67 protein-coding genes and 1 riboswitch (2 of these 68 running past the window's edge) are annotated in these 56,964 nt (G+C 43.8%); of the genes, 61 read left to right on the top strand and 6 right to left on the bottom strand.

The genetic code is table 11. The annotated features are described in order from the left end of the window. The 3 genes from spoVAEA to lysA all read left to right on the top strand — a co-directional run. On the top strand, window positions 1-138 hold the final stretch of the coding sequence (spoVAEA, locus tag CRO17_RS08510; protein WP_245864727.1) for a stage V sporulation protein SpoVABEA. Its footprint begins 426 nt before the window's first position; only the last 138 of its 564 coding nucleotides appear in the window; its start codon lies beyond the left edge, outside the window; its stop codon occupies window positions 136-138. Further along, window positions 131-1,606, top strand: coding sequence for a spore germination protein (locus tag CRO17_RS08505; protein WP_097041226.1), 1,476 nt, complete (start codon window positions 131-133; stop codon window positions 1,604-1,606). The genes spoVAEA and CRO17_RS08505 overlap by 8 nt, the downstream gene beginning before the upstream one ends. 154 nt (window positions 1,607-1,760) lie before the next feature. Continuing rightward, complete coding sequence (gene lysA, locus CRO17_RS08500) at window positions 1,761-3,068, top strand: diaminopimelate decarboxylase (protein WP_097041224.1); 1,308 nt, start codon at window positions 1,761-1,763, stop codon at window positions 3,066-3,068. A 37-nt stretch (window positions 3,069-3,105) separates the two neighbouring features. Here lysA and CRO17_RS08495 read toward each other — a convergent pair whose 3' ends face one another. Then, the gene (locus CRO17_RS08495; protein WP_097041222.1) at window positions 3,106-3,546 is read right to left on the bottom strand and encodes a peptidylprolyl isomerase; all 441 of its coding nucleotides are present in this window, start codon (window positions 3,544-3,546) and stop codon (window positions 3,106-3,108) included. Window positions 3,547-3,903: 357 nt separating this feature from the next. Between CRO17_RS08495 and CRO17_RS08490 the strand changes: the two genes are divergently transcribed. Next, window positions 3,904-4,257: a GNAT family N-acetyltransferase gene (locus CRO17_RS08490; protein ID WP_097041219.1), complete on the top strand. Its 354-nt coding sequence runs from the start codon at window positions 3,904-3,906 to the stop codon at window positions 4,255-4,257. Between the two features lie 48 nt (window positions 4,258-4,305). Here CRO17_RS08490 and CRO17_RS17280 read toward each other — a convergent pair whose 3' ends face one another. After that, window positions 4,306-4,386: a YjcZ family sporulation protein gene (locus tag CRO17_RS17280; RefSeq protein WP_077308896.1), complete on the bottom strand. Its 81-nt coding sequence runs from the start codon at window positions 4,384-4,386 to the stop codon at window positions 4,306-4,308. Window positions 4,387-4,520: 134 nt separating this feature from the next. On the opposite strand from CRO17_RS17280, the gene CRO17_RS08480 reads away from it, so the two are divergent. From CRO17_RS08480 to CRO17_RS08415, 14 genes are all read left to right on the top strand, one after another. Then, window positions 4,521-5,273 (top strand): segregation/condensation protein A, encoded by a 753-nt coding sequence (locus tag CRO17_RS08480; protein WP_097041216.1) that lies wholly within the window; start codon window positions 4,521-4,523, stop codon window positions 5,271-5,273. Further along, window positions 5,257-5,829, top strand: a complete 573-nt coding sequence (scpB, locus tag CRO17_RS08475) for an SMC-Scp complex subunit ScpB (RefSeq protein ID WP_097041214.1) — start codon at window positions 5,257-5,259, stop codon at window positions 5,827-5,829. Before CRO17_RS08480 ends, scpB begins: the two co-directional genes overlap by 17 nt. Before the next feature lie 99 nt (window positions 5,830-5,928). Then, on the top strand, window positions 5,929-6,726 hold the full coding sequence (locus CRO17_RS08470) for a superoxide dismutase (RefSeq protein WP_342748973.1): 798 nt from the start codon (window positions 5,929-5,931) through the stop codon (window positions 6,724-6,726). A gap of 99 nt (window positions 6,727-6,825) precedes the next feature. Further along, a complete protein-coding gene (locus CRO17_RS08465; protein WP_097041210.1) occupies window positions 6,826-7,875 on the top strand; it encodes a D-alanyl-D-alanine carboxypeptidase family protein in 1,050 nt (349 codons plus the stop codon). Continuing rightward, window positions 7,869-8,462 carry a nucleoside recognition domain-containing protein gene (locus tag CRO17_RS08460; protein WP_097041208.1) on the top strand — a complete coding sequence of 198 codons (594 nt, stop codon included), beginning with the start codon at window positions 7,869-7,871 and terminating at the stop codon, window positions 8,460-8,462. Before CRO17_RS08465 ends, CRO17_RS08460 begins: the two co-directional genes overlap by 7 nt. After that, on the top strand, window positions 8,459-8,992 hold the full coding sequence (locus CRO17_RS08455) for a spore maturation protein (RefSeq protein ID WP_097041205.1): 534 nt from the start codon (window positions 8,459-8,461) through the stop codon (window positions 8,990-8,992). Before CRO17_RS08460 ends, CRO17_RS08455 begins: the two co-directional genes overlap by 4 nt. A 61-nt stretch (window positions 8,993-9,053) precedes the next feature. Then, complete coding sequence (locus CRO17_RS08450; RefSeq protein ID WP_097041203.1) at window positions 9,054-9,788, top strand: pseudouridine synthase; 735 nt, start codon at window positions 9,054-9,056, stop codon at window positions 9,786-9,788. A gap of 59 nt (window positions 9,789-9,847) precedes the next feature. Continuing rightward, on the top strand, window positions 9,848-10,384 hold the full coding sequence (gene resA, locus CRO17_RS08445; RefSeq protein ID WP_097041201.1) for a thiol-disulfide oxidoreductase ResA: 537 nt from the start codon (window positions 9,848-9,850) through the stop codon (window positions 10,382-10,384). Between the two features lie 17 nt (window positions 10,385-10,401). Then, window positions 10,402-11,946 (top strand): cytochrome c biogenesis protein ResB, encoded by a 1,545-nt coding sequence (gene resB, locus CRO17_RS08440; protein ID WP_097041199.1) that lies wholly within the window; start codon window positions 10,402-10,404, stop codon window positions 11,944-11,946. Beyond that, on the top strand, window positions 11,946-13,103 hold the full coding sequence (ccsB, locus tag CRO17_RS08435; RefSeq protein WP_281253812.1) for a c-type cytochrome biogenesis protein CcsB: 1,158 nt from the start codon (window positions 11,946-11,948) through the stop codon (window positions 13,101-13,103). The genes resB and ccsB overlap by 1 nt, the downstream gene beginning before the upstream one ends. A 26-nt stretch (window positions 13,104-13,129) precedes the next feature. Beyond that, the gene (locus tag CRO17_RS08430) at window positions 13,130-13,846 is read left to right on the top strand and encodes a response regulator transcription factor (protein ID WP_097041197.1); all 717 of its coding nucleotides are present in this window, start codon (window positions 13,130-13,132) and stop codon (window positions 13,844-13,846) included. Next, a complete protein-coding gene (locus tag CRO17_RS08425) occupies window positions 13,846-15,609 on the top strand; it encodes an ATP-binding protein (protein ID WP_097041195.1) in 1,764 nt (587 codons plus the stop codon). Before CRO17_RS08430 ends, CRO17_RS08425 begins: the two co-directional genes overlap by 1 nt. A gap of 15 nt (window positions 15,610-15,624) precedes the next feature. Further along, window positions 15,625-15,801: riboswitch (cobalamin riboswitch) on the top strand. Window positions 15,802-15,875: 74 nt separating this feature from the next. After that, window positions 15,876-16,271: a DUF4430 domain-containing protein gene (locus CRO17_RS08420; protein ID WP_218839525.1), complete on the top strand. Its 396-nt coding sequence runs from the start codon at window positions 15,876-15,878 to the stop codon at window positions 16,269-16,271. Continuing rightward, window positions 16,271-16,801 carry an ECF transporter S component gene (locus CRO17_RS08415; RefSeq protein WP_097041193.1) on the top strand — a complete coding sequence of 177 codons (531 nt, stop codon included), beginning with the start codon at window positions 16,271-16,273 and terminating at the stop codon, window positions 16,799-16,801. The genes CRO17_RS08420 and CRO17_RS08415 overlap by 1 nt, the downstream gene beginning before the upstream one ends. A gap of 14 nt (window positions 16,802-16,815) precedes the next feature. Here the strand turns inward: CRO17_RS08415 and CRO17_RS08410 are convergent, their stop codons facing one another. Beyond that, the gene (locus tag CRO17_RS08410; RefSeq protein ID WP_077308924.1) at window positions 16,816-17,064 is read right to left on the bottom strand and encodes a ferredoxin; all 249 of its coding nucleotides are present in this window, start codon (window positions 17,062-17,064) and stop codon (window positions 16,816-16,818) included. Window positions 17,065-17,164: 100 nt separating this feature from the next. On the opposite strand from CRO17_RS08410, the gene CRO17_RS08405 reads away from it, so the two are divergent. From CRO17_RS08405 to CRO17_RS08285, 25 genes are all read left to right on the top strand, one after another. Next, on the top strand, window positions 17,165-18,163 hold the full coding sequence (locus CRO17_RS08405; protein WP_097041191.1) for a YpbB family protein: 999 nt from the start codon (window positions 17,165-17,167) through the stop codon (window positions 18,161-18,163). Next, a complete protein-coding gene (locus CRO17_RS08400) occupies window positions 18,160-19,680 on the top strand; it encodes a RecQ family ATP-dependent DNA helicase (RefSeq protein ID WP_097041189.1) in 1,521 nt (506 codons plus the stop codon). Before CRO17_RS08405 ends, CRO17_RS08400 begins: the two co-directional genes overlap by 4 nt. 29 nt (window positions 19,681-19,709) lie before the next feature. Next, the gene (locus tag CRO17_RS08395; RefSeq protein ID WP_097041187.1) at window positions 19,710-20,027 is read left to right on the top strand and encodes a hypothetical protein; all 318 of its coding nucleotides are present in this window, start codon (window positions 19,710-19,712) and stop codon (window positions 20,025-20,027) included. Window positions 20,028-20,220: 193 nt separating this feature from the next. Beyond that, entirely contained in the window at window positions 20,221-20,802 is a 582-nt protein-coding gene (locus CRO17_RS08390) for a genetic competence negative regulator (RefSeq protein ID WP_097041185.1), read from the top strand. Window positions 20,803-21,013: 211 nt separating this feature from the next. Beyond that, a complete protein-coding gene (locus CRO17_RS08385; protein ID WP_097041183.1) occupies window positions 21,014-22,285 on the top strand; it encodes a Glu/Leu/Phe/Val family dehydrogenase in 1,272 nt (423 codons plus the stop codon). An 88-nt stretch (window positions 22,286-22,373) separates the two neighbouring features. Continuing rightward, window positions 22,374-23,351: a YpdA family putative bacillithiol disulfide reductase gene (locus CRO17_RS08380; RefSeq protein WP_097041181.1), complete on the top strand. Its 978-nt coding sequence runs from the start codon at window positions 22,374-22,376 to the stop codon at window positions 23,349-23,351. Between the two features lie 17 nt (window positions 23,352-23,368). After that, window positions 23,369-24,328 carry an asparaginase gene (locus CRO17_RS08375; protein ID WP_097041179.1) on the top strand — a complete coding sequence of 320 codons (960 nt, stop codon included), beginning with the start codon at window positions 23,369-23,371 and terminating at the stop codon, window positions 24,326-24,328. Between the two features lie 100 nt (window positions 24,329-24,428). After that, window positions 24,429-25,100 carry a glutamic-type intramembrane protease PrsW gene (prsW, locus tag CRO17_RS08370; protein WP_097041178.1) on the top strand — a complete coding sequence of 224 codons (672 nt, stop codon included), beginning with the start codon at window positions 24,429-24,431 and terminating at the stop codon, window positions 25,098-25,100. 162 nt (window positions 25,101-25,262) lie between these two features. Further along, window positions 25,263-26,048, top strand: a complete 786-nt coding sequence (gene sleB, locus CRO17_RS08365) for a spore cortex-lytic enzyme (RefSeq protein ID WP_097041967.1) — start codon at window positions 25,263-25,265, stop codon at window positions 26,046-26,048. A gap of 15 nt (window positions 26,049-26,063) precedes the next feature. Further along, window positions 26,064-27,413, top strand: coding sequence for a germination protein YpeB (gene ypeB / locus CRO17_RS08360; protein WP_097041175.1), 1,350 nt, complete (start codon window positions 26,064-26,066; stop codon window positions 27,411-27,413). 85 nt (window positions 27,414-27,498) lie between these two features. Further along, complete coding sequence (locus CRO17_RS08355) at window positions 27,499-28,173, top strand: flagellar brake protein (protein WP_097041173.1); 675 nt, start codon at window positions 27,499-27,501, stop codon at window positions 28,171-28,173. Window positions 28,174-28,257: 84 nt separating this feature from the next. Then, on the top strand, window positions 28,258-28,938 hold the full coding sequence (gene cmk, locus CRO17_RS08350; RefSeq protein ID WP_097041171.1) for a (d)CMP kinase: 681 nt from the start codon (window positions 28,258-28,260) through the stop codon (window positions 28,936-28,938). 12 nt (window positions 28,939-28,950) lie between these two features. Continuing rightward, the gene (locus CRO17_RS08345; protein ID WP_097041169.1) at window positions 28,951-29,535 is read left to right on the top strand and encodes a lysophospholipid acyltransferase family protein; all 585 of its coding nucleotides are present in this window, start codon (window positions 28,951-28,953) and stop codon (window positions 29,533-29,535) included. Window positions 29,536-29,643: 108 nt separating this feature from the next. After that, complete coding sequence (gene rpsA, locus CRO17_RS08340) at window positions 29,644-30,789, top strand: 30S ribosomal protein S1 (protein WP_097041167.1); 1,146 nt, start codon at window positions 29,644-29,646, stop codon at window positions 30,787-30,789. A gap of 98 nt (window positions 30,790-30,887) precedes the next feature. Beyond that, on the top strand, window positions 30,888-31,478 hold the full coding sequence (locus tag CRO17_RS08335; protein ID WP_097041165.1) for a YphA family membrane protein: 591 nt from the start codon (window positions 30,888-30,890) through the stop codon (window positions 31,476-31,478). Window positions 31,479-31,583: 105 nt separating this feature from the next. After that, window positions 31,584-32,894 (top strand): ribosome biogenesis GTPase Der, encoded by a 1,311-nt coding sequence (gene der / locus CRO17_RS08330; RefSeq protein ID WP_097041163.1) that lies wholly within the window; start codon window positions 31,584-31,586, stop codon window positions 32,892-32,894. Between the two features lie 19 nt (window positions 32,895-32,913). Continuing rightward, window positions 32,914-33,948, top strand: coding sequence for an NAD(P)H-dependent glycerol-3-phosphate dehydrogenase (locus tag CRO17_RS08325; protein WP_097041161.1), 1,035 nt, complete (start codon window positions 32,914-32,916; stop codon window positions 33,946-33,948). Between the two features lie 57 nt (window positions 33,949-34,005). Beyond that, complete coding sequence (locus CRO17_RS08320) at window positions 34,006-34,266, top strand: stage VI sporulation protein F (RefSeq protein ID WP_097041159.1); 261 nt, start codon at window positions 34,006-34,008, stop codon at window positions 34,264-34,266. Between the two features lie 340 nt (window positions 34,267-34,606). Next, complete coding sequence (gene spoIVA, locus CRO17_RS08315) at window positions 34,607-36,085, top strand: stage IV sporulation protein A (protein ID WP_097041158.1); 1,479 nt, start codon at window positions 34,607-34,609, stop codon at window positions 36,083-36,085. Window positions 36,086-36,307: 222 nt separating this feature from the next. Further along, window positions 36,308-36,580 (top strand): HU family DNA-binding protein, encoded by a 273-nt coding sequence (locus tag CRO17_RS08310; RefSeq protein WP_077308964.1) that lies wholly within the window; start codon window positions 36,308-36,310, stop codon window positions 36,578-36,580. Window positions 36,581-36,730: 150 nt separating this feature from the next. After that, window positions 36,731-37,513, top strand: a complete 783-nt coding sequence (locus CRO17_RS08305; protein ID WP_179636925.1) for a heptaprenyl diphosphate synthase component 1 — start codon at window positions 36,731-36,733, stop codon at window positions 37,511-37,513. A gap of 2 nt (window positions 37,514-37,515) precedes the next feature. Further along, window positions 37,516-38,235 carry a demethylmenaquinone methyltransferase gene (menG, locus tag CRO17_RS08300; protein ID WP_097041154.1) on the top strand — a complete coding sequence of 240 codons (720 nt, stop codon included), beginning with the start codon at window positions 37,516-37,518 and terminating at the stop codon, window positions 38,233-38,235. A 37-nt stretch (window positions 38,236-38,272) separates the two neighbouring features. Then, window positions 38,273-39,244: a heptaprenyl diphosphate synthase component II gene (gene hepT / locus CRO17_RS08295; protein ID WP_179636923.1), complete on the top strand. Its 972-nt coding sequence runs from the start codon at window positions 38,273-38,275 to the stop codon at window positions 39,242-39,244. Between the two features lie 62 nt (window positions 39,245-39,306). Further along, window positions 39,307-39,756, top strand: a complete 450-nt coding sequence (gene ndk / locus CRO17_RS08290) for a nucleoside-diphosphate kinase (protein WP_097041152.1) — start codon at window positions 39,307-39,309, stop codon at window positions 39,754-39,756. Window positions 39,757-40,091: 335 nt separating this feature from the next. Further along, window positions 40,092-40,865 carry a CheR family methyltransferase gene (locus CRO17_RS08285; protein ID WP_097041150.1) on the top strand — a complete coding sequence of 258 codons (774 nt, stop codon included), beginning with the start codon at window positions 40,092-40,094 and terminating at the stop codon, window positions 40,863-40,865. Between the two features lie 69 nt (window positions 40,866-40,934). Here the strand turns inward: CRO17_RS08285 and CRO17_RS08280 are convergent, their stop codons facing one another. Then, window positions 40,935-41,168, bottom strand: coding sequence for a DUF2798 domain-containing protein (locus CRO17_RS08280; protein ID WP_097041148.1), 234 nt, complete (start codon window positions 41,166-41,168; stop codon window positions 40,935-40,937). A gap of 113 nt (window positions 41,169-41,281) precedes the next feature. Between CRO17_RS08280 and CRO17_RS08275 the strand changes: the two genes are divergently transcribed. The 13 genes from CRO17_RS08275 (at window position 41,282) to CRO17_RS08215 (ending at window position 51,901) form a co-directional block, all read left to right on the top strand. Next, window positions 41,282-41,575: a MerR family transcriptional regulator gene (locus CRO17_RS08275; protein ID WP_245864723.1), complete on the top strand. Its 294-nt coding sequence runs from the start codon at window positions 41,282-41,284 to the stop codon at window positions 41,573-41,575. A 108-nt stretch (window positions 41,576-41,683) separates the two neighbouring features. After that, window positions 41,684-42,850, top strand: coding sequence for a chorismate synthase (gene aroC / locus CRO17_RS08270; RefSeq protein ID WP_097041146.1), 1,167 nt, complete (start codon window positions 41,684-41,686; stop codon window positions 42,848-42,850). Continuing rightward, entirely contained in the window at window positions 42,851-43,924 is a 1,074-nt protein-coding gene (gene aroB, locus CRO17_RS08265; RefSeq protein WP_097041144.1) for a 3-dehydroquinate synthase, read from the top strand. A gap of 2 nt (window positions 43,925-43,926) precedes the next feature. Next, window positions 43,927-44,301, top strand: coding sequence for a chorismate mutase (gene aroH / locus CRO17_RS08260; protein ID WP_097041142.1), 375 nt, complete (start codon window positions 43,927-43,929; stop codon window positions 44,299-44,301). Continuing rightward, a complete protein-coding gene (hisC, locus tag CRO17_RS08255) occupies window positions 44,298-45,398 on the top strand; it encodes a histidinol-phosphate transaminase (RefSeq protein ID WP_097041140.1) in 1,101 nt (366 codons plus the stop codon). Before aroH ends, hisC begins: the two co-directional genes overlap by 4 nt. A gap of 1 nt (window position 45,399) precedes the next feature. Then, window positions 45,400-46,497, top strand: a complete 1,098-nt coding sequence (locus tag CRO17_RS08250) for a prephenate dehydrogenase (protein WP_097041138.1) — start codon at window positions 45,400-45,402, stop codon at window positions 46,495-46,497. 13 nt (window positions 46,498-46,510) lie between these two features. Continuing rightward, window positions 46,511-47,809: a 3-phosphoshikimate 1-carboxyvinyltransferase gene (gene aroA / locus CRO17_RS08245; protein ID WP_245864721.1), complete on the top strand. Its 1,299-nt coding sequence runs from the start codon at window positions 46,511-46,513 to the stop codon at window positions 47,807-47,809. Between the two features lie 111 nt (window positions 47,810-47,920). Further along, the gene (locus tag CRO17_RS08240; protein ID WP_097041134.1) at window positions 47,921-49,174 is read left to right on the top strand and encodes a tetratricopeptide repeat protein; all 1,254 of its coding nucleotides are present in this window, start codon (window positions 47,921-47,923) and stop codon (window positions 49,172-49,174) included. 44 nt (window positions 49,175-49,218) lie between these two features. After that, a complete protein-coding gene (locus tag CRO17_RS08235; protein WP_097041132.1) occupies window positions 49,219-49,788 on the top strand; it encodes a ReoY family proteolytic degradation factor in 570 nt (189 codons plus the stop codon). Between the two features lie 121 nt (window positions 49,789-49,909). After that, on the top strand, window positions 49,910-50,491 hold the full coding sequence (gene lhaT / locus CRO17_RS08230; RefSeq protein ID WP_097041960.1) for a lipoprotein heptaprenylglyceryl N-acetyltransferase LhaT: 582 nt from the start codon (window positions 49,910-49,912) through the stop codon (window positions 50,489-50,491). 70 nt (window positions 50,492-50,561) lie between these two features. Next, window positions 50,562-50,885, top strand: coding sequence for a sporulation protein YpjB (locus CRO17_RS08225; protein ID WP_179636921.1), 324 nt, complete (start codon window positions 50,562-50,564; stop codon window positions 50,883-50,885). Between the two features lie 72 nt (window positions 50,886-50,957). Beyond that, window positions 50,958-51,644 carry a zinc metallopeptidase gene (locus CRO17_RS08220; RefSeq protein ID WP_097041128.1) on the top strand — a complete coding sequence of 229 codons (687 nt, stop codon included), beginning with the start codon at window positions 50,958-50,960 and terminating at the stop codon, window positions 51,642-51,644. A 167-nt stretch (window positions 51,645-51,811) separates the two neighbouring features. Continuing rightward, window positions 51,812-51,901 (top strand): YjcZ family sporulation protein, encoded by a 90-nt coding sequence (locus tag CRO17_RS08215; protein WP_097041125.1) that lies wholly within the window; start codon window positions 51,812-51,814, stop codon window positions 51,899-51,901. Between the two features lie 134 nt (window positions 51,902-52,035). Here CRO17_RS08215 and CRO17_RS08210 read toward each other — a convergent pair whose 3' ends face one another. Together CRO17_RS08210 and CRO17_RS08205 are read right to left on the bottom strand one after the other, a co-directional pair. Then, entirely contained in the window at window positions 52,036-52,560 is a 525-nt protein-coding gene (locus CRO17_RS08210) for a type 1 glutamine amidotransferase domain-containing protein (protein WP_097041123.1), read from the bottom strand. Window positions 52,561-52,626: 66 nt separating this feature from the next. Then, on the bottom strand, window positions 52,627-53,499 hold the full coding sequence (locus tag CRO17_RS08205) for a YitT family protein (RefSeq protein WP_097041121.1): 873 nt from the start codon (window positions 53,497-53,499) through the stop codon (window positions 52,627-52,629). Window positions 53,500-53,643: 144 nt separating this feature from the next. Here CRO17_RS08205 and CRO17_RS08200 point away from each other — a divergent pair, with 144 nt between their 5' ends. The 5 genes in view from CRO17_RS08200 to CRO17_RS08180 are tightly spaced (at most 10 nt apart) and all read left to right on the top strand, a layout consistent with a single transcriptional unit that may run on beyond the window. Next, entirely contained in the window at window positions 53,644-53,991 is a 348-nt protein-coding gene (locus CRO17_RS08200; protein WP_097041119.1) for a nucleotide pyrophosphohydrolase, read from the top strand. After that, window positions 53,988-54,794 (top strand): 4-hydroxy-tetrahydrodipicolinate reductase, encoded by an 807-nt coding sequence (dapB, locus tag CRO17_RS08195; RefSeq protein WP_245864719.1) that lies wholly within the window; start codon window positions 53,988-53,990, stop codon window positions 54,792-54,794. The genes CRO17_RS08200 and dapB overlap by 4 nt, the downstream gene beginning before the upstream one ends. Window positions 54,795-54,804: 10 nt before the next feature. After that, window positions 54,805-55,218: a methylglyoxal synthase gene (gene mgsA / locus CRO17_RS08190; protein WP_097041115.1), complete on the top strand. Its 414-nt coding sequence runs from the start codon at window positions 54,805-54,807 to the stop codon at window positions 55,216-55,218. Then, window positions 55,215-56,342, top strand: a complete 1,128-nt coding sequence (gene bshA / locus CRO17_RS08185) for an N-acetyl-alpha-D-glucosaminyl L-malate synthase BshA (RefSeq protein WP_097041113.1) — start codon at window positions 55,215-55,217, stop codon at window positions 56,340-56,342. The genes mgsA and bshA overlap by 4 nt, the downstream gene beginning before the upstream one ends. Next, on the top strand, window positions 56,339-56,964 hold the 5' portion of the coding sequence (locus CRO17_RS08180) for a CCA tRNA nucleotidyltransferase (RefSeq protein WP_097041111.1). 544 nt of this gene lie beyond the right edge of the window; only the first 626 of its 1,170 coding nucleotides appear in the window; it begins with the start codon at window positions 56,339-56,341; its stop codon lies off the right edge, out of view. Before bshA ends, CRO17_RS08180 begins: the two co-directional genes overlap by 4 nt.

Below are 56,964 nucleotides of genomic sequence, written 5' to 3'. Positions count from 1 at the left end.
CAGCTAGATCTTCCAATCGTTGTAGCGATTGGAGACATTGGGAAAATGCGAGGCAAAGACAGAATCGAGATTGGGTCACCAATTACCGAACAAGCACTTCGAATCATCCTAGAAAGAGAGGGTACGAATCATGGCTGAAAAAGAAAAGAACCCGATTCCATCCAAAATAGATGAAGTAAACGACTTTATGAAAGAGCGTGTCGGGCTCGGGGTCTCCTTTGATGTTGGTCACCGCAAACTGATCATTCTCAAAAAACAAATTGAAATTTACTACACAACCGGTCTTGCCGATGCCGAAATTGTCCAGCGCGTTATTTCTAAGCTAATAAGTATTAATGATGATGAAAAAAACACAAATAAAATTCCGGAGATCATCGAAAATCGTTTGGTTCACATGCAAGTCAACCGGAAGCAAAATATTGATGACTGTGTTGATGCCTTTTTATCTGGTTTAATTGTCGTCTTCATCGATGGCTGTGATTTTGCGTTTGTGGTTGATACGAGATCTTACCCAGGCAGGCAGCCAATGGAGCCTGACACAGAGAAAGTTATTCGCGGACCGCGAGATGGGTATACAGAAAATATTATTATTAACACGGCACTGACTCGCAGAAGAATTCGCGATGAAAGATTGCGCCTGGAAATGATGCAAGTAGGAGAAAGATCCAAGTCAGACATTTGTATTGCCTATATTGAGGACGTTGCCGATCCGAACTTGGTCAAGTTAATCAAAGAAGAACTGAAGGAAATAGAGATTGACGGAATTCCAATGGCGGATAAATCAGTGGAGGAATTTCTCGTTAAACAAGGGAATAAACCTTTTCCATTAGTCCGCTATACAGAAAGACCCGATATAAGTGCAATTCATTTATATGAAGGCCATGTAATTATTATCGTGGATACTTCTCCGAGTGTCATTATTACACCGACAACATACTTCCATCATCTGCAGCATGCAGAAGAATACCGAGAATCCCCAGCGCCGGGATCATTCATTCGCTGGATACGGCTTATCGGTATCTTTGTATCGTTATACTTATTGCCATTTTGGTATTTAGTTACAGTTCATCCAGAACTCCTGCCAGCGACCATTGACTTTATTGGACCGAATAAAGGCGGAGGACATATTCCGTTATTCCTCCAAATCTTACTGGCAGATTTAGGGATAGAATTCCTTCGGCTGGCTGCTATCCATACACCAACCCCGCTGTCTACCGCCATGGGTCTGATTGCAGCTGTGCTTATTGGCGAAATAGCAATTAATGTCGGGCTATTCACACCTGAGGTTATTCTTTATGTAGCTATATCAGCAGTTGGTTCCTTTGTGACACCAAGTTTTGAGCTCAGTGTATCAAATAAAATAACGCGCATTATCTTTTTATTTGCGACTGCCATCTTCGGAGTGCCCGGGTTTGTTATCAGCATAACGTTGATGATGCTCATACTTGTCGGTACAAAATCTTTAAATACACCTTATATGTGGCCGTTTATCCCATTCAATCTGAAAGGGTTAATACAGGTGATTTACCGGACACCAACACCATTATCAAAAATCCGTCCAGGTATTACCAACCCGCAAGATAAGGCAAGAATGCCGAATTCTTAGTTGCTAGAAAAATAAGAATATGATAAGTTTACTCTATCTATTTTGTCAGTTTCGGGTAGTGTAGCTTGTGAAGCGATAAGCTCATCTTCTTCCTATGCGGAAAGATGAGCTTTCGTTGTCTGACGCCTTATCCGATAGTCCTGAGTTGGAGGTAATGGTTTTTATGCAGCATCCTTTTATAATTAATGATCAGCATATTCTAGAGATTGGCGGTGTTGATGCCGTCACATTAGCAAAAAAATATGGTACTCCTTTATTCGTATATGATGTTGGTATTATAAGGGAAAACGCCAAGGCCTTCGTTAACGCATTTGAAACGTTAGGCGTCAAAGCGCAGGTCGCTTATGCAAGCAAGGCTTTTTCTTCTGTCGCAATGCTGCAAGTAGCCAAACAGGAGAAACTCAGCTTGGATGTTGTTTCCCGCGGTGAATTGCATACAGCATTAAAAGCGGAGTTTCCTGCCGACAGAATTCATTTGCACGGCAACAATAAGAGCTATGAAGAGCTTTCTATGGCCGTTGCACATGGTATCGGCTGTATTGTTGTCGATAACTTCCATGAAATAGCGCTGCTGGAAGCCGTGTTGAAAGAACAAGGCAAGCAAATGGATGTTTTGCTTCGTGTTACACCTGGAATTGAAGCACATACACATGACTATATACTGACCGGTAATGAAGATTCCAAATTTGGGTTTGATATTGCGAACGGACAAGCAGAAGAAGCTTTCCGGCTTGTAAAAGATAGTGAAGTTATTCGAATGAAAGGGCTGCACTGCCACATTGGGTCGCAGATATTTGAGACGGATGGTTTCTTGATGGCTGTCAGCAGACTATTCGAGCTCGTTCAATCATGGCATCGTACGTATAATTATGCACCAGCAGTACTAAATGTCGGGGGCGGATTTGGTATTCGTTATACAGAAAACGATGAGCCGCTGCCGCTGTCAGAATATATTCACGCATTAGTGTCTCGAATTAAAGCGGAAGCAGAAGCTGCTAACATTGCAATGCCGGAAATATGGATTGAACCTGGCAGGTCTATTGTCGGCAATGCGGCAGTGACGCTTTACACGATTGGCTCTGTGAAAGAGATCCCTGGTGTCCGCAAGTATGTAGCAGTTGATGGCGGTATGACCGACAATTTGCGTCCGGCCCTTTATAAAGCTGTTTATGAAGCTAAACTAGCAAACCGAGCAGATGAGGAAGCGATTGAAACAGTGTCAATCGCTGGGAAATGCTGTGAATCCGGCGACATGCTGATTTGGGATATAGACCTGCCAAAAGCGGAAGCTGGTGATCTGCTGGCCGTTTTTAGTACTGGTGCATACGGCTACGCGATGGCGAACAATTATAATCGCTTTGGCAGACCAGCTGTTGTGTTTGTCGAAAATGGTGTGGATAAGCTTGTAGTCAAAAGAGAAGAAGCCGAGGAATTAACAAGGCTGGATCTATCCTATGAATGAAAAAATCCTGTATGCGCCTAGCATACAGGATTTTCTTTTATTCCTCGTCGAAAACTTTAATAGTTTCCATTGTGTCGCCGTTCACCATGTTGCGGGCAGCATCAAGGTTGGAAGTGACTTTACCGAAAACAGTATGAACACCGTTCAAATGCGGCTGCGGCTCATGCACGATGAAGAACTGGCTGGAACCAGTATCTTTACCAGCATGCGCCATAGAAAGACTGCCAGCTTCATGCTTGTGCGGGTTTCCTTCTGTTTCACACTTGATTGTTTCACCGCTGCCGCCAGCACCAGTTCCTGTTGGGTCGCCGCCTTGGCTTACGAAACCAGGGATAACCCGGTGGAATGTTACGCCATTATAGAAACCGGAGTTTGCGAGCTTTTCGAAGTTCGCTACAGTGTTTGGTGCTTCCTCCGGATAAAGTTCAAATTCGATCTTATCGCCGTCCAGCATTAAGATATAACCTTTTTTCGCCATTTTGCTTGTCCTCCTAAAAATTAAAGTGAGTATGTACTCTTGATGATTCTACCACATTACCTAGCTATCTCGCCAGATTCTGCTTGCATCACTTGCATGATGACATGCACTGCTGGAGAAACTATGCAGGAATTCGCTGCGTTGGAACAGAAAAAACGTTAAAAATGGCAGTAAATGATGTGCAAAGTTGACAAAAAACGTAGATAGGTTTTAAATAAGACTACGTACGACAGGAGTGGAATACAGTTGCAGGATAGTGACAAACAAGAGAAGAAACTTTTTTGGGTCATGATGGGAGCGAGCTTTCTCTTTCTTCTGTCGATGCTCAGAAGGTTATTTTCTTAATGAGGGGTTATTATGCTAATACGATACAAGAAGTCAATGGAAAAAATCGCAATGGGACTATTATCATTCATGCCAGATGTAAAACAAGTAAAGAAATTGCAGCAGTTAATCCAGGAATATAACAATAATCCAGATTGGCATTTATTTCTTTGGAAGGACGAAGATGATATTCTTGGAGCGGTTGGTGTAGCGATTGAAGGAGATAGTGCAATCGTGCAGCATATTTCGGTTGATCCATCTCATCGCGGTAACGGTATCGGCAGGCAGATTGTGTGCGAAGTACGGAATATGTATGCGCCGATGCATCATGTGACTGCGACAGATGAAACAAAAAATTTCCTTGAGAAATGCGGAACAGAAGCTTAAAATAAAAACCAGCCTCCTAGAAGGCTGGTTTTCTTTGTGCTTATCGGCTTATAGCCAAGCTGCACCTACGATGATTAGAAGAATGAAAAGCACAACGATTAAAGCAAATCCTCCGCCGTAGTTACCCATAGTGAAATTCCTCCCTTGTGAAATGTGACAGATAAATGCTGAATGGCTGAACATTTATCTTACGGTATAAGGTATGTAGGAATCGAAGCCGTGGTATGGGCGGTGATGAACTTTTTTCGGGAGGAGGAGATTTTATGCAAGGATACAGCGTAAAGCTGGACGGATTCGAGGGCCCGCTCGATTTGCTCCTGCATTTGATCAATCAATACGAAATCGATATTTATGATATTCCGGTGGCGGTCATCACCGAGCAATATATGCATTATATACATACTATGCAGCAATTAGAGCTGAATATCGCAAGTGAGTATCTGGTAATGGCTGCCACCCTGCTCGCGATGAAGAGCCAGCTGCTGCTGCCAAATCAAGCAGCTCTCGAGGATGAACTGGCAGCAGATGAAGAAGATCCGCGTGATGAGTTAATGAATCGGTTAATTGAATACCGAAAATATAAGGAAGCGGCCGCTGACTTGAAAGACAAGGAAATGACTGCTGATAAACTTTATACAAGACCGCCAGCACCGCTGCCGGATAAACCAGAATTAAAGCCGCTCGAACCCGGGGAGGTTACGGTTTATGATATGGTAGCAGCACTTGAGCGTGTTTTCCGCAGAAAAGCATGGACAAGACCGCTGGACACAAAAGTACAGCGCGCAGAAATAGCCCTGGAAGATCGGATGGGGGAAGTGCTGGAAGCTGTAAAACATCGTAAGCAAGGCATTGGTTTCTTCGAATTGTTTCCTGAAAGAACGAAGCAGCACATCGTTGTTACGTTCATGGCTATATTGGAGTTAATGAAAAAGAAACAGATTGTTTGCAAGCAAGAACAGCATTTTGAAGAGTTAACTGTATTTGAAATGGGGATTTATGATGGAAGTACCGTATAACAGTATACTAGAAGGGCTGCTCTTTGCAGCTGGAGATGAAGGTCTGACAAAAAAGCAGCTGATGCATGCGTTAGAGCTCGGAGAAGAAGAAATAAACGCAGAGTTAGCTGCTTTGAAAGAGGCGTACGCTTCTCCGAATAGAGGCCTTTCCATTATGGAATTGAAAGGTTCGTATCACTTGACCACAAAGGCAGAGCATGCCGCTTATCATAGAAGACTTCTGGATTCGCCGCAAAACAGCAAGCTGTCACAAGCAGCGTTAGAGACGCTTGCTATTATTGCTTATAAACAGCCGCTTACACGTATAGAGGTGGAAGAAGTGCGCGGCGTCAAAAGTGAAAGACCAATTCAGACATTGACAGCGAGAGGCTTTATTGAAGAAAATGGCCGCAAAGAGGGAATCGGCCGGCCGATTCTTTATGTTACGACACTAGCATTTCTAGCTTATTTTGGCTTGCACTCATTGGATGACTTACCGCCTCTACCAGAGGGTACCGAAGATCCGGAGAGCGCCGCTGATTTGTTCTTTGAAGATTTCCCTGCCGATCCTGAATGACAAGCTGCCTTCACCCGGGCGTATGCATACGCTGAGGTGAGGTGAGCAATTTTGAGTATGAGAGCATATTTGGAAGAGTTATTACAGTGGAGTAAGCAGATGGAACAACATGCTGGAGATGCGTTGTGGCGTACCGATGTAAAAGATTTGCAGCAGCATTTGGAAAGCAAGTTGGCAGCAGGCGAGACAATTCAGCAGCAGACGGCTGTGCATTTTCGTCAGGCTGCTGAAAAGATTGCTGACAGAGCGGAACAGGCTAACCGCCAAAATAGTGTCCGCTGGGGGCAGCATCGTCTGCCGCCGCTGCCTTACGGATTTGATGCTTTAGAACCATATATCAGCAAGGAAATTATGGAATTACACTATACGAAACATCATCAATCTTATGTCGATGGTTTAAATAAGGCTGAAGAAATGCTTTATGTGAACCGGGATAATAAATCAAGTTCAGATTATAAGCATTACTTGCGGGAACAATCTTTCCATGGCTCCGGACATTTCCTGCACACTATTTTCTGGTACAACATGTCGCCTAACGGCGGCGGCGAGCCTTCCGGACAGCTGGCACAGCAAATTAGGAAGGATTTTGGTTCTTTCCGTCGTTTTAAAGAGATGTTCACCAAAGCGGCAGATAGTGTCGAAGGAGTAGGGTGGACAATACTTGTTTGGGAGCCTAGGTCTCATCATCTAGCTATTCAAACGCTGGAGAAGCATCAGTTCTTCGGTCTGCTCGATACGATTCCGCTTCTCGTGTTAGATATGTGGGAGCATGCGTATTACCTGCAATACAAGACGAACAAAAAACAATACGCAGAAAATTGGTGGAAGATTGTAAACTGGGCGAACGCAGCTCAGCGCTTCGAAACTGCCAAGCAAGTTAAATGGGCACCATTTTAACAGAAAACCTCTTCTCATGCAGAAGGGGTTTTTTCACTTGTTCATAAGCTTGTCTCTCTTGCATACAATGATGTTAGATGATCAAGGGAGGTTCGTAACATGTTCAAGCGCATGCTCGTTATATTGATTGCCTTATCCCTTTGCGCCGTGCTTCTGCCCGGACAAGCAGCAGCGAAACCTGGCGTAGCTGCAGATTCGGCAATCTTGATGGAGCTTTCTACAGGCAGAGTCCTATATGAGAAGAATGCAGCCGATCCAAAGCGGATTGCCAGTATTACAAAGATAATGACAGCCATTATTGCCATTGAATCAGGCAAGATGGACGAAACGGTGACAGTTAGTAAAAATGCAATCTATACGGAAGGCTCTTCCATCTACCTCAAGGAAGGCGAGGAAATTCCGCTAGCTGATTTGGTCTACGGTCTTATGCTTCGTTCTGGTAATGATGCGGCTGTGGCCATTGCCGAACATGTTGGGGGCAGTGAAGAAGGATTTACGCATCTAATGAATGAAAAGGCAGCATGGCTGGGCATGCAAAATTCTCATTTTGATAATCCGCATGGTCTGGATACCGAATCGCACCACAGCTCAGCGTATGATATGGCATTATTGACAAGGTATGCGATGAAGAACGATACTTTCCGAAAGATCAGCGGTACGAAAACGTATAAAGCAGATTCCAAGCGGTACGCATGGGGCAATAAAAATAAAATGCTGACGCGTTATTATGAACACTCTACTGGGGGCAAAACAGGTTATACAAAAAAAGCAGGCAGGACGCTTGTCAGCACGGCAGAAAAGGACGGGATGGAGCTAGTCGTCGTTACAATCAATGATCCGGATGACTGGCGTGATCATAAGAACTTATTTGAATGGGGTTTTGATGAATATCGACTGACCAAGCTAAAGCAGCCTGAGACAGGCACATCCATTATTTATCCGCTGACAGACAAGGAGAAAAAAGCGGCCCACAGCGTCACTTACATGTTGAAACAGCAGGAGCATCAACAGCAAATCGGAACGGATGTTTATTATCTAGATAAAACCCGAATTGGTTCTGTGCCTATTTATACCGTACCGGAGGAACCGACATTAGCGGGTACCGTAAAACAAGTGTTTGATGAAGTGGCGGGTGTCCGTCTATGGTGAACTATATCTGGGCAATAATGGCGATAGGCGGTATTATATATGCCATGTTTACTGGTACGATGGATCAAGTGAACAAAGCAATCTTTAAAAGTGCGGATGATGCGGTCGTATTGGCTATCAGTCTTATTAGTGTGATGGTATTTTGGCTCGGTATAACGAAGATTGCAGAAGCTGCCGGACTTTTACATGCACTGGTTCGACTAGCGAAACCATTCATTTCCAGACTGTTTCCGGACATACCAAAGGATCATCCGGCAATGGGATATATTTTGTCCAACCTGACAGCTAATTTCTTTGGGTTAGGCAACGCAGCGACGCCGATGGGAATCAAAGCGATGGAAGAAATGAAAAAACTCAGCAACAGTCCAAAAGCTAGCCGATCGATGATTACCTTCTTGGCAGTTAACACGTCCAGTTTAACGCTAATCCCGACTACAGTACTTGCTGTGCGAATGAAGTACGAATCTAATTCGCCGACCGAGATAGTCAGTGCGACACTGCTGGCATCCATTCTTTCTTTCATCGGTGCTATTCTGATCGATCGGCTCTTTTATGAGATTCGAAGACGGAAGGAGCGTCGCGCATGAGCCTGCTTGCAACAGCCAGCTTGTGGATCATTCCATGTTTAATTCTAGTGGTGCTAGCCATTGCTACCGCTAAGCGATTGCCAACGTATGAATTGTTTGTCGACGGCGGCAAAGAAGGTATTAGCTTGGCTATCTCGATTCTGCCTTTTTTGCTCGGCATGCTCGTCTCGATTTCAATTCTGCGGGCGTCAGGTGCACTAGATGCCTTAATTGGCCTCATAACACCGGTACTAAGCATACTCGGTATGCCGGCTGATATTGTTCCATTAGCACTCGTGCGGCCAATTAGCGGCACGGCAGCACTTGGTATGACAACTGAACTGATCGCCACACATGGGCCGGATTCATTTATCGGCCGACTGGCATCCGTTTTGCAAGGCAGCACCGACACGACCTTTTATGTGCTGACCGTTTATTTCGGAGCAGTGGGGATTCGCAAGATGGGGGACGCATTAAAAGTTGGACTGTTAGCGGATGTTATTGGTATAATGGCTTCAATCATTGTAGTAACGATTATATTCGGAGCATGAGAAGCGTTGACAATCGTTAACGCTCTTTCTTTGTTCTTGTAAAAAAAGTGAGGATCAATAAATGGATAAACAAGCAGAACGCCTGCAGAAAGTAATTGCCCATAGCGGGGTTACATCAAGAAGAAAAGCTGAGACGATGATCTTGGAAGGAAAAGTGAAAGTAAACGGCAAAGTTGTAAAGGAACTTGGCGTTAAAGTTACTTCAAACGATTCAGTTGAAGTAAATGGTATACCACTTGAAAAAGAAAAATCAGTCTATTATATGCTGTACAAGCCTCGCGGTGTTATCTCCAGTGTACAAGATGAGAAAGACCGTAGAGTAGTACTTGATCTGATGCCAGAAGTAACAGAAAGAGTTTACCCAATCGGTCGGCTTGATTATGATACATCTGGTTTGCTGCTGCTGACAAATGACGGTGAATTTGCCAATATGCTTATGCATCCAAGTCAGAAGATTGATAAAGTCTATGTAGCAAAAGTAAAAGGAATACCAAGCCCGGAAGAGTTAAAACAGCTAAAGCGCGGCGTCATGATTGATGGGCATAAGTGTAAAGCGGTCTACACCAAACTAATGAGTGCAGATAGAAAGAAAAATACCAGTCTTGTTCAAATCATTTTGCATGAAGGACGCAATCGTCAAGTAAGAAAGATGATGGAAAGCATTCAATATCCTGTTCAAAAACTCAAACGGGAACGTTTCGGATTTTTAACACTCGAAGGGCTGCAGCCTGGGGCTCACCGGAAGCTGACACCAGAGGAAGTGCATCGTATTAAGAAAGAATACAAAGAAAAGTAAAAAAGTTGTCAAATATGACAGCAGGGCAACGTGCTATACTTGGCAAGAGGTGAGTACACATGAATTCCTTAAAAAAACGGCGCTTTCTCATTCGACTGTTTGTGCTTACTGTTCTGGCATGTGTGCTGCTGACAGCTGGCTGGAAGCTGCTGAATGAAGGAAAGACGCACAAGCTTGAGGCGGGGGAGAAGGCACCGGACTTTGTACTGGAAGATATCCAGTCAGGCGAGGAATTCAAACTGTCTGAACTGAAAGGGAAAGGTGTACTCGTAAACTTCTGGGCAACCTATTGCGAGCCATGCAAGCAGGAAATGCCTGTATTTGAAGAAGCAGCTCCTACATATGAAAAACAAAATGTTATTTTTGCAGCAATCAGTGCTGATCAAAGCAGCCTCGTTATCAATCGGTTTCGTGATCATTATGATCTCTCTTTTCCGCTATTGAAGGATAACGGCAACCAGGTAATGGAGGCATATGGTGTCGATGCGCTGCCGGCTACGTTTTTTATTCGAGCCGATGGAACATTAAGCAGAACGGTTTACGGACCGCTGCAGACAGAAAAGCTTGAGAAGTATTTGGATGAGATTGTGCCTTGAGAAAAGAGGCGAGGACGATGCGGCAATGCCCTGTTTGCAAGAAGGAAAAGCAGCAGTCTGAGGAATGCTGCAGTCAATGCGAAGAGCAGCAAAGAAACTGGGATATGCGATATGATGGCGCTATCCGCAAATCGCAGCAGCAAAAGAAAACAATTATCGATACCATATGGCGATTTTTCTCCTCCGTACGAAACGGCATGTATATACTGATTGTCACATTGCTTGCGACGGCGCTGGGAACAATTCTGCCGCAGCGAGCCTACATACCTCCTGGCACCATACCTGAGGAATTTTATGCATCACAATATGGTCTGTTCGGCCGGTTATACCATTATTTTAGGTTTGATATGCTTTATAGTTCATGGTGGTATATGACGTTGCTCGGCTTGCTTGGTGCAAGTATTTTAATTTCAAGTATTGACCGGTTTTTCCCTTTATACCGCGCGTTGAAAAAACAGCCAATCAAGCGGCATGTATCTTTTCTCAGACATCAAAAGTATATCCGGGAATTAGACGTCCAGGCGCCTGCGCTTCTGGTGAAAGAAATGACAGACAAGCGATATCGTGTTCGGCAAGATGGGGAAGATTTCCTTGCGGAGAAAAATCGGTTTGCCAGATGGGGCCCGTATGTAAACCATATTGGCTTGCTGTTCATTTTAACTGCCGCATTTTTAAGACTGTTTCCGTTCTTTTATCAAGATTCTTTTTTATGGATACGAGACGAAGAGATAGCAGTTGTACCGAATACCAATCAGTCGCTGTTTATTAAAAATGAGCGTTTTCTTGTAGATACATATAATGCAGATGACCCAAAGTTCCGTGAGGCAATCAAACTGGAAGGAAGAACTATTCCGAAAAGCTTTACTACGGACATAAGTATTTTTCAAACGGAGAAACACGTCGCCGGTGACATGGCTGATCTTGATTTACTGTTACAAACACAAGTTGGTGTCAATCACCCAGTGAAAGCAGCGGGGTATACCATTTACCAGTCTGGTTATCAGTTAAATGAATTAAGCAGCCTCACATTTCGTGCTATCAATGAAGCAGGACAAGCTGCTGATATAACGATAGATACGAAAAATCCCGATACTGAATATCAGCTTGAAAACGGTCTGCGTGCTGTGCTGGTTGATTATTATCCAGATTACCAGCTGGACGGAGATAAGGTGATAACAGTCTCTAAATTCCCGCGAAACCCTGCGTTTGTGCTGGAGATAACCGATGGCGAACATACAGAAAGCGTATTTGCAGCGTTGGATGAGGTTGTCTCAGAGACAGGGTCTAATCGCTACAATATTTCTGCAGTGGATTTTGAGACGCATCATGTGACCGGATTATCGGTTAAGCGCGACAGGACGCTGCCGGTATTTTTGCTGGGCGGCATCATCTTCATGATTGGGCTTATACAAGGGCTGTATTGGCAGCACCGGAGATTATGGCTTCATAAACAGCAAGATGGGACGTATCTTCTTGCTGGTCATACGAATAAGCATACTTCCTCCTTCGAAAAAGAAGCAGATAGAATGTTAGATAACTATCGAAAAGGAGGGGAGTACTAATGGAAAAACTGCATCTGTTAAGCGGACAGTTGCTGGAAGCAGCTTTTATCAGTTATTTAGCTGGTGTTATTCTTTTCGCATGGGCCGCTGCTAGACGTAAGCAACTTAAGCTATGGAAGCTTGCCTGGGGAATAACGGCACTTGGCTGGCTCTCACAGCTCGGCTTTTTCATTTTGCGGTGGGTGTACAGCGGACATGCGCCTGTGAGCAATCTTTTTGAATTTATGACCTTTTTTGGGATGATGATGGTTTTAGTTCTGCTGATTGTTTATCGGTTTTATCCTTACCCGCTGTTCGCTTTGCTAGCTCTCATTATTGCAATTTTGATTATTGGATGTGCCGCAATGTTTCCGCAAGAAGTGGCACCGCTCGTTCCGTCTCTGCAAAGTCATTGGCTGTACATCCATGTCACAACCGCTGCGCTTGGGGAAGCGGTGCTATCAATCAGCTTTTTCGCTGGTTTTCTTTATATCCTTCATGAAACAGATCAAACAAAACAGCATAAAAGCGCATGGGCGATTGAAGGGCTGTTTCTGGTTCTTCTTTCCGTTATCGGTTATATGGTGCTGGCGTTTCTATTCCGGATAACTGGTTATACAGCGGTGGTAACGACAGCTGGCGAAACTGTCATATATCAGCTTCCTCCATTACTTGTTCCGCATGATACGGTCACATCCGTTTTACCGGTGCAAATCAGCGCAGCAGCATGGATGCGCGGAGAAAATGCAGCGCAGCAGCTGAATACGGTCATTTTTTCTGTCATTGCTGGTGTTTTTCTTTATATCGTTATTTCTGCAATCGTTAGAAAAAGGATTGGGGCAGTTCTCCAGCCGCTTGTACAGAAGCTGCCAAAGGAAGCACTGGATGACATCGGATACCGGGCTGTTGCTATCGGGTTCCCGATTTTCACACTTGGCGCACTCATCTTTGCGATGATATGGGCGCAGCAGGCATGGGATCGTTTCTGGGGCTGGGATCCAAAAGAAGTGTGGGCATTGGTTACTTGGCTGTTTTATGCCGCTTTCCTGCATATACGAATGCTAAAAGGCTGGCAGGGAATTCGATCCGCTTGGCTGCTTGTAATCGGATTCTGTATTATTTTGTTCAATTTGCTGGCCGTAAATTTGCTTATCGCAGGCCTGCATGCTTATGCTTAACATAACAAGAGAAAAGGGGAAGGATCATGGAATCAGAAGCACATATTCTAGTAGTAGACGATGAAGAAAGAATTCGCAGACTGGTGCGTATGTACTTGGAAAAAGAAGGCTATACGCTGGATGAAGCAGCGGATGGAGAGCAAGGCCTCCAGATGGCGACGGAAACCGATTATGATGTTATCCTGCTCGATGTTATGATGCCTGGCAAAGATGGTATTGAAGTTTGTCAGGAGATTCGTAAAGAAAAAGGCACGCCGATTATTATGCTGACCGCAAAAGGCGAAGAAGCGGACCGGGTGGAAGGTTTTGAAGTTGGGGCCGACGATTATATCGTAAAACCATTCAGTCCGCGGGAAGTTGTCCTGCGAGTGAAAGCGTTGCTGCGAAGATCTTCCACAACCAAATATCTTCATACCGATGCGAAAGCGAAGGATTTGCTAGTTTTTGCCCATTTGACCATCGATAAAGATGCGCACCGCGTAACAGCGGATAACCAAGAAGTGACGTTAACACCAAAAGAATATGAGCTGCTGCATTTCTTGGCATCTACACCTGACAAAGTTTATGGGCGGGAAGATTTATTGAAACAAGTTTGGAAGTATGAATTCTTCGGGGATTTACGAACCGTTGATACGCATGTGAAAAGACTCCGAGAGAAGCTGAGTAAAGTATCCGAAGACGCAGCTAGTATGATTGTGACTGTATGGGGTGTCGGATACAAATTCGAAGCGGAAAAAAGCTAATGCTCTGGGGAAGTGTTGTCAACAAGCTTTGGCTGACCATTCTCCTGCTTGTTTCGGTGGTTCTCGGCTTGCTGACCTTCTTGCTGCTCGAGTTCTTTGGTAATTTCCATATTGAAGAAGCAGAAGAAAGACTTATGCAGACTGCAGCTAAAGTATCTATTCTACTTGAGGAGATAGATAACCGAGGCACAGTCTTTGATACGGCCAATCGTGTACAGGATCCCAACTCTCGGATTGCAATCTTACAGGGAGATACATTTTGGCTGTCAGAGCCTGATACACAGTCTGACGCCTTGCCCGGTGTGAACAAGAATTGGTTTTTAGAAGACACTGAACTTAGCAAGGCGGTTACGGACGGAAAAGAAGTGTCAAAACGGCTTGTTCTCCCTGATACAGATGTAAGTGTTCTTGCGGTAGGTACGCCGCTTGCGGATGGCAATGGTGCTGTTTACGTGTATCAATCATTATCTGTCGTAAAGGAAACAGGCAATCAGACTACCCAAATCATTTTGCTTGGTGCCGGTATCGCGTTTGTTCTGACAACTGTGTTTGCATTTTTCTTATCTTCCAGGATTACAAAACCGCTTATAAAAATGCAGGACGCAGCACTGAATGTTGCTCGTGGTCAGTTCGGAACAACCGTACCAGTTGTCACACATGATGAAATTGGTATGCTGGCAACTGCCTTCAACAAGATGGGAAAACAATTGGAATTTAATATCAATGCACTCAGTCAGGAAAAAGAGCATCTAAGCAGAGTGGTGAATGCCATGGTAGATGGCGTTGTAATGATTAACCGGCAAGGTGAACTGACGGTAACAAATCCGCCTGCTGAGGCTTTCATTCATGACTGGCAGTTTGAAAATGGCGAAACATTCCACGAAGTGCCTGGTGTTTGGCTGGAAATCATGGAAAGTGTGGTTACGACTGCTTCGGAAGTGACGCGGGAATTAACGATACAGGGAAGAGAATGGGTTATTATCGCCACCCCGCTTTATGACGATGCTGCGATACGCGGTGCGGTGGCAGTTGTACGTGATATGACCCAAGAACGTCGCTTAAACAAACTTCGAGAAGATTTTATAACAAACGTTACGCATGAACTTCGTACGCCGATTTCCCTGCTTCAAGGGTACAGTGAAGCAATCATTGATGATATCGCTGATACGGTTGAAGCAAAAAATGAACTTGCTCAAATTATCCATGATGAATCACTGCGGATTGGCCGCCTCGTTAATCAGCTGCTTGATTTGGCCAGAATGGAAGCAGGAGATACACACTTAATAATTGAGGATGTAGATATTAATCCTTTCTTAGAACGTATTGTTCGTAAGTTTCAAGGTTTAGCTGATGATAGACAAATTAAGCTTGGTTTAGTGAATGCGGTAGATAAACAGACATACCAATTTGCGCCTGATTCATTAGAACAAGTACTGACGAATTTGATTGATAATGCAATTACGCACACAGAAAATGCTGGTTCGGTTCAAGTGACTGTCTCCGATGACTCGGAACAGCTAGTTATAACGGTGAAGGATTCCGGAAGCGGTATTCCAGAAGAAGATCTTCCGTTCGTTTTCGAACGATTTTATAAAGCCGACAAATCCAGAACAAGAAAAACGGGCAAAACTGGAAATGGTTTAGGTCTGGCTATTGCTAAAAATATCGTGCAAGCGCACGGCGGAACGATTAAAGTGACAAGCAGACTTCATGAAGGAACGACCTTCACTATTCGCCTGCCGCAGCATACAAAAAAGATATAATATGATAAAATAAGCTCGATTCAAAGCATGTACGGTGTCGATCAGACTTGATAGGGAATACGGTGAAATTCCGCAACTGTCCTCGCAGCTGTGATTACCAGCGAAAAGAACATAACCACTGTCCGATGGATGGGAAGGGTTCTTAGTAGAAAAAGGTATCAGTCAGCAGACCTGCCTGTATGCTTCTGTTTCACCGCTTCGGGGACTGAGCGGCTGAAGCGACAGCTTCTGATGCTCTTTCCTTTACAAAAAGGGAGGATTTTTTTATGAAGAAAGTACTACATATGCTGAGTGCACTGCTTTTAGCAGCAGGTATACTCGCAGGCTGCGGGACAACAGAAAAGTCGCAGCAAAATAACCAGCAGGCTGAGCAGCAGACCGAACTGCAAGCCACCATCACCTTAACCGAAGATGGACAAGAGATTAGCACAGAAGAAGTGGCTTTTGAGGAAGGTGCTAATCTGATGGATGTGATGAAAGAGAATTTTGAAGTAGAAGAAGAGGGCGGTATGATCACGTCCATTGAAGGTCACAGTCAAAATGATGGTGAGAGCAAATACTGGCTTTATACGGTCAACGGCGAAATGGCACAAGTTGGAGCAGCTGACATTGAACTTTCAGATGAAGATGAAGTAGCCTTCAATCTGCAAAAAACTTCTTAATGTTTGCAACTCGTAAACTGACACTGTTGGCCATGCTGACAGCACTTGCTGCGGCAGGCAGAATTTATGCGAATGTATTGTTCCCATTTCTGCCTAATTTGCAGCCGATGACGAGTGTCATCATTATTTGTTCCCTTTTGTTAGGTCCAGCTGCGGGTGCTATTATTGCCGTTTTGTCTACCTTATTATCCAATATGATATTGGGAATGGGGTTATGGACATTATGGCAAATGCTTGCTTGGGGACTCATTGGACTTTTATTCGGCTCGATCGGGAAGCTATGGAGAAACCCGCATCTGCTTGTTATGACAGCTGCAAGCGTACTGACAGGCTATATGTATGGTCTGCTCATTTCACTGCCCAACCTGTTTATTATGGAGCATTTTCTTGCTTATTACGTGGCAGGCTTAAGCTTTGACACGATGCACGCCATCGGCAATGGCATTTTCTTTATTATTTTGTATCCTGTCCTGAGCAGGTTATTTGACAAGTGGATACCTGACAATAGGAAAAAAACCACTTCCTCTTAACAAGGAAGTGGTTCTTATATATGTGTTAATGCTTCTTTTCCGATAACTAAGTCACTCAGCTTAATAGATTCTGTAGGACAAGACTCATGTGCATCTGTAACATCTTCCTGCAAATCTTCCGGCACAGCAAAAGTACCAGTATTGCGATCAAGCAGGACAAATGCCAGTCCTTCATCATCGTAATCGTACACATCGGGCGCGACAGCTCCGCATGTTCCGCAGGCGATACACGTATCCTGGTCCACATATGTATACATTACCATCGGAGATTTCCCCCTTCCGCTTCCAACAAAGCTATCACATGCTTTATACTAAGTGTATCGCGTAAGGAATCGGAATACAAGTTTAGAAAGGTTGATCCTCATGCTTCTGGCTTCCATCATACTTCATGCAGTCCAGCCTATCCGCAACGAACGGAGTACGGCCTCCATTTACCATCTCCTCCAAGGCAAACGTTCAGCCCAGACACTTCAAGATGCCCACATGTATGGTTTGACAAATTTGTTTGGTATTTATCCGAAGCTGTCTCGGGAATTGTTTGACCAATTGGCACAGGACTTACTGGAGAATAAAATACAGGTGACTGAAACACCAATCCCGTATTTCGATGGAATGGCTTATCAGTCGCAAACCGACACCTTTTTGTATCGGCTGCTTTTGCTGCTCCAAATGCTGTCTAATCAAGCAAACGGAGAAAAGCATTATATTCCTGTTACCGATCAAGCGCAAGTGCAATATTGGGTCAAGCAGTTATATCGACAGAAGCAGCTGCAGCTGGGACATTGGCGAAGCTGCTTATATGAAGAGCTGTACGGCTTGCTTGAGAAACTGCCGGAAATGCAGGCAGGTTTATTCGTCGACCGAATAAGCGGCTATCAGCACATCGGTTTAACAGCAGCACAGCTGGCGGTAAAATATAATTTGCAAGTAGTAGATGTACCGCTATATCAAACATCTACAATTCATTACTTCCTGGATCAAGTAAGAGCAAACAAATCGCTGTTTCCGTATCTTGGAACACTGGTGGAACAACCAAAACAACAATCTCACACAATTACATCCACTGCGCATAAAACGAGGATGATGCTCGAACGCGGTTTGACACTGGATCAAATTGCAGCGGCCAGGGGATTGACCGAGAACACCATTAAAGATCATATTGTCGAGATGACGTGGCTGGAAGGCAGAAGGCTGGCAAGCAGATTTATTGGCGAAGCTGATGCAGCTGTTATTATGGATTGTGCGGAAAAGACAGGCACAAATAAACTGAAACAAATTCATGCTACACTCAACGGAAAGTATGACTATTTCCAAATCAGAATGGCGCTTGCGCTGCGGAATGAACAGGAGGTGGAGACGTGAAGACAGACTTGCAGCAAGCACTAAAGAAATATTACGGATATGATCAATTCCGCACTGGCCAATTGGAGATACTAGAAAGTGTGATGCAGAATCGCCATACACTTGGTGTATTACCGACCGGCACCGGGAAATCTGTTTGCTATCAGCTGCCAGCTTTCATGCGGAGCGGACAAGTCATTGTCGTCTCACCTCTACTTTCCCTGATGGAAGATCAAGTAAAGCAGCTGCGAGCAAAAGGATTCAAGCGAGTTGCAGCATTGAACAGCTTTCTTAATTATGAAGATAAGCAGCAAGTGACGCGCAATCTAGCTTCTTATGATCTTCTTTATGTATCACCGGAAATGCTTCAAAATGATTATTTGATCAGCCGACTGATGCAGCTGGAAATTCAATTGTTTGTCGTCGATGAAGCGCACTGTATTTCCCAGTGGGGAAAAGAATTCCGCACCGATTATTTGCGCTTGGCTGAGGTAGTTCGAACACTCAGAAACCCGCCCGTTCTGGCACTGACTGGAACAGCTACGCCAGAAGTACAGACTGATATTCAGCATCTTTTGGGGGATTTGGAGATGGAGAAGCATATCTACCCAATGGATAGACAGAATATCGCTTATTTTGTACAGGAAGTACAGGATCAGCAAGAAAAGAATGAAACGATGCTCGCTTTGCTTAGGAAAATACAGGCTCCGACCATCATCTATTTCTCCAGCCGAAACATGGCGGAAAGTGTTGCCGCGCTGATTCGAATAAATATGCCGGATATGGCATGTGCCTATTACCATGGCGGAATGGAGAATGAAGACCGAATTTTGATTCAGCAGCAGTTCCTTGCTGGCCAGCTTCAGATCATCTGCTGTACAAGTGCTTTTGGAATGGGTGTAGACAAAGAAGATGTGCGTTTGATTATTCATTATCATCTTCCAAATGACAAGGAATCTTTCATTCAGGAAGTAGGCAGAGCTGGCCGAGATGGCAAGGAAAGTGTCAGTGTTGTGCTGTATAGCACTGGTGATTGGCAAATTCCTGTACATCTTATTGAACAAGATTTGCCAGAACAGTCTTCCATCCAGCAGCTGATGCGAAATCTATATCAGCGGGTAAAAGCTGGAATGACTGATTTGCCTGCTTACGAGTTAATTTTGCAGCATATTCCCATTGGCGAAACGCAATGGCGATTTTTACTATATCAGATGGAAAAACATGATATAGTAAAGGGAAATCAGCTGCAGTATAATGCACAAACCTGGAAGGATTTTCTGGAGCAAATAGAGAAACTTGTTGGTGATCGAAAAAAACATAAATTGGTGCAGCTGCAGCGTATGAAGGAATGGGTTTACACAGATACATGCAGACGCCAAATATTATTTGCTCACTTCCAGCGCACCGTACGTCCTGCAAGCGGACGCTGCTGCGATAATTGCGGAGATACCCTTCAGGACTGGGAAACAGTACCAGTGAGCGTGCAGCAAGATGCAGCAGGCTGGCGAGAGCAGCTCCGTTTCCTTTTACAGCAATGAAAACGGATAATGGAAGGAAGGACACTTCAATGGCAAAGACAGAAGAGAAGGACCTCGATCTCGAAGAATTGGTAGCGTCCGTGACCCAGTCAACGGATGAAGAACAAACAGCTGAACATGAAGAAGTATCTGATTTGAAAGAGGAAGCGGAGTCAGAAGGCCAGCGTATCGATATTCTAAATCTGCCGCCTCGCCGGACAGTCCATGATGGAGCTCGGACAGGCTTTCGTTTGCGCTGGAATGGCATTCTGGTGAGGTTTATCATCTTGACAGTCATCGTGTTAGCCGGAATCTCGTATATCATGCTGTATACGGATGTCCCGTCGCTGTTCCCCGACTTGTTTTAGTCCGTTTTCAGTTTGGACAACAAGGGTATTTTTAGCACAAAGATTAATATACTAACTATACGTACAAAGCTAACTATTCGAATAGGGAAATCAACTTAAAAAATGGACGCATCTATAGGGATGTGCCGCGTACAAAACATAAGGCGAATCATATGCTATCTATATCTAGAATGGCATCCAAGGGGGAAAAGTGATGAAGTTAGAGCGCGTATCATTAAATCAATTCAAGATCTTTCTTACTTTCGACGATTTAATCGAGAGGGGCTTGACAAAAGAAGATCTCTGGCATGATCTTCCTGGCGTTCATCAGCTTTTTCACGATATGATGTTTGAGGCAAGTGATGAATTGGGCTTTGAATTAGAAGGAACACTTCTTGTTCAAGTTCATATTCTGCAAGCACAAGGGATGCAAATTATTGTTACCCAGTATCCGCAGACAGAAGACTTTGAAGAAGAAGAGGATTATATCGAAATGAAAGTGACATTGGACGAGAGCAGAGAGCTTATCTTTTCCTTCACTGATTTTGAAGATATCATCAGCGTTTCCCATCAATTACAGCAGGTGGGCATTGAAGACGCTGCCGTCTATTTTATGAATGATTTATATTATATGGAGATTCAGACGCTGCTTCGCCCGGAACAGCGGGAAAATTTAATTGCAGTGATGTCCGAGTTTGCCAACCCAAGCATCGTAACGTCGGTGCGGCTCAATGAATATGGCAAGAAAATTTTTGAAGATGATGCAGTACGGCAGATTTGCTCGTACTTTGCTTGAGCTATAGAAGATACCGGTCTATGAGGTGCACCCTGAAGGTTAGTTACGCTAACGCTTGGGGTGCAGCTCGCTATTGCCGGTATCTTTTTAATTTTATCTGATTCTATTTGTTCTCATTATCCATCTGTCTGCTTTTTTGATAGAATGGATAGGGAATAGAAAGATGTAATTTTTTAATAAAGATGGGGAAACTTTTAGGAGGTAAAGAACAGTGGCCGACAAAGCTGCGGAATCCACCAACAACAAGCATAAGGAAGTATTACAATCGACACAAAGCGTTGTACAATCGGCTTTGCAGAAACTTGGGTATCCTGATGAAGTCTTTGAATTATTGAAAGAACCAATTCGAATGATGACAGTCCGTATTCCAGTTAGAATGGACGATGGAAGTACAAAGATTTTCACTGGGTACCGGTCACAGCATAACGATGCTGTTGGGCCGACAAAGGGAGGCGTACGATTTCATCCGGAAGTAAGCGAGAGTGAAGTAAAGGCGTTATCTATTTGGATGAGTCTGAAGGCAGGAATCGTTGATTTGCCATATGGCGGCGGTAAAGGCGGAATTATCTGTGATCCTCGGGAAATGAGTTTCCGGGAGCTTGAAGGAGTAAGTCGGGGATACGTACGGGCAATCAGTCAGATTGTTGGACCGACAAAAGATATACCCGCACCTGATGTTATGACTAATTCCCAGATTATGGCCTGGATGATGGATGAATACAGCCGGATGGATGAATTTAATAATCCTGGTTTTATTACCGGAAAACCAATTGTGCTTGGTGGATCACATGGCAGGGAGACTGCCACTGCCAAGGGCGTGACAATTTGTCTGCGTGAAGCTGCGAAGCAAAAAGGTATTACCTTGGAAGGGGCGCGTGTAGTCATCCAAGGATTCGGTAATGCAGGCAGCTATTTGGCGAAATTTATGCACGAAGCTGGTGCGAAAGTGATCGGTATTTCAGATGCTTACGGGGCGCTGCATGACCCGGAAGGCTTGGATATCGACTATTTACTTGATCGCAGAGACAGTTTCGGCACAGTAACCAACTTATTTAAAAGTACAATCTCCAATAAAGAACTTTTGGAGCTTGATTGCGATATATTAGTACCAGCGGCCGTAGAAAATCAAATTACCGAGGATAATGCATACCAAATTAAAGCAGGGATTGTCATTGAGGCAGCGAATGGACCAACAACATTTGAGGCGACTAAAATACTGACAGAGCGCGGTATTTTACTAGTACCTGATGTGCTGGCTTCTGCTGGCGGTGTGACCGTGTCTTACTTTGAATGGGTGCAAAACAACCAAGGTTATTATTGGACAGAGCAGGAAGTAGAAGAAAGATTAGAGAAAGTGATGCTGAAAGGGTTCCATAATGTCTACCAGACTTCGCAAACTAGGCGAGTTGATATGCGCTTGGCAGCTTATATGGTCGGGGTAAGAAAGATGGCCGAAGCATCCAGGTTCAGAGGCTGGATCTAATTGAAATAAAAACAGTGCTCTTATTCTGCAGCTGTCAGGGTAAGAGCTTTCTCTTTTTCATAGAAGAGAGGCAGAAAGGAGCAGGAACATGCAAAAAGAAAAAGTAATTATCATCGGAGCAGGACCATGCGGACTTTCCGCAGCAATTGAATTGCAGCAAGCTGGCATTGATCCGCTGCTTATCGAAAAAGGCAATGTTGTCAATTCTATCTATCAATACCCGACACATCAAACGTTCTTCAGTTCAAGTGAACGCTTGGAAGTAGGCGGTATGCCATTTGTAACAGAAATGAAAAAGCCAGTACGAAACCAAGCACTAGCATATTACAGGACAGTAGCACAGCGTCGAGACTTGCGAATACATACATTCGAGCGCGTCATGCAAGTAACAGGTGAGGCAGGGAATTTCACAGTTTCTACGAAGACAATTAAAGATGAAGAGAATAAGTACCAAGCTGATTTTGTCATTGTGGCAACAGGCTATTATGATCAGCCATACTTAATGCAGGTGCCTGGTGAGGAGCTGCCGCATGTGTTTCATTACTTCAAGGAAGCACATCCTTACTTTGGTAAAAATGTAACAGTTATCGGCGGAAAAAACTCTGCTGTGGATGCGGTGCTGGAACTGCATAAAGCCGGTGCCAATATTACGGCTCTTTACCGCGGCAGCACGTATTCTAAAAGCGTCAAGCCATGGATTTTGCCCGAATACGAGTCGTTAGCACGTAACGGATACATTGATCACAGATTCAATGCACATATTAAAGAGATTACAGAAACACAGGTCATCTTTGAGGAGAATGGCGAAACGCACGCTGTGGAAGCGGACTTCGTATTCGCAATGACTGGCTATCGTCCGGATTTACACTTGCTGCAAGGTATGGGGATCAACATTCATCCAGAGACAGGTAAACCAGATTATCACCCGGAAACGATGGAATCTAACATACCAGGTATTTACATTGCTGGCGTTATAGCTGCCGGAAACAATAATAATGAAGTCTTCATCGAAAATGGCCGTTTTCACGGTGGGAAAATTGCCGCATCAATTGCAACACGCAGCTGAAGGGAAGGATTTGTCCAATGAAAGGTAAAGTTGTCTTAGTAACGACAGGTGGTACGATTGCCAGCGTACCGAATGAGGAAAGCGGAAAACTTGCATCTGGTGAAATGTCGGGCGAGGACTTGCGCAGCCAAATTGCATTGCCGGATCATATTGAAGTATCTGTCGTCAATGCGCTCCAAAAACCGAGTATGCACATCACTTTTGAAGATTTGGTTTACTTGAAAGAATTGATTGAACAGCAAATGGAGGATCCGGAAGTATGCGGAGTTGTGGTGACGCATGGTACGGATTCACTAGAAGAAACAGCCTATTTCCTAGATTTGACGATACAGGATTCTCGCCCAGTCGTTGTTACAGGCTCTCAGCGTGCTATTCACGAATTAGGTTCTGACGTATACATCAACTTGCGCCACGCTGTTTTGACGGCATACGACGAACAGTTGCGCGACTGCGGCACAGTGGTTGTTTTTAACGAGCGCATCTTTCCTGCTAAATATGTTAAGAAAGAGCATGCTTCAAATATCCAAGGCTTCAACGCGTTTGGATTCGGCTATTTAGGTATCATTGATAACGATAAAGTATATCTGTATCAAAAACCTGTTAAACGGAATACATATGCCCTGCAGAAGCCGCTCCCGCAAGTAGAGATTATTAAATGTTATTTACAGGCAGACGGTAAATTTATAAAAGCGGCTCGTGAAGCTGGTGTGCAAGGAATTGTATTAGAAGGAGTAGGCCGCGGTCAAGTGGCTCCTAAGATGAAAGAAGAAATCCTTCGCAGCTTGGATGCTGGAATTACCGTGATGCTCACAACAGCTTCTGAGGAAGGGAATGTCTATACGACATATGATTATGAAGGCAGCGCTTATGATTTATATAAGTCAGGTGTTTTGCTCGGCAAAGATTCAGACAGCAAAAAAGCCCGCATGGAGCTTGCTGTTGCATTGGCTTCGGAACAGAGAGACAGATTACTCTAGACCGGAGGACCTATTTCCTTTTTCTTTCCAGTAGCATATTCCCAAAAAATCAAGAGCATGGTACGATAAAGACAGATTGTTAGTTGGAAGAGGTGCTACCATGCTTACGATTCTTTCCGCTGCGATTGCCCCAGCACTCGCACTCCTTACTTTCTTTTATTTGAAGGATCGTTTGGAGCCAGAGCCGCTGAGCATGGTACTGCGGACGTTTCTTTACGGGGCTTTGCTTGTATTCCCGATTATGTTTATTCAGTATGCATTGCAAGCTGAAGGGATCGGAACCCCCCCCATCGTTTATTCGTTCTTTACGATAGGATTTTTAGAAGAATTTTTTAAATGGTTCATATTTCTGTATACAGCGTTCCGGCATACGGAGATGGATTCGGTTTACGATGGCATTATCTATGGCGTCAGCATCAGTTTAGGCTTCGCAACGGTAGAGAATGTATTGTACTTATTTGCTCATGGTGTTGACTATGCCTTCACAAGGGCATTATTTCCTGTGTCTTCCCATGCACTTTTCGGCGTGCTCATGGGCTATTATCTTGGCAGAGCCAAATTCGGGAGCAAACACCCACGGCTGCGAATAGCGGCTGCGATGCTAATTCCTTTCCTGCTGCATGGATTTTATGACTACATCTTGGTAGTGGTGCAGTTCCATTGGATTTACATACAAGTACCGTTCATGATCATTTTATGGACGATTGGTTTGCGGAAGGTAAGAGCAGCAACGAATCACCCAATTGAAAACATACAAACGACCAAATTATAGAGTCAGGCAGACAACACTGCCTGACTCTTTTTTTGCTAGCTGGATTGCATATTTTCACTATGCTGGAAGAAAGCTATTGATAGTCAGATAAGTTTAGGTTGGAGGAAATGAACAATGAGACAAAGAAAAATTCGGCTTTGTAAATGGATCTGTGCCGGTTTCATGTTGTTTAGTGTTGTTGCTGTATCGCCGCTCGAGACAAACGCATTTTCAGATCAGGTGATACAGCACGGCGCCACCGGTGATGATGTAGTGGAACTGCAGGCAAGACTGCAGTACGCAGGCTTTTATAATGGCAAAATAGACGGTGTTTTCGGCTGGGGTACTTATTGGGCACTGCGAAACTTCCAATATGAATTTGGAATGGAGATTGATGGCGTTGCAGGGCAGCAGGCAAAAAGTAAATTAACTGCTAATACGAAATTTGATAAAGCCTTTGTTATGCGACAAATTCAAGAAGGCAATACCTTTACTTATTACGGTGGCAAACCACAGGAACAGCAAGTGAAAAAACGCGGCAATGGCGGAAGCGGTGGAGGCGGTGCAAATGAAAAAGCGCCGAGCACTTCGGCAGTTAATGTACCGAATGGCTACTCTCAAAACGATATTAAGTTAATAGCCAACGCTGTTAACGGAGAAGCGCGCGGTGAACCTTATGTAGGCAAAGTGGCGGTAGCTGCAGTTATATTAAACCGCGTAGAAGACCCTTCATTCCCGAATACGATATCTGGGGTTATTTTTGAGCCGAGAGCTTTCACAGCAGTGGCTGATGGACAAATATGGCTGACACCGGATGAATCGGCGAAACAAGCAGTATTAGATGCAATAAATGGCTGGGATCCTTCTGGAGGAGCAATTTATTACTTTAATCCAAATACAGCCACCTCACCATGGATTTGGTCCAGACAGCAAATTAAAACAATTGGTGAGCATATTTTCTGTATCTAGAAAGGAGAGCGAACAATGTATAAATGGGTGTTAATCGGTGTACTCGCTCTGGCGCTGACAGGAACAGCGATCTGGGGCATGAATGAACGCAAGGAAAAAAACGATATTCAGATGCAGGCGGAAAATAATTATCAGCGATCATTTCATGAGCTGACCTATCGGATAGATACATTGCATGACAAAATTGGCGGTACGTTGGCGATGAACTCGAGAGATTCACTATCACCGCAGCTGGCAGAAATATGGCGACTGTCCTCAGAAGCGCACACAGATGTAGGACAGCTGCCACTTGCATTGCTGCCATTTGAGAAGACAGAAAAGTTTCTGACGAATATCGGTGATTTCACGTACAAGACAGCTGTTCGCGATCTTGAAAAAGAGCCGCTCTCCGAGGAGGAAATGCAGCGTCTGGAAAAGCTGCATAATCAGGCTGGTCAGATTAAGGACGAACTGCGTAATGTGCAAAATACAGTGCTGGGGAATAATCTGCATTGGTCTGATGTGGAGCTTGCGCTGTCAGATGACGAGTATGATCATTCAGATAATACGATTATCAGCAGCTTTCAATCAGTAGAGGACACAACAGGAGGATTTTCTGAAGAGAAAAATTTCAACAACGGCGCTTTGCCTTCCTCGAATGAGGAGCATAAATTCGAAGGCATAACTGGTGAGCGTATCAATCAGAAACAAGCGAAAAAAATAGCTGCAAATGCCTTTAATCTCAACACAATTAGCGGAATCGAAGGCGGTAAATCAGGCAAGGGCTCGGATGTTCCGCTTTATAGCCTTTCTTACCAAAAAGGTGGAGAAAGCGGCTATGCCGACGTTAGTCAAAAAGGCGGCCACCTTCTGACACTTATGATGCAGCGTGAGCGTGAAGAACCTAAACTGGGGCTTCATGATGCGCAGCAAAAGGCAGAAGCGTTTCTGAAAAAACAAAAGCTTTCCAACATGGAAATGGTCCAGAGCAGTCAATATGATTCTGTCGGCATCTTCTTCTTCGTCCCAGTACAGGATGACGTACGAATTTATGCAGATATCGTGCAAGTCAAAGTAGCTTTGGATAATGGCGACATTTTAGGACTTAATGCCCGAGACTATTTCATGAATCATCATGAACGGCAGCTGGAAAAACCTAAGCTCACAAAAACAGAAGCTGCAGAGAAACTCAACAAAAATGTTACAGTCCAAGAAACACATCTTGCATTAATCGAGAATGATACACATGAAGAAACGCTTGTTTACGAAATTATGGGAACGAGAAATAACGACACATACAGAATTTATGTAAATGCCAATACAGGAAAAGAAGAAGAAATTGAGAAACAAACGACAACTGAGGCAAGATTTCTGCAAACGACGTGAGGGGAATGGCAATCAGCCTTCCCCTTTTTAATTTTTTTTGCAATAATAGGAAGAAAGAACGATATAGGGGGAAGGGGCAAGGCGCTTGCTGAAGATAGGTAGCACTTTAGTATTAGAAAAAATGAATGAAACAGATAGAGAAGAATGGATTCGGTATCGGGCGAAGGTCATTGAATTAAAGGATGGTGTGATTTATATTGACTATCCGATTAATGAGCAGACAAAGCGGACAGACATTTTTCCGGTTGGAACATTCTTTAAAGCAATGTATGTAACAGAAGGAGAAAGTGTCTTTACTTTTAGAACAGACTTAATCGGCAGAGCAATACTGACAGTACCATCTTTAAAATTGCGTATGCCAAAGCAGGAAGACGTCACAAAAATCCAGAGACGGCAGTATGTCCGCATTCAGACGAGCGCGGATGTTGCGATGTATGATGCACAAACAGATGTCCCGCCAATCTCTTCTGTAACGGTTGATATAAGCGGCGGCGGTCTTTCGCTGCTGCTGCCTGAAAAGCATGCATTTACAGAAGGAATGCAGGTAAAACTTTATATAGCGTATTATCTGCAAAAAAGCGGTCCTGGTTTTCTTGAGGCAACAGGGAGTATTGTACGTATCGTCAAAAATGAGAGAAGCGGGAAGAATACTGCGAGTATTGAATTCCTTGAAATTCATGAGCGAGACAGACAAGCAATCATTCGATTTTGCTTTGAACGGCAGCGGGAACAGCGCAAAAAAGGATTGCGGATCAGGTAGACTTCAAATAGACCAAGACGGCAACCTATGATATGCTTTATGAGGTTTAATTTATGATTATGTAGAGAAAAAGGATTGAATGAAATGAATTCGAAAACGATCGCTATTGCAATTGATGGACCTGCTGCTGCAGGCAAAAGTACAGTATCCAAGCTGGTTGCTAAAAAGCTGCAATTTGTTTATGTAGATACTGGAGCTATGTATCGTGCACTTACGCTTACCGCATTGGAAGCTGGTGCTGACCTGGAATCAGAGAATGCCCTGCTAAGTTTGCTTCAAAGCATTGATATTGTGTTAATGCAGCATGAAGATGGACAGAAAGTATTCGTTAATGACAAAGATGTAACAGAAGCTATTCGCACCAATGAAGTGACAAACCATGTATCTATCGCGGCAAAGCACGCGTTAGTCCGAGAAGAAATGGTTAAACGTCAGAAAAAGCTGGCTGCAAACAATGGCATCGTGATGGATGGCCGGGATATCGGCACACGTGTCCTTCCAGACGCAGAAGTCAAAATCTTTATGGTTGCTTCCGTTGATGAACGGGCAGAGCGCCGTTATAAAGAAAACATTTCTAAAGGATATGAAGCTGATTTAGAACAGCTGAAAGAGGATATTCGTCTGCGGGATAAGCTTGATTCTGAAAGAGAAGCATCACCGCTTGTCAAGGCAGAAGATGCTGTGGAGATTGATACGACGGCCTTATCAATCGACGGTGTAGTGGATAAGATTCTTGCTGTCGTACATGAAGCAATCGGGCGATAAGGAGAGAATATTATGTCATTATACACCTTTGGCAAAATGGTAGTCAGCACGGTCCTTTATCCCGTATTTCGCATCAAAGTATATGGGAAGGAACATGTTCCGAAAGAAGGTCCAGTGCTCGTCTGTTCCAACCATATTTCAAATTTTGATCCGCCTGTCCTTGGCATCACTTGTCCGCGTGACATTGCATTCATGGGGAAAAGCGAATTGTTTAAGTTCAAGCCGCTTGGATGGCTTATGAAAAATTTAAATGTGTTCCCAGTCAAGCGCGGAATGCAGGACCGGTCAGCTTTGCGAGTCGGATTGGATTTACTCGCAGAAGGCAAGACGATGGGCCTGTTTCCAGAGGGAACACGAAGTAAGGACGGAAAGCTTGGCGAGCCGCTCCCTGGTATTGGTTTTTTTGCCATGCGTTCAGAAGCAAAAGTTGTTCCATGTGCGATTATCGGCTCTTATAAAGGGGTAAAGCCATTAAAGGTCATCTATGGTCCGCCGATTGACATGGAGGAGCTGCGCGAAAGAAAAGCGCCGGCCAAGGAAGTGTCACAAGTAATCATGGATGAGATTCAACTTCTAATAAATGAGCATGTCGGATAGAGACCCTATCGCTTGACAAATATCCTCAAATGTTAGAAGTTAGAAAAAAGGACATTTCTATGTTTTTTTACTTAAGTTTTTTCTCGTAAACTGAAGGAGGTCTCTTTGATGGATGAAATGAATGAGCAAGCTACGGATTTCAAAGAATTGTCTGTAGGCGATACTGTAACCGGTAAAGTGGTAAAAGTAGAAGATAAACAAGCTTTGGTAGACATTGGCTACAAAGTGGAAGGTATCCTGCCGATCAGCGAATTATCCAGTCTTCATGTAGAGCATGCTGCTGATGCAGTGAGCGAAGGTGAAGAGTTGACACTAAAAGTGAAAAAAGTAGACGATGAGGAAGTCGTTCTTTCCAAGCGAGCAGTAACTGCTGAACTTGCTTGGGACGATTTGGAAGCGAAATTCGAGTCCGGCGAGGTCTTTGAAGCAGAAGTGAAAGAAGTCGTAAAAGGCGGTCTTGTTGTAGACGTCGGTCTGCGCGGATTCATCCCTGCTTCCCTTGTGGAAACATACTTTGTCGAAGAGTTCGACGAATACAAAGGAAAACCGCTTACGCTGAAAGTAGTAGAGCTGGATCGCGAACAGAACCGTGTGATCCTTTCTCACCGTGCAGTTGTGGAAGAAGAAGAATCTTCCAAGAAACAGGATGTACTAGATAGCCTGGAAGCAGGTCAAGTGATTGACGGTACGGTACAGCGTTTAACTGATTTTGGTGTATTCGTCGGTATTGGCGGAGGCATCGATGGTTTAGTACACATCTCCCAGCTTTCTCATGAGCATGTCGAAAAAGCATCTGATGTAGTAACAGAAGGTCAGGAGATTAAAGTAAAAGTACTTGGCGTGGATAAAGAAAACGAGCGAATCAGCTTATCCTTGAAAGAGACACTTGCTGGTCCGTGGGAAAATATCGGAGAACGTGCAAAAGCAGGTGACGTTCTGGATGGCGAAGTGAAGCGTCTTGTCAGCTTTGGTGCATTCGTTGAAGTGTTCCCTGGCATCGAAGGGCTTGTCCACATTTCCCAAATTGCGAACCGTCATATTGGTACGCCGCAGGAAGTGCTTGAGCCAGGTCAGCAAGTACAAGTAAAAGTGCTTGATGTAAACGAAGCTGAGAAACGCATGAGCTTGAGCATCAAGGAATTGGAACAAGATGAAAACAACGCTGTCATCAAGGAATACGAGAAGGAAGAAGAGCATTCTGGCTTCCAGCTTGGCGATATCCTCGGTGATAAATTAAATAAGTACAAGCAATAAGTGAAAAACACGACAGCCTAGGCTGTCGTGTTTTTTTGTGTGTTAGCGTATAGTTTTTCTTTTTACTAGTCATAATGCAGATAGAAGGAGGCGTGAAGATGGACGGCTTTTATTTTTATTGGGCATGCTGGATCAGTTGGGTTCTCGTGACCTTTTTTATGCAGCACTCACTCGCGCGGACTTTATTTGCTCTAGCCATTCTGCTTACGATTTGTGTTTCTGGGTTTTCTGTAGACCTTGCTGGTCATCGTATATTTGCAACTGTATTTTTGCTGGCTGTTATTGGCTATTTATTTATTTTTTCCAGCAAGCGTGTCGGACGCGGTACGTTCGGCAGTATTTGTATTGGAATCGGCTATGCTGGTTTACTTCTATGGGAACTGACAAACCCAGTAGCGCTGCTTTTACCGCGAACGTTGTTATTTGCGCTGCTCCTGTTTGCACTCGCTTTCTATCTGACCAGAGATATGTATTTGCAAATCGGAATTATCTGTGTCGGCTTCGCAGTCGGAGAAGTCGTCTATTTGTTTTTATTGGATGTGTATGGTCTGTACCAAGAAGCAGGGAATTTCAAAGCTATGGATGTCCTAGGCGTGACAATGCTGCTTCTAATTGGCGCCCAGCTTCTCTATAAATTAAGACATTATTTGCGAAAAAAGTCGAAATGGACAGCTGGCAGCAGCAGTTGATGTCGAAAAAGATTGTTTCCACATGTTGCTTTTGCTAGAATAAAACAGTTAGGTTGCATGTGGAGAACCAGCATATAAAGGAAAGTAGGAAAGGATGTTCCTTTCATGAGGAAATCAGTAGTTGCCATCGTAGGCAGACCAAACGTAGGAAAATCAACGATATTCAACCGTCTTGCAGGGGAAAGGATCTCAATTGTAGAAGATACCCCAGGTGTGACACGTGACAGAATCTACACAGAAGCGGAATGGCTGAACCAGCCGTTTAACATAATCGACACAGGCGGTATCGAGATTGGTGATGCGCCGTTCTTAGTAGAAATCAGAGAACAGGCAGAGCTTGCTATTCAGGAAGCGGATGTCATTGTGTTCATGGTAAATGGACGCGAAGGAATTACAGGAGCAGATGAAGAAGTAGCAAAAATTCTCTTCCGTTCCAACAAACCAGTTGTACTGGCAGTTAATAAAGTGGACAACCCAGAAATGCGCGACCAGATTTATGAGTTTTACAGCTTAGGGTTCGGGGAACCATTTCCAATATCCGGAACGCACGGCTTAGGGCTTGGTGATTTGCTGGATGCTGTCGTTGGACACTTCCCAGAACGCGCTGAAATGGTGGAAGATGAAGAAACAATTCATTTCAGCTTGATTGGCCGTCCGAACGTTGGTAAGTCATCGCTTGTGAATGCGCTGCTTAATCAAGATCGTGTAATCGTTAGTGACGTGGCGGGAACGACCCGTGATGCAGTTGACTCCACCTTTACACGTGAAGACCAAGACTTTGTGATTATCGATACAGCCGGTATGCGTAAACGAGGAAAAGTATATGAAACGACCGAGAAATACAGCATATTGCGAGCTTTGAAGGCAATTGAGCGGTCGGACGTCGTCCTTGTGCTAATCAATGCAGAAGAAGGCATTATTGAGCAAGACAAAAAAATCGCAGGATATGCACACGATGCAGGTAAAGCGATTGTTATCGTTGTGAATAAATGGGATACAGTCGAGTCAGATGAAAAGAAAATGAAGGAATTCACAGACGAGATCAGAGCGCACTTCCTTTATCTCGACTATGCTCCAATTGTTTTCTTGTCTGCCAAAACGAAAAAGCGTATTCATACACTCTTGCCTGCTATTCTGACAGCGAGTGAGAATCACGCGAAACGCATTCAGACAAACGTTCTGAATGATGTCATTATGGATGCTTTGGCAATGAATCCGGCACCGACATACAAAGGCCAGCGCTTGAAAGTGCTTTATGCGACGCAAGTAGCCGTCAAGCCGCCAGCTTTTGCTGTATTCGTAAACGATCCGGAACTAATGCACTTCTCTTATGTCCGTTTCTTAGAAAATCGAATCAGAGAAGCATTCGGTTTCACAGGAACGCCAATCAAGATTTTCCCAAGAAGGAGATCTTAATCGAAAGAGGAGGATATTTATGCCGAAACAGATAGCAGTACTCGGAGCTGGCAGCTGGGGAACTGCCCTTGCCATGGTCTTAGCAGATAATGGTCATAACGTGAGGCTCTGGTCGCATAATTCTAATCAAGTTGCTAGCATGAACGTATCACATCAGAATGAGAAATACCTTCCGGGCATAGTACTGCCTGGAGGTATTACTGTTTATGAATCGATGGAGGATGCTGTACGCGATACAGCGGCAGTTATCTTCGTCGTTCCTGCAAAAGCAATACGGGAAGTGACAGCAAAACTTGCTGCTCATCTACCAGCTGATGCTGTTATTGCTCACGCAACGAAGGGAATCGAACCCAAGACAAGCAAGCGGGTATCTGAAATGATAGAAGAGGAATTACAGGGAGTGGATCACCGTCCTGTTGTCGTTCTGTCTGGTCCAAGCCATGCTGAGGAAGTTGCCAAACGGCAGCCCACGACGCTTAGTGCATCTTCTGTTGATATGGAAGAAGCTCAGAAGATACAAGAACTCTTCATGAACGAGAATTTCAGGGTATATACGATTACCGACATGGTAGGAGTAGAATTTGGTGGTTCTCTTAAAAATATCATCGCATTAGGCGCAGGTATTTCGGATGGTCTTGGATACGGAGATAATGCAAAGGCAGCATTGATCACACGCGGACTAGCAGAAATTGCACGTCTGGGTACGAAACTCGGAGCCAATCCGCTTACATTTATCGGATTATCCGGAATGGGAGATTTGATTGTAACGTGCACGAGTGTGCACAGCCGCAACTGGCGCACCGGAAATATGCTTGGTAAGGGAATGACCCTGGAGGAAGCATTGGACCAAATGGGAATGGCTGTCGAAGGTGTGCGAACGACAGAAGCGGTTGCCGAGCTTGCCCAGCAGGCTGGTGTGGATATGCCGATTACGCAAGGTATTAACCAAGTCCTTTTCCATGGTGCGAAGGCAAAGGATATTGTTGATCAATTGATGACAAGACTGCCGAAGCATGAAATGAACGATCTTCAAGATGTATTGAATACCCGCTAACCTTTTTTCACTTCTTGCATATACTGTTTCGTAGTTAAACTGCAAGGAGGAATTAATGTGGCGGACTTTCAGAAAAACTTGATCGATCAGATCCAAAAGAAATCTAATGTCAAGGCTGATGATATCTATAAGGTGGCAAACTCTGTTAAAAGTGCGAATTTCCAAGATGAAGCAACTGTTCGCGGTCTGGTAAAGCAGCTGGCAGCGATGGCAGGCAAACCGCTGACACAAGAAAAAGAAGATAAAATCGTCAAAGCGATTGTCGGAAATAACATGCCAGCGGATATGAACACGCTAAGTAAGTTTTTCAAAAACTAAGAAGCGTGAAATGGGCAGAACAACTTACCATCCCTCGCCCTTTACGCATAAAATAACTCGCACCAGCATATTTTTCTAGGTTGCCTTAGGTATATTTAGTCTCTTTTGAGAAGAAGCTTTCTGCTTCTTCTTTTTTTTATGGGTATGATTCTCAATCTCCGCGCATAGATTATCGGCAGAGGGCAATATGCTGTTCGTCCTTTCCTGCAAAAATTAGCCCTTGATGCCCGCAGGCAAGGAATCCATTATTTCTAGCATATTTGGATAGGACAACATCATAAACTGCTAGTGTATGTAGCTAAGACTGTCCATGCATCGAATTAGATCGGGAGGGGATCTTTTGGAAAGAGTAGATATTTTTAAAGATATCTCGAAACGGACAAACGGCGATATCTACCTTGGGGTGGTAGGGGCTGTCCGAACGGGAAAATCGACATTTATTAAGAAATTCATGGAATTAGTTGTCCTGCCTAATATGGAGGATGAAGCGGAGAGAGCTCGTGCCCAGGATGAACTGCCTCAAAGCGCAGCCGGCCGGACAATTATGACAACAGAGCCTAAATTCGTTCCGAATAACGCTGTGTCGCTGCAAGTGGATGAAGGATTGGAAGTAAGCGTACGTGTTGTAGACTGTGTCGGATATACAGTCGAAGGTGCAAAAGGATTCGAAGATGAAAACGGACCGCGAATGATTAATACGCCATGGTATGAAGAACCGATTCCATTCCATGATGCTGCAGAAATTGGCACTCGTAAGGTGATTCAAGAACATAGTACAATTGGTGTTGTTGTGACAACAGATGGCTCAATCGGTGAGATTCCGCGTAAAGATTACGTGGAGCCGGAAGAACGCGTTGTATCGGAGTTAAAGGAAGTCGGCAAGCCATTTATCATGGTAATCAATTCTGTTACGCCTCATAACCAAAATACAGAGCTGCTTCGCCAGGAATTGATTGAGAAATATGATATCCCTGTACTGGCGATGAGTGTCGAGAGCATGACAGAGCATGACGTATACAGCGTACTGCGGGAGTCATTGTATGAGTTTCCAGTGCTTGAAGTGAACGTAAACTTGCCAAGCTGGGTGATGGTACTCAAGGAAGATCATTGGCTTCGCTCGAACTACCAGGCAGCCATTCAGGAAACAGTAAAAGATATAAAACGTCTTCGTGATGTTGACCGCGTTGTAAGTTATTTTGATGAATACGATTATATCGCAAGAGCAAATCTTGCCGGGATGGAGCTGGGCGAAGGTGTTGCTGAGATTGACTTACATGCTCCGGATGCGCTATATGATCAAGTGCTCAAAGAAATTGTCGGCGAAGAGATTCGCGGGAAGGATCATCTGCTGCAGCTGATGCAGGATTTCTCCCATGCCAAACGGGAATATGATCAAGTGTCTGATGCGCTTCATATGGTAAAACAAACTGGCTATGGGATTGCAGCGCCGAGTTTGCAGGATATGGCGCTGGATGAACCGGAAATCATCCGCCAAGGCTCACGCTTCGGTGTTCGTCTGAAAGCTGTCGCACCGAGTATCCATATGATTAAAGTCGATGTTCATTCCGAGTTTGCGCCAATTATCGGTACAGAGAAACAGAGCGAGGAGCTCGTTCGATACTTGATGCAAGACTTTGAGGAAGATCCGCTGTCCATCTGGGATTCAGATATTTTCGGCCGCTCCCTCAACTCTATCGTACGAGAAGGGATTCAAGGAAAAATCTCGCTGATGCCGGAAAATGCCAGATATAAACTTAAAGAGACGTTGGAGCGAATTATCAACGAAGGGTCAGGCGGTCTTATTGCGATCATTCTATGAGCGGCAATGAGCCGCTTTATTTTTTTGTGAAAAAAGCCCGTGAAACGATAAATTTAAGGAATTCTGGCGTTTATTGTTGAAATATGATGCTAAGTCGTATATGATAAGCGTTGATATCGCAAAGTGAGCGGTATAGATAGGTATAAAACCTGTCGTCTTAGTGAACAAATGATAGCACATGCTATTGCTTATTGTTCAAGGTAATGCCAGGGAGGTGTAATGATGAATAAAACAGATCTAATCAATACTGTTGCTGAGAAAAGCGATCTTTCCAAAAAGGATGCTACGAATGCTGTTGATGCAGTTTTCGATTCAATTATGGATTCTTTGAAACAAGGTGACAAAGTGCAATTGATCGGTTTCGGTAACTTTGAAGTACGCGAGCGTGCTGCACGTAAAGGCCGTAACCCGCAGACTGGGAAAGAAATCGAAATCCCAGCTAGCAAAGTGCCAGCGTTCAAAGCCGGAAAAGCCCTTAAGGATGTCTTGAAGTAATTACATATGGGCTAAAATGAGGGATACCTGATTCTATCAGGTGTCCCTCATTTTTCTATGGCAAGATGGCAGACAAGACGAATCATACCTTGCTATGCTATAATACTTCTTATACAGTTTGAAATACGAAAAAGGGCGCAGGTGATTGTTTTGTCCTATGCATCCATGGAAGAATTACATACACTACGAAAAAAAATAGAGAATCGCATGCAGCAGGCTTATCTTGACGAGAATTTGGATATACCATACGTAGATGACTACAAGCTGCTGCTGCTGCAGACACTATTTGGTCAAGCTAACCTGCCCGATAAGCAGCAGACAGACTATATCGTCACGATTATGCTGATCCAGATTGCGCTGGATACACATGACCTCGTAATCCGGAAGACGAAGGCTGATGAGACAGCAGATGAAAGAGTAGACAGACAGCTGACCGTGCTGGCAGGCACTTATTACAGTGCGCTCTACTATAAAATATTAGCTGAACTTGAAGATATTGATATGGTCGCTCTATTAGCAACTGCGATTAAAGAAATTAATGAGCAGAAGATGGTACTTTATTATGATACCGCTTCTGCTGCTGAGTTTTTCCATATTCTTCGCCGAATGGAAAGCACATTATTTTATGCTGCCGCATCACCATTCATAAAAACAAAGGAATTGGAACCGCTCGTTGATTACTTTATTATCAGCAGGCTGAACCAAGAAGCATTTATGAATGAGCCGACGCCGATCACCATAAGACTAGGCATAATCTTAGAACAAAATCAGAGCACCCTGACCGTCACCGAAGCAATCAATCAAGAGCTGGAGGAAGCGAGCGCGAGACTGACGCGGAACCTCCGCACAATGCCGCAAGTTTATGCAGCTGCAGCTCGCAAACTTTTGCTTCAGGGAAAACGGCAGGAGGAGTTATATCTGGAAGAAGGGTAATTATGGCACAAGAGACGAAAGAACAGCGTGTACACCACGTTTTCGAGAAAATATACGACCGCTATGATTTTATGAATTCTGTCATTTCCTTCAGGCGCCACCGAGCTTGGAGACGAAGTGTCATGAAGAAGATGAATGTACAGCCCGGAGATGCAGCGCTTGATGTATGCTGCGGCACCGGAGACTGGTCATTTGCGCTTGCAAAAGCTGTTGGACCGACAGGACGTGTAACTGGACTTGATTTCAGTAAGAACATGCTGTCGGTAGCAGAGAAAAAGATAGAAGATAAGCCGCATGAACAATTAACGTTTACTTGGGGAAATGCAATGGAACTTCCCTTTGAGGATAATACGTTTGACTTTGTGACAATTGGTTTTGGCCTGCGGAATGTCCCTGACTATTTGCAAGTGCTGAAAGAAATGTATCGTGTTGTAAAGCCTGGCGGTAAAGTGGTATGTCTTGAAACATCGCAGCCTACTGCAATAGGCTTCAAACAAGTGTACTATTTTTATTTCAAGCGAATCATGCCAGTCTTAGGAAAACTTTTGGCTAAAAGTTATGATGAATACAGCTGGCTGCAAGAATCTGCGAAAGACTTTCCTGGGAAGAAAGAACTTCGGAGTTTATTCCAGCAAGCTGGGCTGACCAATGTAAAGATTAAGACATATACAGGCGGCGTAGCCGCTATGCATATGGGGGAGAAGCCAGCAATGAAAGGCTAAGCTGGCAGCAGTCTTGAACGGATGAAGGTGACGTGAATTGAAATTACCGATGATTTACTCATATTTAAAGAAGGACCTGGACAAGATCGAGGATGCAATGACTGATATAATCCGCGCAGAGCATCCGGTCCTGGAGGATGCGTCGGTACAGCTTTTGCGTGCCGGCGGCAAACGAATCCGCCCAGTGTTTGTCTTACTGAGCGGGAAGTTTGGCACTTACGAACTGCCGCGTATTCAAACAGTAGCCGTAACACTTGAGCTGATTCATATGGCTTCGCTCGTACATGATGATGTTATTGATGACGCGGAGCTTCGGCGCGGAAAACCAACCGTAAAAGCGAAATGGGATAATAAAGTAGCTATGTATGCAGGTGACTACATCTTTGCACGGTCTTTGGAATACTTGTCCAACCTAAAAGAACCTCGCGCGCATCAGATTCTTTCACAAACGATTGTGGAGCTTTGTATAGGCGAAGTGGAACAAATAAGAGATAAATATCGCATTGAACAGCATGTTAAAGATTATCTGCGTCGCATACGGCGTAAGACTGCTATCCTAATTGCAGCAAGTTCCCGTATTGGTGCAATAGCATCTGGAGCTCCGCTTGCTTATGAACGGGCATTGTATCGTTACGGCTATTATGTTGGGATGAGCTACCAAATCATCGACGATGTGCTTGACTTCACTGCATCAGAAGCAGATCTGGGGAAACCAGCCGGAGGCGATCTGCTGCAGGGGAATATGACATTGCCTGCTTTATTAGCCTGCGAAGATGATGCTTTCAGAGAACGTCTTATGAAAGCATTTCGTGATCCGGAGCAGTTGAATCAGGAAAAACTGCAGCCATTCATTCAGCATATCAAATCGTCAGATGCCATTGAACGTTCGTTAGCAATGAGTGATCGTTACTTGCAGAAAGCATATCAAGAATTGGACAAGCTGCCGCCTACTAGAGATCGTAATACGTTAAAACAGATTGCGAGACATATTGGGAAGCGCAGCTCCTGATTGTAAAACGCTTACATATTTGATATGATGACAGCAAGTACACGAAAAGGAGCAGCTGCATAATGGAGAAAACATTTTTGATGGTAAAGCCGGATGGCATTCAACGCGGACTAATTGGTGAGATAGTAACGAGATTCGAAAAGAAGGGTCTCAAGCTTTGTGCTGGTAAGATGATGGTAGTATCAGAAGAGCAAGCTAAAACACATTATATAGAACATGAAAGCAAACCTTTTTTCGGTTCGCTAATTCGTTACATAACATCAGGACCAGTATTTGCTATGGTTTGGGAAGGCAAAGATGCTATTGCACTTACTCGCAGCATGATTGGCGCGACCAAACCGACAGAGGCAGCACCGGGTACAATCAGAGGAGACTATGCTATGGAAATGAGTCGCAATATTATCCATGGTTCCGACAGTGCAGAAAGTGCAGAACGTGAAATCGCAAATATGTTTGATGCAGATGAACTGCTCAGTTACGAACAAGTTACAGCAAAATGGCTTTATGAATAATCAATACAGCTAAGTATCTAGCTGGAAATAAAATCCGAACTATAATGAATTCTTGAATAAGAGTTTATTTTCAGTTCGGATTTTTTATGTGACGGGTTAAATTTTGAAAGTGTACAAGCTTGTAGCGCAATAAGTCATGAAGTTAGTTTAGTTTGAAAGTGGTTTGTAGTATATTGGAGCTATCTATAGTATAAGTTATTATAATCGTTCTCTGCTAGGAGCCTAGAAAAAAAGCAACAATATCTACTACTTTTTTATTATTTTCAGCTACCAAGTCTGCCTTTTATACAGTATGATAGAACTACATACATATAGACAGACAGGGGAAGCGTAACATGTCAGCTGATTATGAATACTTTGTAGAACAGATAAAAGGCAGTACAGGCATTGATTTGTCTCAATATAAGGAAGCCCAAATGAAAAGGCGTTTAACTACACTGCGGGAAAAAAAAGGATTTGCCGATTTCAAGATGTATTTCCAAGCTATACGCGGGGATGCGTCGTTAATGGATGAGTTCCTTGACCGCATGACAATCAATGTGTCTGAATTTTACCGTAACTATCAACGGTGGGAAGTGCTGGAGAAGCGTATTCTTCCAGAATTGCTGAAAAGAAAGAAGCCTTTAAAAATATGGAGCGCTGCTTGTTCTACTGGCGAAGAGCCATACACATTGGCCATCCTCTTAGACCGTTATGCAAAAGGAACGTCCTATACGATACATGCAACAGATTTAGATCAGCGGGTGTTAGAGACAGCTCAAAACGGCAAGTATACCGATCGCGCATTAAAAGAGATGCCGGCTGCCATTAAATCTGCTTACTTTACACAAGATGGTCCGATTTATCAGATCAAAGATGAGTTAAAGCAGCATATTCAATTTAAGCAGCATAATTTACTTGCAGACGCTTATGAAACAAACTATGACTTGATTATTTGCCGAAATGTACTCATTTATTTCACAGAAGAAGCCAAGGCGAACATTTACCATAAATTCAGCCAGTCGCTGGCAAACAATGGCTATCTGTTTGTCGGCAGCACCGAGCAGATCTTCAATCCTAGCGTATATGGAATGAAAGCAGTCGATACGTTCTTTTATCAAAAACAATAATAAGCCATAGCTGCTATAGAAAAAACCAAACGATACTGCGATTTAAAATCACAGCGTGTTTGGTTTTTTCTATTCCTTAATTCTCACAATTCTTGATACGTGGCGATGTACCAGCTTAGGAAGGAAGAAAGAGATGGTGAAAACGAGCAGGAACGCGATAATCCAAGAGCGGAACCACGTATGATAAGGAAAAGCATGCAATCCTGAATTAACCGCTGTTAAAGTGAAAGAAATGATAGCAGTCATAATTGCTGCAGTCACCAAACTGCAGACAATACGATGTGTTTTTAAATTTACAAGCATGATTGTACTCCTTTTGTAACTAATCTCCAATTATTATATCTAATCTTCCTAAGTTGTCAAATGTCCAATATGACGTATAATAGGCATTAATTGAAGATAAAGGGGTGAAAACAGTGGACGACATTGATTACAGTCTGCTGAAGCAAATGGCGGTGACTATTGGGGAGGCTGCCAAAATTACTGATATTCCAATTCGTAAACTGCGCTATTGGGAAGATAAAGGGTATATTAAGAGTGTCGAAGAACAAGCCCACACTACTAGAAGGTTTGATTATTACATGGTTAAGAAAATCGTCTTAATGAAAGAATTAATCGAAGACGGTTATACAGTAGAAGCGGCATCTCAAAAAGTAGAAGTGCGTATGGGAGAACTTCGGCAGGTATTTGACAATTTGACTAGAAAATAAATGCAAAGAACAGAAACGGAAATATTGTCAGAATAGTTCCCACATAAGAAACGAGTTATGTTATAGTAAATAAAATTACAAAGAACTACAAACAACGGAGGAATATAGATGCGCTACTTAACTGCAGGTGAATCACATGGTAAACAGCTAACAACTATCTTAGAAGGTGTTCCTTCCTATCTACCGTTGACTGCCGCTGATATCAACGCTTCTTTGCTAGAGAGACAAAAGGGGCATGGGCGCGGTAAACGCATGCAAATCGAGAAAGACTTAGTTGATATCGTTGGCGGTGTGCGTCACGGATACACGCTTGGTTCGCCAATTGCGCTTGTTATACATAACGATGATTTCAAGCATTGGATTGATGTAATGGGAGAAGACCCAGTAGAAGATCCGCAAGCCGTCCGACGTATTGTCAGCCGTCCGCGACCTGGACATGCTGATTTGAATGGAGCTTTGAAATACGGCCATCGTGATATGCGGAATGTGCTGGAAAGATCGTCTGCTCGGGAGACTGCTGCACGTGTGGCAGCTGGAGCGGTTGCTAAGAAAATCTTAGCAGAACTTGACATACATATTGTCGGCTATACAAAAGAAATTGCCGGTATCAAAGCTGCTGAGTACCCGGAATATACATATGAAGAAAGAAATAAAATCTCCAGAGCTTCGTCTGTGCGCAGTCTGGATCCAGAAGCTGCCGAAAAGATGGTAGAAGCAATTGACCAAGCGAAAAAAGATGGTGACTCCATTGGTGGTGTTGTGGAAGTTTATGTCGAAGGTCTTCCGGCTGGAATTGGGTCGTATGTTCATTATGACCGAAAGCTAGACGGACGAATTGCTGGAGCGGTATCGAGTATTAATGCATTTAAAGGCGTGGAATTCGGGATTGGTTTTGAAGCTGCCAGATTGCCGGGAAGTCAGGTGCATGATGAGATTGCGTGGGAAGAAGAAAGAGGATATTACCGAAAAACTAATCGTCTTGGCGGCTTAGAAGGCGGGATGACAACAGGAATGCCGCTTGTAATCAAAGGCGTTATGAAACCTATTCCAACACTTTATAAACCGTTGCAAAGTGTAGACATTGAGACGAAGGAGCCGTTCAATGCGAGTATTGAACGTTCCGATAGCTGTGCTGTACCTGCTGCTGCATTGGTAATGGAGCATGTGGTTGCATTTGAGATTGCAAAGGCAATTTTAGAGCAGTTCCCGAATGATCAATTTCCAAAGCTGCAAGAAGCGATCAAAAACTACCGGGAAGAAATCCGGGTGTTTTAAATGGAACAAATTACAGTCCAAGCAAGTCAATCTAGTTACAACGTTTCTGTAGGGGCGGGTATCCGGCATAATCTTGCTGCATTCCTGCCAAAAACCTATCAATCGGTATTTGTCGTGACAGACACTACGATTGCGCCGCATTATTTGGATGAGTATGTTGCTTCGCTTCAGCCATCAGCCAATGTTACGGTCAAGATTATTGAACCTGGTGAGGCAGCGAAAAGCAAGGATATGTATTTTGAACTATTGGATAGCATGTTTGAGGCAGGACTGGACCGCAAAGCGCTAGTCCTTGCGCTCGGCGGCGGTGTGATTGGGGACTTAGCAGGTTTTGTCGCAAGCACCTATATGCGAGGTATTGACTTTGTTCAGCTTCCAACTACTATTCTTGCACATGATTCCAGTGTCGGCGGCAAGGTGGCAATCAATCATGAAACAGGGAAAAATTTAATTGGCAGTTTCTATCCTCCGACAGCTGTAGTTTATGATGTTGAAACAATTTCGACATTGCCAGAAAAAGAAGTGCGCAGCGGGTACGCGGAATTAATCAAGGAAGCTTATATCGGCGATACAGACTTCCTGCATGATCTTCTTGAAAGAAAACAGCTTGATAAAGAAAATCAAGCACAGCTTATACAGGATTTATCTCTGGGTATTCAAGTGAAAACAAAGATTGTCGAAGCGGATGAAAAAGAAAACGATTTGCGTAAATTTTTAAACCTGGGTCATACGCTCGGTCATGCCATTGAAGCTGAAGCAGGCTACGGCACCTTTACGCACGGGGAAGCAGTTGCCATCGGCATGCTTTTTGCTTTGGAATTAAGCGAAGAAAAATTTGGCACAGACTTACGGCTGGGTGAATTCCGCCGCTGGCTCGAGCGAAACGAGTATCCTTTGCAATTACCTGAATTTTCAGCTGAAAGACTAATCAAGAGAATGCAAATGGATAAGAAGTCAGAAAACAAAGAAGTACATATGGTACTGCTTCGGGAAATCGGAAAGCCGGTAACAGAGAAGGTTGATCACGATACGCTTTCTCGTGCCGTTACATCTTTCCTTGAAAGGATGAGCTGAGTATGATACGTGGTGTCCGCGGGGCAACGACTGTACAGGAGAATGACGAGAAACAAATAATTAAAGCAACAGCAGCTATGCTGGAAGAAATGGTATCCAAGAACAATATCGAACCAGAAGATGTTGTGCAAGTATTGATTTCGGCAACACCTGATTTAACAAAAACGTTCCCGGCAAAGGCATTGCGTTTGTTTCGCGATGACTGGACATATGTTCCTGTCATGTGCATGCAAGAACTGGCCATCGAGAGCGGTCTGTCAAAATGTATTCGAGTTATGCTGACAGCACGTACCGATCTTTCACAGAAGAACATTCATCACGTCTATCACGGGCAAGCAATGAAGCTGCGTCCAGACCTAAAGGAGGAGCATCAATGAAAGCAAAACAGATTTTAAATGAATTGACAGCTTACAAACCAGGAAAACCGATGGAAGAAGTACGTAAGGAATTCGGATTGAATCGAATTGTAAAACTGGCTTCTAACGAAAATCCGTATGGTTTTTCTTCTAAAGTAAGAGAGGCGCTGCCCGCTTTTGCGGATGAGCAGGAGATTTACCCAGATGGGTACGGAACTGCACTAAAGGAAAAGCTGGCTGCGCGTTATGGTGTTAATCTGGATCAGCTTGTATTGGGTGCTGGCTCCGATGAAATTATTATGATGATTTGCCGTACCTTCCTTGCGCCTGGCTTGAACACAGTAATGGCACATCCATCTTTCTCTCAATACCCGCACCATGCTTTAATTGAAGGAGCAGAAGTCCGAGCGATTGAAACAAAAAATGGATTTCATGATTTGCCGGCAATGCTGGACGCAATCGATGAAAAAACGGGTATTGTATGGCTTTGTACGCCAAACAACCCAACGGGCAACCATATAAACAAAGCCGATTTCGAGAGCTTTATCCGCCAAGTTCCTCCAGAAGTGCTGGTTGTAGCTGATGAAGCTTATATCGAATTCTTGGAGACAGATGATTACTTTGATACATTAGCTGCTCTGGATACATATCCGAATCTATTAACACTTCGGACATTTTCCAAAGCATACGGATTAGCCGCCTTGCGTGTTGGTTACGGAATCGGTCATCCGGACGTAATCCATAAAATCAATGTAGTCAGAAGTCCGTTCAACAATACTACCATCGCTCAAAAAGCCGCCATTGTCGCACTTGATGATCAGCAATTTATTAAAGAATCTATTGCGAAGAACAATCAAGTAAAACATAGTTTCTTAGCTTTCTGCGATGCGCATCAAATCAAATACTATGAGTCACATACAAACTTTGTTTTAATTTATGACTTGCCTGTCAGCGGTGATGAACTGTTCCAGCATATGCTTTCCAAAGGATATATCATCCGTTCCGGCGATGCGCTTGGTATTCCGAACAGTGTCCGCATTACAATTGGCAATGAAAAAGATATGACAGATTTTACTGTATTGCTCGACCAATACCTGACTAGTGTGAAAGAAAGCTGAAATGGAAACAGTCGTAATCGCAGGACTCGGTTTAATCGGGGGCTCGCTTGCCCGAAATATACACATGCATCAAGATGTGCATCTAATTGGAGTGGACCAGCGGGAAAGTACATTGGAATATGCACTTCAGCATCATATTATTGATGAAGCAATGACTTCTTTTCAAGAAGCTGCTAGTAAGGCTGACATTATTCTGTTAGCAGCTCCTGTTTCCAAATCTGTTGAGCTGCTCCTGCAGCTCGATAGCATGGACTTGCAAAAAGACGTGCTAGTTACAGACGTTTCATCTGTTAAAGGTCCGATATTTCAGCAGGCAGCTGCTATGCGCTCAGGCAAAATTACGTTTGTTGGCGGTCATCCGATGGCTGGCTCTCACAAACAAGGAATTGAAGCTTCCAAGGCGCATCTTTTTGAAAATGCTATTTATGTGATGACGCCGGTGCAGCAAGCAACAGATGTGCATATCGACAGACTCAAACAACTGTTGTCCGGAACGAAAAGTACGTTTATTACGTTAACGGCGGATGAGCATGATGAGATGACAGGTGTTGTTTCCCATTTTCCGCACTTGATTGCATCTGCACTCGTGCAGCAGGCGAAAAAGTGGGAAGCAAAACATAGCTTTTTGCCAAAGCTTGCCGCAGGCGGTTTTCGGGACATCACACGTATTGCTTCTAGTAATCCGGGCATGTGGCAGGATATCTTCTTCCAAAACAAAGAAAAGATGGCCGTGCTTCTGGATGACTGGATTGAGGAAATGCAAACTTTTCGTTCGCTTCTTGCGGAGGATAAGAGTGAGGAAATTCATACGTATCTTACTGATGCGAAAAATTATCGAGATGGATTAGAACCGCGAAAAAAAGGTGCCATTCCAGGTTATTATGACTTGTACGTCGACATCACGGATCAGCCAGGTGCCCTGCAAAAAGTACTTGCTATAATAGCGGATGCTGGTTTGAGCATTGTCAATATTCAAATACTCGAGCTTCGCGAAGGGCTGACAGGTGTGCTTCGTCTCAGCTTTGCGGAACAAAAAATGCAGCTGAAGGCAAAAGGAGTTTTGGAAGTATTCGGCTACGAAGTGAAGATACAAGATTAAAAGGATGATAGCATTGACAAATATAAAACTGCAGCCGGCTGCAAAAAAACTGACAGGTACGATAACTGTTCCAGGTGATAAGTCGATTTCACATCGAAGCATTATTTTTGGCGCACTTGCCAAAGGCCGTACAACAGTTCGTCATTTTCTGGATGGAGAAGATTGTCTTCGTACAATTGATGCATTCCGAGCGCTTGGTGTCACGATTGAGCAAGAAGGACATACAGTTACCATTATTAGTGACGGGAAAGATAGTTTTAAAGAACCAACCATGCCGATTAATTTTGGCAATTCCGGCACGACTGCACGTCTGCTGCTTGGCGTATTTGCAGCATTGCCATTTCACATTACTGCATACGGTGATGAATCGTTGACGAAAAGACCAATGGACCGTGTCGTCCTTCCTTTACGGCAAATGGGCGCAAAAATCAACGGACGTGCAGAAGGAAAATATCTGCCTTTGGCAGTTGATGGACAAAAGCTATCTAACTTAACATATCATACACCAGTCAAAAGTGCGCAAGTGAAATCGGCGTTACTGCTGGCCGGCTTATTAGCAGAAGGTGAGACAAAGATTTCTGAAGTTGTAAAAACAAGAGATCATACAGAACAGATGCTCACCAGCTTCGGAGCCCAGGTGGATGTAAGTGGAACGACTGTTACCATTGTAGGAGGACAGACACTGCAAGCAGCTGATGTATATGTGCCGGGTGATATTTCCTCGGCGGCATTCTTCTTGGTAGCCGCATGTCTTGTACCTGGCAGTCACGTGACCTTAAAAAATGTCGGACTAAATCCTACACGCACTGGTATTTTGGATGTGATGCAATCTATGGACGCAGCAATTGAGATCCGGGAGCACCAGACAGAAGCAGGCGAAAAGATAGGTGACATTACAGTCCGATATGGTCCTTTAAAAGGAACAGAGATCGGAGGCGGTGTAATTCCGCGTCTGATTGATGAGCTGCCGATTTTAGCACTGCTTGCAACACAGGCAGAAGGGGAAACAATAATAAAAGATGCAGAAGAGCTGCGCTATAAAGAAAGCGATCGTATTGAAGCGATTGCCAGCACACTGCGAAGTTTCGGAGCGGAATTGGACACGACTCCGGATGGACTTGTTATCAAGGGAAACCAAACGCTGCAAGGAACAGAAGCTGACTCTTTTGGTGATCATCGTATTGGCATGATGATTAGTATTGCTAGTTTAATTGCTGATGGAGAAACGATATTAAAAAATGCGGACAGTATTAACATCTCTTACCCGGGTTTCTTTAACGACCTAAAGGTGCTTCAAACAGATAATGTCTGATTCCCTAAAAGGGAATCAGGCTTTTTTGCTGTGCGTAAACACTAGCTTTGGGTTACACTGAAGAAAGAAGCAAAAGCCAATAGGCGTGTTAAATAGAAGGAAGTGTTTAGAATGGAAGAATTAAGTAAAGCAATAGCTCTTATGGAGAATGATAAACCACAAGAAGCAGTCGATACGTTGGAAGCGTATTTGCCTTCTGCAAGTGAAGAAGAAAAGTTTACGATAGCAGAACTGTATATGCAGTGGGGACTGCACGAGGAAGCAAAAACTGTTTTGCTGCAATTGGAGCAAATGTTCCCGGATGAAATGGAACTCAAAATGATGCTGGCTGAACTGTTTATTGATTTGAATGAAGACCAAGAAGCAATTGATAAGCTAGATCAAATTGTAGAAGATGAAGAATTTTATGTTCCTGCCCAAATGCAGCTCGCTGATTTGTACGAAGCACAAGGATTATTTGAAGTAGCAGAGCAAAAGCTGCTGGCAGCAAAACGATTTGATCCCTCAGAGCCGGTGCTTGATTTAGCATTAGGAGAACTTGCTTTATCTACTGGTTCTTATTTGAAAGCTATTACGTATTATGAAAAAGTATACGAAATACAAACAGCAATGGGGGATATCGATATTGCGCTCCGGCTTGCAGAGGCGTATGCAGCAACTGGTGAATTTGAGAAAGCTTTGACTTACTACCAGGAAACAGACGTAGATGATGTGGAACAGCTGTTCAGTTATGGATTTACAGCATTCAAATTATCGAGATACGATATTGCAATCAGCACGTGGGAAAAGTTAGTCAAACAAGAGCCGGATTATCTTTCTGTTTATGAATACTTAGCAAAAGCGTACGAAGAAGAAGGGTTGATGGAAAAAGCATTTGAAACAGCAGAAAAAGGGCTGTCATTGGATGAATTTAACCAGAAGCTGTACTTTACCGCAGGCCGACTTGCCAGACAGCTTGGGAAAAATGATCGCAGCTATTATCTTGTTCGTCATGCGATTGCGCTGGATCCAGGTTATAAAGAAGCCGTTCTATATTTGATTGAGAACTTCAAGTTAGATGAAGACCATGAAGCAATCATTGAATTATTGACGCATGTATTGGATACAGATGAAGAAGATGCAGCTTATCGATGGGAATTGGCGCGTGCCTATAATGAAACGGAATCGTTTGAAGAGGCATTAAACGCTTATGGGGAAGCATATACTAACTTCAAAGATGATAGCGATTTTCTAAAAGAATATGGATATTTCTTATTAGAAGAAGGGAGGATGCAGCAGGCTGTCGAAATACTTAAAGAGTATCTTCGTTTGGAGCCATCTGATATCGAAGTCGAAGAGAATATCAATCGGCTCTTGTCTCAATAAATGCATTGAATTGAAATCATTTCGCTTTCTGGGAGGGGGCACATATGCATATTTCCGTTACCATGCAGGATAAGAAAACGTTCATTCGCTGGTTCTTAGACAATTACCAATTGAAGCGCAGGGAAAGTGTCTGGATCTTGAATTACTTAATCAATCATGATTCATTTCTTGATAATGTTCATTTTATTCGTGAAGCAAGATTCAGTCCCAGAGGAATCATCATATCAGCCCATTGTTCAGAGGAAGTACCATTTCGGTTTTATAAAGACAATATCGTTACAACCGATGCGGAAAAATCATTCCATGATATTCGCATGAACAAGAAAGACCCTGTTTATATTCAACTCAATTTCAAGAATGCTAACCAAAGCATGGAATATGTTGCGGTACTGGAAGACAATCCTTTCCTGCCGGAAGATCATTATGTAACAAAAGAAGACCGGCAGCTGGCAACTAGACTTCTTGATGCATCCCATTTTCAATACAAAAAGAGAAAGCTGCAAGAAGCAATTGATTTAGCGCTTGATAAGAGAGACGAAAAGAAATTCCGCTTGCTGAGCAGGGCGATGAAACAATTGAAAGAAGAAGAGGAAAGTATAATCGAACACATCTAAATTGATGCGCAAATCTGCGCATCTTTTTTCTTTTTCTATTCATATTCTTCAGATAGAGAAGATATTATCTGCTAAAATAGAAAGCAGCAAATACATAACAGTTTTAGGGAAGGACGCGTCTATGATCTATCAGCTTCTTTTTCATCGGTACATAATCATGCTTTTATTTATAGTTAACCTGTTTGGAACAATCTACGGGTATATATGGTACGGTTGGCAGCTCGAAATAACACCGGCTGTATTTCGGGCTTTTGTACCAGACAGTCCGACAGCTAGTCTCTTTTTTACTATTTTCTTAGGACTGCTGCTGGCAGGAAAACATAATGGCTATATTGAAGCACTTGCTGTCGTTTCATTATTTAAATATGGCATTTGGGCAGTTGTGATGAACTTGCTGACGCTCGCTATGAATGGAACGCTTTCCTGGCAAGGGTATATGCTGATTGCATCTCATTTAGCGATGGCAGTCCAAGGATTGCTTTATGCGCCGCTCTATAAAGTGAAGCTTCAGCACTTAGCTGTTGCAGCAATCGTCGTTCTGCATAATGATATTATTGATTATGTGTTTGATATGATGCCGATTTATGGCAGACTGACAGCGGATTATAGTAACGAAATAGGTTATTTTACGTTCTGGCTGAGCATTCTTTCCATTATAGTCGGTTATATTGCTACACAGCGGAAAGATAATTCTGTTAATTAAGGCGGATGCTGTCATACAACTAATTACCATTGCATAGGCTGTAGGAACACCTAAAAAAGAGGGGATGCTGATGAAAAAGCTGCTTCTCGTCATTGTTGTTCTGACAGCCTCTTTTTTTATCGTTGCCAACGTTGCCACTATTCTGCAGCCAACACATACAGAGGCTCAATCGTCATCTTACGACAATTTTAATCAAACGCTTGATCAACAAGATTATGTATTGCCTGCGTATTTATACACGGTCACTGTCCCGGAAAAAAACAGTTATGATACTGCAAAGTTCTGGGGAATACTTTGTATTAGTGCAAGTATTGTCGGCACACTGGTTTATGTCGGCTATAAAAAATACCGAGCAGAAAATGACAAAAGTGTGAACAGGGATCGTAATAGTTGATTTTTTTCGGAATCTTGACTAAAATTGACCTTAATAAGTTGTTCCATAAACCATTTTACGGAGGAATGCATAATGTCACTAGGTGCTTATATTATCTATATAGCACTGCTTCTGATTATCCCTTTGTGGGCGCAATCGAAGGTAAAGAGCACGTACAAGAAATATTCAAAAGTAGAGACGTCATCGCTTATGACTGGTGCACAAGTCGCAAGAAAGATTTTAGATGATAACGGTATATATGATGTGCAGATCGAAGAGACGCGCGGACTATTGTCCGACCACTATGATCCTCGTCACAAAGTTGTTCGTCTTTCCAGCAGCAACTACCATGGTCATTCTATGGCAGCTGCGGCAGTATCTGCCCACGAGGTTGGACACGCAATACAGGATGCGGAAGGATATGGCTTCCTGAAGTTCCGTACAGCGCTTGCTCCAGCAGCAGCTTGGGGGAATAACCTTTCCTTCTTCTTGATTATCGCAGGTGCAATTTTTGGAGCACTCAGTCTTGTAGGATGGGGTATTGCGCTATTCTCTATCGCGGTACTATTCCAAGTCGTTACATTGCCGGTCGAGTTTAACGCTTCAAACCGGGCAATGACGCAGCTCGTATCAACAGGCGTCATCCGTAACGATGAAGAGCGTGCGACGAAGAAAGTATTGAATGCAGCAGCAATGACTTATGTAGCCGCAGCGCTAGTAGCTGTAGCTGAGCTTGTTCGTTTCATCCTTATGTTCTTTGTCGGCGGTAATGAAGATTAATAAAAAAACATCCTTCGGGGTGTTTTTTTTGTGCGCACATAGAGGAGGTGGATGCGTGTATTTTGCCATCTAACAATTTCCTGAAATCCTGTTTCCTAGCAGCCGCCCAACCATACAATCGCTTTTTACATAAGATGTTCTAACACTGGAGCAGGAGGTGTTCAAACATGAGTGCAGGCGGAAAAGGAAATGCAGGATTTTATTTGATCGTTGTTTTGTTTATTCTATTGATCATTGTTGGTGCAAGCTGGGCTTAACAGCGCCTTAAGAATTACTGCGTAAAGTAAGGCTGGGATAGCGTTTTAGCCAATTAAAAATCCAAACAACCCTGTGTTTTTACAACAGCATCGTTTGGATTTTTTTCATCACGTAGAAATATGTGCATGCTTTGTTATTGAGCTTGTATCACTTTGATCAGTTCACGAAGATAGTCGGGCAAGTCAGGCGGCCTGCGGCTGCTGACGATATGTCCATCCACAACAACTGCTTCATCATGCCAAGTGGCTCCGGCGTTTGTCATATCATCTTTTATGCCAGGTGTGCTGGTGACGTTTACACCATCCAGGATGCCGGCAGAGATGAGCACCCAGCCAGCGTGGCAAATTTGGCCGATCGCTTTTTTATGCGTATGGAAATGACGTGTAATAGCTAACACACTGTTGTATCGACGCAGCTTGTCCGGCGACCAGCCGCCAGGCACGAGAAGCGCATCATACTGGTCTGGGTCTGCGTCTTCAAAAGATATATCAGACGTTGCTGGAACGCCGTATTTTCCTTTGTAGACCGTGTCAGCAGCTTCACCTGCTAAATGAACCTCTGCACCAGCTTCGCGCAATCGTAAAACTGGATACCATAATTCCAGATCCTCGAAATCGTCACTTACAAAAGAAAGTACTTTCTTACCGGAAAGTTCCATTTGCTCACCCCATTCGTTTAGTCTTCTTTACTGTACCAATTCATCGCCCAAGATGCATCTGTGAGCTTAGTCTGTTTGATACGGTTTTTTTTCTGCATCAAGTGTAAATCCTTCTCCCATCACATCATGCACTTCACTTAAAGCTACAAAAGCATGCGGATCAACGGATGTAATGATCGCTTTCAGCCGGACAATTTCATTACGGGCTACGACGCAGTACAAAACATCTCGTTTTTCACCTGTGAAGCTGCCGCGGCCATCAAGTACTGTTACACCTCTGTCCATTTGCTTGAGGATTTGATTGGCGATATCGGCACTTTTGTTGGAAATGATAGTAGCTCCTCGGGCTGAGTAGGCCCCTTCTTGAATAAAGTCAATGACTCGTGCACCAACAAATACGGCAACAAGTGTATACATGCCGCGAATCAAATCCAGATAAGTAAGAACGGAAGTGACGATTACGACAGCATCGAACATAAACATCGTACGTCCCATTGTCCAGCCGACATATTTATTTGCCAGGCGAGCGATAATATCGACGCCGCCAGTTGTGCCTCCAAAACGAAAAATGATTCCGAGCCCAACGCCAATAAAAACCCCCGCTAAGAGCGAAGCAATTAAGAGGTCATTGCCTAAGTCAATATGGAAGGAATACGTCTGAAACAATCGCAGAAACAAAGATACAGCAACTGTTCCGATAATGGTATATGCAAATGTTGTGCGGCCAAGGAACTTCCAGCCTATCAGAAACAGCGGAATATTCAGCACTAAATTCGTAATAGCTGGATCCCAGTCGAATTCGAAAAGCAAAATAAGTGTGATACCGGTGAATCCGCCTTCTCCAAGCTTGTTGGCAATATTAAAATGCACAATACCGAACGAAAAGATAGCCGCGCCAAGCAGGATGAACAAGATGTTCTTCAAACGCAGTTTAAACATAACTTACCTCCTAAAAGTGACAATTCCTTCTATATTATAGACAACTATGGCTGACGCTACAAATTTATCCTGCAGGTAAAAACATTTGTCAAAGATGACTCATTTAAGCTAACATGGTAATGATATAGCGAAAGGAAGATCGCGATGAGTTCAACATATACAACAAAGGAAATACAAGCACGTGTTGATGCTTATATTTCCCAATTTAAAGAAGGTTATTTTTCTCCGCTCAGCATGCTTGCCCGAATGACCGAAGAAGTTGGGGAGCTGGCTAGGGAAGTAAATCATACATATGGCGAAAAACCGAAGAAAAAAAGTGAAGCAGCTAACACCGTAACAGATGAACTCGGAGATATCATCTTTGTGCTGACATGCTTTGCTAATTCCCTGGACATTGATTTATCTGAAGCATTCGAGAAATCCATGGCTAAATTTGAAACAAGAGATAAAGACAGATGGACGAAGAAGACACAGGAGGATGGTTTGAAATGACACAAGATACTATTAAGGTTATCGTAGCAGGACCTAGAGGGCGAATGGGATCGGAAGCGCTGCAGCTGATTGAGCGCACAGATCACTTTGAATTAGCTGCAGCGATTGATCGCAAGCACGATGGAGAACGTATCAAAGATATCGAGGGGCTTACAGCCAGCGACGCGGTCATCTACACAGACGCTGCTCGCTGCTTCGCAGAGGTGCAAGCAGATGTGCTAATTGATTTGACTGTTCCGGAAACAGGCTATACACATACAAAGCTTGCAATAGAGCATGCTGTTCGACCAGTGGTAGGTACGTCAGGTTTCACAGATGAACAGCTGGAGGAACTGCACGCATTGAGCGAAGAGAAGGGTATTGGAGCTATTATCGCGCCAAACTTTGCTATCGGCGCAGTGCTTATGATGCAATTTGCTAAGCAAGCAGCAAAGTATTTCCCGACAGTAGAGATTATCGAGAAGCATCATGATCAGAAATTGGATGCTCCGAGCGGTACAGCTGTTAAGACGGCACAGTTAATTCAAGAAGTACGGGAGCCTGCTAAACAAGGGCATCCTGAGGAGAAAGAAACACATGCAGGAGCTCGCGGTGCAGATTTCGATGGCATGCGAATCCACAGCGTACGTCTGCCAGGTCTTGTAGCACATCAGGAAGTGCTTTTCGGTGCCCCAGGAGAGCAGTTTACAGTCAAGCATGATTCCTTTAACCGAGCATCCTTTATGTCTGGTGTACAGCTTGCTGTAGAACGTGTCATGAAGATGAACGTGTTAGCATACGGTTTGGAAAATATATTGGATTGAGGTGTTGGCATTGCATATTGCGTTAATTGCTCATGATAAGAAGAAACCAGAAATGGTCCGTTTTGCTGTTGCATACCAGGAAATGCTGAAGAAACATACGCTTTATGCGACAGGTACAACTGGAACACGTATCAAGGAAGCAACTGGCCTGCCAGTGGAGCTGTTTCAATCAGGTCCGATTGGAGGAGATCAGCAAATCGGCGCCCGTATTGCAACCAATGAAATGGATTTGGTTATCTTCTTCCGTGATCCGCTGACAGCACAGCCGCATGAACCAGATGTGAGCGCCCTTATGCGTTTGTGTGATGTACATCGTATCCCGCTTGCAACCAACTTGGCGGCAGCCGAGATCTTTATCCGCGGTCTAGACAGAGGCGATTTTAACTGGCGTGAAATCATCCGGGATCGTGAGCCTGATCTATGAAAAAACTGAAAATTGGTATTACCTGTTACCCAACACTTGGGGGCTCCGGCGTTATTGCGACGGAGCTCGGTAAAAAACTTGCCAAAAAAGGGCATGACATTCACTTTATCACGTCAAGTGTCCCATTCCGGCTTGACACACTGCTGCCAAATGTATTTTTTCACGAGGTAGAAATGAGTCATTATCCTGTATTTCAATATCCGCCATATGATTTGGTGCTTGCTAATAAGATGGCTGAAGTTATTGATGAAGAGGAACTTGATGTGCTGCATGTTCATTATGCTGTACCGCATGCAATCTGTGCTATTTTGGCTAAAGCGATAGCCAAGCGTGATGTGAAGATCGTGACGACGCTGCACGGAACGGATATTACAGTGCTTGGTATTGATAATGGACTGCGCAAAATGATTATCCACGCTATCGAAGAGAGCGATAAAGTGACTGCAGTCTCCGAAAGTCTTGTTAAGCAAACGAGAGAGATGCTTGATGTGACAAGCCCGATTGATGTGGTTTATAATTTTATCGATGAAGTAATTTATCATCCAACCGACGTGAAAGACATCCGGAAACAATTTGGCATTGAGGATCATGAGAAGGTGATCGTACATATAAGCAATTTCCGCAAGGTAAAGCGTGTACAGGATGTTGTACAGGTTTTTTCGTATGTGCAGGAAAAGCTGCCCAGCAAGCTGCTGCTAATAGGAGATGGACCGGAGTACTCAGATATTCTTCGCGATGTACAGGAACGGGGACTAGAGGATAATGTGCTTTTCCTGGGCAAACAAAACAATGTAGCTGCACTGCTGAATATGGCAGATTTGATGCTGCTGCCATCTGAAAAAGAAAGCTTTGGGCTTGTCTTATTAGAAGCAATGGCTTGCGGTGTGCCATGTATAGCCTCAGATGTGGGCGGCATACCGGAAGTTATTCAGCATAAGAAAAATGGCTTTGTAACGGAACTTGGAGATGTGAATCTAATGGCAGCTTACGCTTTGGATTTACTGACCGATGAGAAGAAGTGGAAGAACTTCTCCGAAGAAGCAATACATCACGCAGCAGAAGCCTTTCATTCGGACCATATTGTTGCGCAATACGAAGCCATTTATGAAGAGGTATTACGATGAAAATATTTGAAAAAGCGTTCCGAGTAATGCACGAACTCGAGCTTCATGGCTATAAAGCCTACTTGGTCGGCGGCGCTGTACGAGATTACTTGATCGGCAAGTCTGTCGGGGATCTGGATATAGCGACTTCTGCCAAACCGGAGCAAGTCATGAACGTATTCGATAAAGTTATTCCAGTCGGCATTGAGCATGGAACGGTTTTAGTTCGTTATGAAAAGGAAAGCTTTGAAATTACGACATTTCGAACTGAAGGAACTTATTCGGATTACCGGCATCCAGATCGTGTGGAGTTTGTAACGGATATTACAGCCGACTTAGCACGGCGTGATTATACAGTTAATGCAATTGCAATGGACAGAAATGGCCAGATGGTAGATCCATTTTCCGGCAGAGAAGCAATCGAAAAACAACAGCTCATTACAGTTGGCAATGCATATGATCGCTTTGAAGAAGACCCGCTGCGCATGATGCGTGGTGTTCGCTTCGTTTCCCAGCTTGGCTATCAATTGGACCAGGAAGCCCGCGAGGTGATGGAAAGCAAGCGTTCGTGGCTGAACCGAATTGCTATCGAACGCGTTGCAATCGAGCTTGAGAAATTATGCTGCGGCGACTATGTTAAAAC

Origin of the sequence: Terribacillus aidingensis, from assembly GCF_900215625.1 — a bacterium.
GTDB lineage: Bacteria > Bacillota > Bacilli > Bacillales > Amphibacillaceae > Terribacillus > Terribacillus aidingensis.
This window is presented reverse-complemented; position numbering and strand designations above follow the sequence as displayed.

Coding starts and splice junctions, on each gene's coding strand:
- CRO17_RS08505 (WP_097041226.1), top strand. CDS start 131: ATGGCTGAAAAAGAAAAGAACCCGATTCCATCCAAAATAGATGAAGTA.
- lysA (WP_097041224.1), top strand. CDS start 1,761: ATGGTTTTTATGCAGCATCCTTTTATAATTAATGATCAGCATATTCTA.
- CRO17_RS08495 (WP_097041222.1), bottom strand. CDS start 3,546: ATGGCGAAAAAAGGTTATATCTTAATGCTGGACGGCGATAAGATCGAA.
- CRO17_RS08490 (WP_097041219.1), top strand. CDS start 3,904: ATGCTAATACGATACAAGAAGTCAATGGAAAAAATCGCAATGGGACTA.
- CRO17_RS17280 (WP_077308896.1), bottom strand. CDS start 4,386: ATGGGTAACTACGGCGGAGGATTTGCTTTAATCGTTGTGCTTTTCATT.
- CRO17_RS08480 (WP_097041216.1), top strand. CDS start 4,521: ATGCAAGGATACAGCGTAAAGCTGGACGGATTCGAGGGCCCGCTCGAT.
- scpB (WP_097041214.1), top strand. CDS start 5,257: ATGGAAGTACCGTATAACAGTATACTAGAAGGGCTGCTCTTTGCAGCT.
- CRO17_RS08470 (WP_342748973.1), top strand. CDS start 5,929: ATGGAACAACATGCTGGAGATGCGTTGTGGCGTACCGATGTAAAAGAT.
- CRO17_RS08465 (WP_097041210.1), top strand. CDS start 6,826: ATGTTCAAGCGCATGCTCGTTATATTGATTGCCTTATCCCTTTGCGCC.
- CRO17_RS08460 (WP_097041208.1), top strand. CDS start 7,869: ATGGTGAACTATATCTGGGCAATAATGGCGATAGGCGGTATTATATAT.
- CRO17_RS08455 (WP_097041205.1), top strand. CDS start 8,459: ATGAGCCTGCTTGCAACAGCCAGCTTGTGGATCATTCCATGTTTAATT.
- CRO17_RS08450 (WP_097041203.1), top strand. CDS start 9,054: ATGGATAAACAAGCAGAACGCCTGCAGAAAGTAATTGCCCATAGCGGG.
- resA (WP_097041201.1), top strand. CDS start 9,848: ATGAATTCCTTAAAAAAACGGCGCTTTCTCATTCGACTGTTTGTGCTT.
- resB (WP_097041199.1), top strand. CDS start 10,402: ATGCGGCAATGCCCTGTTTGCAAGAAGGAAAAGCAGCAGTCTGAGGAA.
- ccsB (WP_281253812.1), top strand. CDS start 11,946: ATGGAAAAACTGCATCTGTTAAGCGGACAGTTGCTGGAAGCAGCTTTT.
- CRO17_RS08430 (WP_097041197.1), top strand. CDS start 13,130: ATGGAATCAGAAGCACATATTCTAGTAGTAGACGATGAAGAAAGAATT.
- CRO17_RS08425 (WP_097041195.1), top strand. CDS start 13,846: ATGCTCTGGGGAAGTGTTGTCAACAAGCTTTGGCTGACCATTCTCCTG.
- CRO17_RS08420 (WP_218839525.1), top strand. CDS start 15,876: ATGAAGAAAGTACTACATATGCTGAGTGCACTGCTTTTAGCAGCAGGT.
- CRO17_RS08415 (WP_097041193.1), top strand. CDS start 16,271: ATGTTTGCAACTCGTAAACTGACACTGTTGGCCATGCTGACAGCACTT.
- CRO17_RS08410 (WP_077308924.1), bottom strand. CDS start 17,064: ATGGTAATGTATACATATGTGGACCAGGATACGTGTATCGCCTGCGGA.
- CRO17_RS08405 (WP_097041191.1), top strand. CDS start 17,165: ATGCTTCTGGCTTCCATCATACTTCATGCAGTCCAGCCTATCCGCAAC.
- CRO17_RS08395 (WP_097041187.1), top strand. CDS start 19,710: ATGGCAAAGACAGAAGAGAAGGACCTCGATCTCGAAGAATTGGTAGCG.
- CRO17_RS08390 (WP_097041185.1), top strand. CDS start 20,221: ATGAAGTTAGAGCGCGTATCATTAAATCAATTCAAGATCTTTCTTACT.
- CRO17_RS08380 (WP_097041181.1), top strand. CDS start 22,374: ATGCAAAAAGAAAAAGTAATTATCATCGGAGCAGGACCATGCGGACTT.
- CRO17_RS08375 (WP_097041179.1), top strand. CDS start 23,369: ATGAAAGGTAAAGTTGTCTTAGTAACGACAGGTGGTACGATTGCCAGC.
- prsW (WP_097041178.1), top strand. CDS start 24,429: ATGCTTACGATTCTTTCCGCTGCGATTGCCCCAGCACTCGCACTCCTT.
- sleB (WP_097041967.1), top strand. CDS start 25,263: ATGTTGTTTAGTGTTGTTGCTGTATCGCCGCTCGAGACAAACGCATTT.
- ypeB (WP_097041175.1), top strand. CDS start 26,064: ATGTATAAATGGGTGTTAATCGGTGTACTCGCTCTGGCGCTGACAGGA.
- cmk (WP_097041171.1), top strand. CDS start 28,258: ATGAATTCGAAAACGATCGCTATTGCAATTGATGGACCTGCTGCTGCA.
- CRO17_RS08345 (WP_097041169.1), top strand. CDS start 28,951: ATGTCATTATACACCTTTGGCAAAATGGTAGTCAGCACGGTCCTTTAT.
- rpsA (WP_097041167.1), top strand. CDS start 29,644: ATGGATGAAATGAATGAGCAAGCTACGGATTTCAAAGAATTGTCTGTA.
- CRO17_RS08335 (WP_097041165.1), top strand. CDS start 30,888: ATGGACGGCTTTTATTTTTATTGGGCATGCTGGATCAGTTGGGTTCTC.
- der (WP_097041163.1), top strand. CDS start 31,584: ATGAGGAAATCAGTAGTTGCCATCGTAGGCAGACCAAACGTAGGAAAA.
- CRO17_RS08325 (WP_097041161.1), top strand. CDS start 32,914: ATGCCGAAACAGATAGCAGTACTCGGAGCTGGCAGCTGGGGAACTGCC.
- CRO17_RS08310 (WP_077308964.1), top strand. CDS start 36,308: ATGAATAAAACAGATCTAATCAATACTGTTGCTGAGAAAAGCGATCTT.
- menG (WP_097041154.1), top strand. CDS start 37,516: ATGGCACAAGAGACGAAAGAACAGCGTGTACACCACGTTTTCGAGAAA.
- ndk (WP_097041152.1), top strand. CDS start 39,307: ATGGAGAAAACATTTTTGATGGTAAAGCCGGATGGCATTCAACGCGGA.
- CRO17_RS08285 (WP_097041150.1), top strand. CDS start 40,092: ATGTCAGCTGATTATGAATACTTTGTAGAACAGATAAAAGGCAGTACA.
- CRO17_RS08280 (WP_097041148.1), bottom strand. CDS start 41,168: ATGCTTGTAAATTTAAAAACACATCGTATTGTCTGCAGTTTGGTGACT.
- aroC (WP_097041146.1), top strand. CDS start 41,684: ATGCGCTACTTAACTGCAGGTGAATCACATGGTAAACAGCTAACAACT.
- aroB (WP_097041144.1), top strand. CDS start 42,851: ATGGAACAAATTACAGTCCAAGCAAGTCAATCTAGTTACAACGTTTCT.
- aroH (WP_097041142.1), top strand. CDS start 43,927: ATGATACGTGGTGTCCGCGGGGCAACGACTGTACAGGAGAATGACGAG.
- hisC (WP_097041140.1), top strand. CDS start 44,298: ATGAAAGCAAAACAGATTTTAAATGAATTGACAGCTTACAAACCAGGA.
- CRO17_RS08250 (WP_097041138.1), top strand. CDS start 45,400: ATGGAAACAGTCGTAATCGCAGGACTCGGTTTAATCGGGGGCTCGCTT.
- CRO17_RS08240 (WP_097041134.1), top strand. CDS start 47,921: ATGGAAGAATTAAGTAAAGCAATAGCTCTTATGGAGAATGATAAACCA.
- CRO17_RS08235 (WP_097041132.1), top strand. CDS start 49,219: ATGCATATTTCCGTTACCATGCAGGATAAGAAAACGTTCATTCGCTGG.
- lhaT (WP_097041960.1), top strand. CDS start 49,910: ATGATCTATCAGCTTCTTTTTCATCGGTACATAATCATGCTTTTATTT.
- CRO17_RS08225 (WP_179636921.1), top strand. CDS start 50,562: ATGAAAAAGCTGCTTCTCGTCATTGTTGTTCTGACAGCCTCTTTTTTT.
- CRO17_RS08220 (WP_097041128.1), top strand. CDS start 50,958: ATGTCACTAGGTGCTTATATTATCTATATAGCACTGCTTCTGATTATC.
- CRO17_RS08215 (WP_097041125.1), top strand. CDS start 51,812: ATGAGTGCAGGCGGAAAAGGAAATGCAGGATTTTATTTGATCGTTGTT.
- CRO17_RS08210 (WP_097041123.1), bottom strand. CDS start 52,560: ATGGAACTTTCCGGTAAGAAAGTACTTTCTTTTGTAAGTGACGATTTC.
- CRO17_RS08205 (WP_097041121.1), bottom strand. CDS start 53,499: ATGTTTAAACTGCGTTTGAAGAACATCTTGTTCATCCTGCTTGGCGCG.
- CRO17_RS08200 (WP_097041119.1), top strand. CDS start 53,644: ATGAGTTCAACATATACAACAAAGGAAATACAAGCACGTGTTGATGCT.
- dapB (WP_245864719.1), top strand. CDS start 53,988: ATGACACAAGATACTATTAAGGTTATCGTAGCAGGACCTAGAGGGCGA.
- bshA (WP_097041113.1), top strand. CDS start 55,215: ATGAAAAAACTGAAAATTGGTATTACCTGTTACCCAACACTTGGGGGC.